The sequence below is a fragment of the Porphyrobacter sp. HT-58-2 genome (genome assembly GCF_002952215.1).
Taxonomy (GTDB): domain Bacteria; phylum Pseudomonadota; class Alphaproteobacteria; order Sphingomonadales; family Sphingomonadaceae; genus Erythrobacter.
The window spans coordinates 55,844-111,229 of the sequence record NZ_CP022600.1; the positions used below are offsets into that span (position 1 = coordinate 55,844).

Genomic DNA, 55,386 nt, shown 5'->3' on the forward strand with positions numbered 1-55,386 from the left:
ATTGTGCATTGCACCAATGAGGGGTGGTTGCTACGCGAAATCCCGTAATAGCGGTCGCGCCGCTGGGGGAATTTCGTGAAGGTTGCCATTTTCGGACTGGGTTACGTCGGCTCCACTGCGGCTGGGTGCATTGCCAGCCAGGGGCACACGATCGTTGGCGTAGATGTTAGCGAGGCCAAAGTCGCGGCGCTGAACGAAGGCCGCGCGCCGGTCTATGAACCCGGCCTCGACGATCTGATTGCCGCCGCCCATGCCGATGGTCGGGTCAAGGCCGTGACGAAGCTTGCAGACGAGCTTGACGATGCGGATATCGCCATCGTCTGCGTCGGCACGCCGAGCGGCGTCGATGGCGCGCACAACATGAGCTACATCGCGCAGGTCACCCGCGCGATTGCCGCCGCGCTGAAGCCGGATCGCAAGACCCCGCTGACCCTCGCCTACCGGTCGACCATGCGGCCCGGATCGTGCGAGAACATCATCTGGCCGATCATCCAGAGCCACCTCGGCGATGCGGCGGAACGCGCGGTCGAGCTGGTCTACAACCCCGAATTCCTGCGCGAAGCCTCGGCGATCGAGGACTTCTTCCATCCGCCCAAGATCGTTATCGGCACGCTGGGCGGCAAGCCTTCGGCCAACATGACAAAGCTCAACGAGGGCATCGAGGCACCGGTCTTCGAAGTGGGTCTGCGCGAGGCGGAGATCACCAAGTTCGTCGATAATTCGTGGCACGCGGTCAAGGTCGCCTTCGCCAACGAGATCGGCCGCGTGTGCCAGAACCTCGGCATCTCCGCACGCGAAGTGCACGCGATCTTCAAGAGCGACACCAAATTGAACCTCAGTGCCTATTACACCCGCCCCGGCGGTGCCTTCGGTGGCTCGTGCCTCCCCAAGGATGTGCGCGCGCTCCAGTATATCGCTGCCGACACCGGCTCGGCGACGCACCTGGTGGATTCACTGATCCGCTCGAACGAGGCGCACAAGCATCACCAGTTCCTGTACGCGACCCGAGGCCTCGAACCGGGGGCCAAGGTGCTGCTGGTCGGCCTCGCCTTCAAGCTCGAGACCGACGATCTGCGCGAGAGCCCGGCGGTCGACATGGCGAGGAAGCTGCTGGAAGCGGGGTATGATCTCGACATCTACGATCCCAAGGTCGCGCCCGACAATCTGGTGGGGCAGAACCTCGGCTATGCCTATTCGGTGCTGCCGCGCATCGACGGGCTGATGGTCGACAAGGCCACCGCCGAAACCCGCGACTATGCCCGGATCATTGCCACCAACCGCCTGATCGACAGCCTTGCAGTCGACAAGGCCAAGGTGGTCGACACCAGCGCCATCGCGTGACGATGAACGCGCCCGCCCAAATCGCCGCCGAGGAAGGCATCCCCGCGGTCATCGAAGGCGAGCCGCTCAAGGGCCGCCACGTGCTGATCGTGGTCGAGAATCTCCCCCTGCCCTTCGACCGGCGGGTGTGGCAGGAGGCGCGGACGCTGAAGGCGGCAGGCGCGCATGTCTCGATCATTTGCCCCACCGGCAAGGGTTACGAGAGCCGCTTCGAAATTATCGAAGGCATCGAGATCCACCGCCACCCGCTGCCGCTGGAAGCCAAGGGCGCGATCGGCTTCCTCGCCGAATATGGCGCGGCTCTGTTCTGGGAGACGGTGCTGGCCTGGCGCATCCACAGGAAGCGCCGGATCGACGTAATCCAGGGCTGCAACCCGCCCGATCTGATCTTCCTTGTCGCCCTGCCGTTCAAGCTGTTTGGCGTGCGCTACATCTTCGATCATCACGACATCAATCCCGAGCTTTACGAAGCAAAATTCAACAAGCGCGGGTTCTTCTGGTGGCTGATGGTGCTGTTCGAGAAGCTGACCTTCAAGGCCGCAGATGTCTCGATCGCCACCAACCATTCCTACCGCACAATCGCAATCGAGCGCGGCGGCATGGCGCCTGAGCGCGTGCATGTCGTGCGCTCCGGCCCTGACCTCTCCAAGCTCAAGCGCGTCCCCCCGGTGGAGCGCTGGAAGAACGGCCGTGCGCACATGGTCGGCTATGTCGGCGTCATGGGCGAGCAGGAGGGGATCGATCTGCTGATCGACGCGGTCGAGCATCTGGTGCGCGTCATGCACCGCGAGGATATCCAGTTCGTCCTCGTCGGCGGCGGTCCGGCGCTGGCGGAATTGCAGGCGCTCACCCAGACGCGCGGTCTGTCGGATTTCATCACCTTCACCGGCCGCGCGCCCGATCAGGAATTGTTCGAGGTGCTCTCGACCATGGACCTCGGCGTCAACCCCGACCGGGTCAACGCGATGAACGACAAGTCGACCATGAACAAGATCATGGAATACATGAGCCCAATCGATCACCGATTATCCGCTGCGTAACCAGACCATACTTGCCTTTGGGGCGCTGGCCTTGCTGCTCCTTGCGCGAATTGCGGCTGATCAAAGGAGAGCAGGGCGATGATTGCGCGGCTCATCTGGTTTGCCGGAATGCTCGGATTGGCAGTGCTGACGACGCTCCTGCAGATCGACCGGCAGTCCGACCTTACGCCATCGCTGGCGTCGCTCGTCCCTGCGCCGCTGCGCAGCGAAGCTCAGGTACAGATCGCTGCCGGTGCGGTCGAGGGCACGGACAGTCAACGCGGTCTCGAGGAAGCGAGAAGGCTTGTCATGAAACGCCCGGTGCCGGCCGAGCACCTCACTCTGCTGGCAATGGCGCAGACCAAGGCCGGAGAACTTGAACAGGCCGGAGTGACAATCCAGATCGCCGGGCAAAGAGGCTGGCGCGAGCCGCTGGCGCAAGAAGCGGTGCTGCGGATTGCACTGCAAGCAGGTGACAAGGCCGAGGCCGCCCGCCGCTATGCCGCTCTTTTTCTGCGTTCAGCGACGCCGGACGATCTGCTGCGCGAACTTGGGCCCACCGTGCTCGACGAACCCGACGGCCCGGGTCAGAGCACACTGGTTGACATCATCAGCGGAACGGACCGCTGGAATGCCACCTTCCTGCGACGGGGTGCGCGGGTGATGCCAACTACGGCCTTCGCCGATATTGCTGCAGCCACGCTAAAACGTGGGGCGCGTTACGATTGCGCAGTGCTTGAACAGTCCATCAAGGAAGCGGAGCGAAGCGAGCCCGCCGCAGCGCAACGCTTGCGAGACGCTGCCATCGGTCTTTGCCCCAAGCTCAAATCATAACGGATAGTGCCAACCGGCTCACGTGGGCAGGCATTACTCCTTCGCCCTGACAAGCGCGGGATGTTCGAATGCGCTTGCATAAAGCAGGCTGGCTTCTCGCGTGAAGTGACTGTCGTCCACGATCAGAGGCGTTCCGCTCTTACCGAAATAGCGACATTGCGGAGCGCACTGAATACGCAGCAACGAGACATAGTCGGCCCCGGTCTCTGCGGCGATCCCGGCCATCTGGCGGTCGAGATCGGCTTGCGACAATGCCCGCAGCGACTCCGCTAGCGCAGTACCTTGCCCCCTCTCATGCGACAGCGCGAGCAAGCGCGGGACGAATTGCGACCATTGTGCTGGGGGGCCTACCAGCAGCACCGCCTGCCCCTTTTCCCGCATCGCCAGCAACAGGCTGCGCAGAGCCGGCATATCGCTGTCCTCCCACCGCGCGGCAAGAACAAGCAGATCCGATGGGCGTTGCGCCATGTAATCGTTTAGCGCCCAGCGCATCAACTTCGGGCAGAACGGATAGCGACTGACCGTATTGTACTCCAGCGCCGGACGACAACCGGCAGCCGTCACCTGGCTAACCGCGCTGCCGCGAAAACTATCATGCAGACCCGGCCAAAGGTTGGCGGCCTGACTGTCGCCAACTAGTAGGACATGGCTGCGACCATCCGCATCCTCCAGGCAGGTGCTTTCGTCAAATTGCTGACTGCGGTGATGGATGAAGCAGCGGCCCGAACGGAACAGATCATCCAGCGGCGCGTCGAGACCCGCAGCGATGCTCAGGCCGCGTTCGGAAAAACGTTGCGGCAATCCGGCTGTTTGCGTCAGCACCACTGCGACGCCCACCAGTCCGATCGTGGCCAAGCCACTCCCTAGTAGCAAGCGTCGCACCGCGACAGCAGGGCGCCGAAAGGGCTCCTCAATGAATTTCCAGCTGACCACGGCAAGGACAAGACTGACAAGAGCGGCCACGATCTGAAGCGCAGGATCAAGCGCGCCAGCGGGCAGGCCCAGCAACAGCAGGACAATCACGGGCCAGTGCCACAGGTAAAGCGAATAGGAGATTCTTCCGATGAAGCGGGCCGGTGCGGTCTCCAGAATCTGCCCCATCCATGATGTGCCGTGCGAACCGGCCGCAATGATCGCAGCAGCGCCGACACAGGGGATGGCGGCGCGCCAACCGGGAAAGGGGGTGCCGGTGTCGAAGGCAATCACGGCATAGAGGATCATGGCCACACCGGTAAACGCCAATGCCTCACGGACGGCTCGCATCCCGAGAAATGGCAATGGCACGATCGCCACCAAGACCCCCAGCAGGAACTCCCAAAGTCGTGGTGGCAGCATGTAGAAGCTTGTGACGGGATCAAGCATCAACGAAGCTGTAGCTGACGCCAAGCCCAGCACTCCAATCCCGAACCACAATCCCAGCCGCCCGAGCCTGATCAACCCAAGAACGATCAGGGGCAAAACAAGGTAGAACTGCCCCTCCACCCCGAGCGTCCACATATGCAGCAGGACTTCATGATCGCTTTCGGCGTAGGCACCGCGATTGATCCAGAAGTGGATATTGGCCGCAAACAGCGCCGAAAATCCGAGGCTCGTGCTGTAGCCCGCCAGTTCGCCCGGCAGCAGCAGTATAGCCGCGGCAAGGCTCACGACCGCAAGTATCGCGACCATCACCGGCACGATCCGGCGCACCCGGCGAACGAGGTAATCCGCCAACCGAAAATGGCCCGCGACCGCTTCGCGCACCACAATGCCGCCGATCAGAAAGCCGGAAATGACGAAGAAGACATCGACCCCGACAAAGCCGCCGCTCGCAGTGTCGATTCCGAGGTGGAACAGCAGCACCGCGATCACCGCTACTGCACGCAGGCCTTCTATGTCGGGCCTGTGATGGCGAACAGGCTCCGGCGCGCCCGCGAAGGTCATGCAGGTCTCAAAGCGTGCGGATGATGCCGGAGAAGTCAGTCTCGGCGTTGTCACTGACGAAGGCTTCATAGATCGCGCGGGCATGGTCGCCCAATTCCACCTTGGCGCCTGCCGCCTGCGCCGCTTCCATCGCCAGCTTTAGGTCCTTCAGCATCAGCCCGGCGGCGAACCCGCCCTGATAATCATTGTCTGCGGGGGTCTTCGGACCAACGCCAGGGACCGGGCAATAGGACGTCATCGACCAGTTCTGGCCGCTTGAGACGCTGGAAATGTCGTAGAACGTCTGCGGGTCGAGACCGAGCTTCTGCGCCATGGCAAAGGCCTCGCAGGTGCCGATCATGTGGATCGCCAGCAGCATATTGTTGCAGATCTTGGCCGCCTGCCCGTTGCCCGCCGCGCCCGCATGGATCACCGCCTTGCCCATGCATTCGAGGATAGGCCGGGCGCGGGCGAAGGCTTGGTCGCTGCCGCCGACCATGAAGGTCAGCGTGCCGCCCGCCGCCGCCGCGATCCCGCCAGACACGGGGGCATCGACCATCTGGTAGCCATGCGCCTCGGTCACCTCGATCACTTCGCGCGCGGTGGCAACGTCGATCGTCGAGCAATCGAGCAGGATCGCGCCTTCAGGCGCGTGGCCGATGACATCGTCCCAATAGACCCGTTTCACGATCTGGCCGTTGGGCAGCATCGAGACGACCGCTTCTGCACCCGCGCAGGCTTCCCTGGCGGTGGCGAAGGTGGTGCACCCCGCCTCGCGCGCGGCGGCAAGTGCGGGTTCGGAAAGGTCGAAAGCGCGGACTTCGTGTCCTGCCTTCACAAGGTTTGCGGCCATCCCACCGCCCATATTGCCGAGCCCGATAAAGGCGATTTTCATTCTGGCTTCCTCACTTCCCGACGAGACCATGTGCCAAGAGCTGCTGCGAGCAAGGCAAATGCAGAGCAAATCACGACGCGGTTCAAAAGCAGCTCCAAAAAATTGCTCCCGCCGAACGGAGGCAGGGGCTTGAGTGCCACACTTGTGATCAAGCCGACTGTCGTTCCCGCAAGGGTCGCAATCAAGACCTTTGGTCGACCGGTGCGCGCAAGAGTAGCCGCCACCACGGCTCCGAGCATAACGATGACGACGAACTCGACGATCACGGGCCTAGCGCCCCTTCCACTGCCCTTCGCGCTTCTCGATGAAGGCGGCCATTCCCTCGGCCTTGTCCTCGCTCGCAGTCAGGATCTGGAAGATCCGGCGCTCGACGATCAGGCCCTGATCGAGGGTCATTTCGAAAGCCGAGTTGACCATCTCCTTGTTGGCGATGGTCGCCATCGGCGGCATCGCGGCGATGGTCGCGGCAGTCTTGAGGCTTTCGGCGATCAGTTCCTCATGCGGCACCACGCGGGCCACCAGATTGCTGCGCTCCGCTTCTTCTGCGCCCATCATCCGCCCGGTGAGGCACATTTCCATCGACTTCGACTTGCCGATCGCCCGCGTCAGCCGCTGCGATCCGCCCATGCCGGGGGCCACGCCAAGCTTGATCTCGGGCTGGCCGAACTTTGCCTTGTCGGACGCGATGATGAAATCCGCCATCATCGCCAGCTCGCACCCGCCGCCCAGCGCGAAGCCGTTCACGGCGGCGATCCAGGGCTTCCTCGTCTTCTTGACGATCTCGGAGGTCCAGGGGGCGAAGAAATCGTCGAGATAGAAATCCGCCGCCGGTTTCTCGCTCATCTCCTTGATGTCGGCGCCCGCCGCGAAGGCCTTGTCGCCGCTGCCCGTCAGGATCGCGCAAAGCTGCGAGCCGTCCGCCTGATAGGCAGCAAAAGCCTCGATCAGCTCCGAAAGAACCTGCGAATTCAATGCATTCAGTGCCTGCGGACGGTTGATGGTGAGCAGCGTGACACCCTTCGTGCCGCGCGCATCCATTTCGACGGTGATGGTTTCGTAAGTCATAAGGGTTTCCATTCCTCATCGGCGGGCAGGGGCGCGAAGATGCTGTCGAGCAATTCCTCGCTCACCTCTTCGGGCGTGGCCGGGTCCCACTTGGGATCATTGGTCTTGTCGACGATCACCGCGCGCACGCCCTCGGCAAAATCCGGGCGGGTCAGCACGCGGCTGGCGATGCGGTATTCCATACGCATGTTGTCGGCGAAATCGGTCAGTTGCGCACTCTCGGCGAGCTGGCGAAGCGCAACCTTGCAGGTCTGGGGACTCTTGGTGCCGAGCGTGTCACGTTCCTTCATGGCCCAGTCGTCCCCCGCCTCGGCGGCGGCTTCAAGGCTGGCGAGAATGTCCTCGTAACGCTCGGAGGCGAAATGCTTGGCGATCTTGTCGGCATTGGCTTCGATCCGCGCCTTGGGCGGGGTGCCGACGGGTTCGCTGAGGATCCCTGAAATACGATCGGGATGGTCATGGATGCGCGCCTTGATATCCTCCAGCATCTCATGCGGCACGTAATGCGTCGCAAGCCCCGTCCAGAGGCACTCCGCCCCATCAAGCCGCGCCCCCGTCAGCGCGAGAAACTGCCCGAGCCTGCGTCCCAGCCGGGAGAGATACCAGCCGCCGCCAACATCGGGGAACAGGCCGATGCCGGTTTCGGGCATGGCAAAGCGGGTGTTCTCGGTTGCCACGCGATACTTCGCGGGCTGGCTGATGCCCACGCCGCCGCCCATCGTGATGCCATCCATGAAAGCCACGATCGGCTTGGCATAGGTGAACATCTGGTGGTTCAGCTGATATTCGTCGTGGAAGAACTTCCGACCGGACACGCCGCCATCATGCAGCGCCGAATTGCGCAGGAAGGCAATGTCGCCCCCGGCACAGAAGCCGCGCCCCTCGGCATGATCGAGGATCACCGCCTTGATGCTGTCGTCATTCGCCCATTCGGTCAGCGCCGCGCTCATCGCATGGCACATCTCCAGGGTCAGCGCATGCAGCGCCTTGGGCCGGTTGAGGCTGATATGGCCGATGGGGCCTTGAGTAGCGATCAGGACATCGTCGGTCATTTTATTCCCCTCGCGCGGCGCTCACTGGCGCAGAAGGTCCCGGCCCACGACCATACGCATGATCTGGTTGGTGCCTTCAAGGATCGAATGCACCCTGAGGTCACGCCAGAAGCGTTCGATCGGGTAGTCCTGCAAGTAGCCGTAGCCGCCGAACAATTGCAGCGCGCGGTCTACAATCGCGCTGCCGTTATCGGTCGCCAGCCGCTTGGCCATCGCGGAAAAGCGCGTCTTGTCGGGCGCGTTGTCGGTCACCTTCGCTGCTGCAAGGTAAAGCAGCGCGCGCGCCGCTTCGAGATCGGTTGCCATGTCGGCGAGCATGAACTGGGTGTTCTGGAACTCGGCCACCGCCTGGCCGAACTGCTTGCGATCCTTGGTGTACTGAATCGCTTCGTCGAGGCACCTTTGCGCCCCGCCCAGCGAGCAGGCGCCGATGTTGAGCCGTCCGCCATCCAGTCCCATCATCGCAATGCGGAAGCCCTCACCCTCGCCGCCGACGAGGTTCTCCACCGGCACACGCACGTCTTCGAGGATCAGCTGCGCGGTCGGCTGCGAATGCCAGCCGAGCTTCTTCTCGTTGGCGCCGAAGCTGACGCCGGGCATGTCCTTTTCGATCACCATGCAGGAAATGCCCTTCGGCCCGTCCTCACCGGTGCGGACCATCACGGTGTAAATCTCGTTCGCGCCCGCGCCGGAGATGAACTGCTTGGTGCCGTTGACGACGAAGTGATCGCCGTCCCGCCGCGCCGTGGTGCGCAGGGCGCTGGCGTCCGATCCGCTCGAAGGTTCGGTCAGGCAGTAGCTGGCGATCTTTTCCATGGTGACGAGATCGGGGAGATACTTGGCCTTCACCGCCTCTCCGCCAAAACGGTCGATCATCCAGGCGGCCATGTTGTGGATCGAGATGAAGGCGCTGGTGGAAGGGCAGCCATAGGCCATCGCTTCCATGATCAGCGCCGCCTCAAGGCGGCCCAGCCCGATCCCGCCTGATTGTTCCGAGACATAGATCGCGCCGAAGCCCAGCTCGGCGCTTTCCTTGATGATGTCGCGCGGGAAGATGTGCCTTTCGTCCCACTCGGCAGCGTTGGGGGTGATGCGGTCGGCGGTGAAACGCTGCGCGACCTCGCGGATCGCCAGTTGATCGTCGGTGAGTTGGAATTGTCCGTGCATAGCCAAGGCCTCTAACCGGGTTGGCGGGGTTAGAAAAGGCTGGCGCACACGGCGGGCTTGCGGTTTTTTGCTAGGCGAGGGCGGATTGGTGCAACCCATCCGGCCTCGGCATGCGTAAACCATGACATGCCCAGCGCCCCGCCCCGCCTGATTCTCGTCTACAACGCCGACAGCGGCTGGCAGAACGCGGTCAAGGACGCGGCGTGGAAGGTGGTTCGGCCAGCGACTTACCCCTGCTCGCTATGCGCGCTGACCTATGGCTGGGTGGCGATGCATGGGCGCTGGCGGCGGTTTCTGGATGGGTTGGCGATGGCCAAGGTGTTCCACCACAAGGATGATTTCGCAGCGGCCTTTCCGCAGATGGAGGTCGCTCTGCCGGCGATCCTGCTGGCCGAAGCTGGCGGAGCGCCGCGTGTCCTGGTGAGCGCGGCGGAGCTTGACGCGCTGGCCGATCTCCACGCCCTGATCGCGTTGGTCGAGGCGCGATTGGCAGGGCCTCAGTAAACGACCATCGGGGCAAGTTCGAAACGGCAGTCGTCGAGCTTGCCCACTTCCAACGCCTTGGCAAAGGCTTCGGCTGACGGGGCAAGACGGCGGATCAGGATCACGCCCTTGGTGGTCGGCGAATAGACCACGAAATCGCGGCCAAAGCGCCCGGGATCACCCGTCCTGAATGCAGTCACAGGCCCGTTCTCGCCCACTCCCGGTTGCAGGCCTACGCTGACCGATTTGCCCGTCCCCCGGATTGTGGCGAAGTTGTTGGTGCTGGCATCGAAGAACGAGAGCGATTGATAGTCGTCCCACCGGGCCATCGTCACCTCAAGCCGGGGCGCACCGCTGCCGCCCCCTTCGGGCGTGGTCAGGTCATAGCGGCACAGCGCGTAATACAGATCGGGCGACGATCGCACCACCTGCTGGCTCTGCGGCGTTACCCGTTCGGGCGTGGTGAAGGCATGGAGCGCCACGCCGCGCGCCGCCAGCGCGTCCATCGCGCGGGCCATGATGAACGAGGGGGCGAAATATAGTGTCAGTGCATGACCTGCAACAGCGCAGGCCATCAGTACAGCGAGCGGGCCGATCCAGCGCTTCATCCGCCATCCTCCCCTTCACAGCCCAGCCGGGTAACCGACGGCGGTTCGAGCACCGCCGCCGGATCGGCAAGCAGCGCGGGTTCGGGCATGTAAAGCCGCAGAGTCAGATCGAAGGTTCCAGCGTTGCGGCTGGAAATCCAGTGCGCAGCATCGGCGGGTCGTTCGGAAGCAATCACGGCCTGCCATGCCCCGGGACCGGTCCGGCCCGCATCGATGCTGAGCGCGCCGTCGGTATTGCCTGGCAACATGCTGCGCGCATCATAAAGCGTGACTGACCACCACCCGGCCGGAATAGAGCCGCCCCCGATGCGATAGCGGCAAGCCTCACGCAAGGGTTGCCCGTCATCATCGACGAAGCGAGTGAAGTAGACGGCCTCGGTCTTGGCCAGTGCCAGCAGGCCATGGCGGGCAACGCGGGCGCGGGTATAGGGATCGGCAGCTTCGGAACCGACTGCGAAATCGCTGCGCCAGCCCGCCACATCGACGTTCCCGAAAGCAAGACTGCGCCCTTCAGGCCATAGGCCCGCCATCCACAGGGAGCTAGCGAGCCCGAGCGAGAGGCCCATGACGGCAGCGACAAAATAGACGAGTGTGCGCCGCATCAGCCGCGGATCACCGCTTCGGCCTCGATCTCCACCCGCCATTCAGGCCGGGCCAGCCACGCGACCCCGGCCATGGTAGAAGCCGGACGGCCGGCGCCGAAGAACCGGGCATGAACCGCGCCAACCGCATCCTGATCGGCAGGGTCGGTCAACAGCATCCGGGTGCGCACCAAATCGGCTGCGCTGCCGCCCAATTCCTCGATTGCCGCGATGATGATCGCGCAGCACCGTTCGGCCTGCTCCCCGGCGCCGCCCGGCGTGGTCGAACCATCAGGCTCGATCGGGCCGGTGCCAGCAACGATGATCCGCTGGCCCACTCTGATCGCGCGGGCAAAACCGAAAGCTGCCTCGTACGGTGAACCCGAGGTCGCCCTGTGTCGTTCACTCATCCGCAGGTAATCTCGGCGATCATCATAGCCTCATCATAGCGGACGTTCACGCGATCCTGCCGGTAATCCATTGTCCAGGCGGCGTTCGGCGGGCCCCAGCGCAGGGTGCGCGCCCCGCTTTCCCGAAGGATTGCGACACCGATCGTCTGCGTCGCTTGCTGGCCGATATGACTGCGGGCCGCATCGGCATTGCAGAGCATCACACCGCTCTCTCCGGGCGTGGCGCCCGGATCAGGTGCGGTCTCAACGGCGGCCGTGACACAACTGGCAAGGCCCAAGGACGCCAGCATCACTGCGATTGTTTTCATGCCATCCCCTCGCAATTGTGCGTGGGGAAGCTATCAGCCACGGCACGGAATGAGAAGCATCAACCGCGCCTTCAAGCTGCCCTTGCAGCCTTTGCGCTCAAGCCGGATGCTGCAGCACGCTGCGCCAGTTCATCAGCCGGCAGCGGGCGGCTGACGAAATAGCCCTGCGCATAATCGCAGCCGATACGCCGCAGGAAGGCGAGACATTCGGCCTCCTCGATCCCTTCGGCAACAACCTTGAGACCAAGCTCGTGCGCCAGTTGCACAGTCGAGCGCACCAGCATCGCATCGCCCTTGTCTACGTGGGCATTGCTGACGAACATCCGGTCAATCTTCAACTCGGACAGCGGCAATAGCTTGAGGTAGTTCATGGCCGATTGTCCGGTGCCGTAATCGTCCATAGAGATGCGAATACCCGCAGCCCGGAACCGTTCGAGACTGGCGATGGCCTGATTCACGTCCTCGAAATTCGCGCTTTCGGTCACTTCGAAGGTCAACAGATGGGCCGGAACATCGGCCCGCGCCACCAAGGCCAAAGCGCGGCTGGCGAAACGGTCAGAGCTCAGGAGCGTGGCCGAAATGTTCACCGCAGCGCTGATCACAAGCCCGTTGTCGCTCCATAGCCGCATGTCCTCTAGCGCACGGGCAAGAACACCAATCGTCAAGTCGTCGATCCGTCCGGCTTCCTCGATCAGCGGGATAAAGCTGTCGGGCGGCAAGGGGCCGCGCACCGGATGATGCCAACGCACCAGCGCCTCGACGGCATCGATCCGATCATTCGCAAGATTGAGCTTAGGCTGATAGACGACACCAATATGTCCTTCGCGAAGGGCATCGTCGAGCTCCCCCAGCAGCGAAAACTGCGCTGAGGCGAGTTCGCCTTCGCCCGCTTCGTGCAGACGCCAGGGCTTACCCGACCGCTTGGCGAGGCTGGCAGCGTGCACGGCATTCGCGGCAGCATCCACACCGCCGGCAGACGCAACCCCAAAAGTGAGCGAAATGCCGAGCCTGCGCCCTGCGATTTCGAAGGGGCTGCGCATCACCGCCCTGAGGCCCGCCAACAAGGGTTCGAGTTCATCCAGCCCCAGCGCTGTCGACCACACCAGCGTCCGCGGGTCGACACGATAGACGGTCATGGCATTGCCCGTCACCTGTAGCCGGTCGACCAAGCGGCGCATCAGGTCGCCGCGATGCGCCTGATCGACCGCGAGGTTGAGAGCATCGAAATCGTCAATCTGGGCGGCAACGAAATGCCGGTGTTCCGGAGTAGGGTCCCACTCTTCGAGCGCGAGCTTGTTGGGCAAGCCGCTTTCCTCGTCGATCCGGCGCCTGTGTTCGGCCGCACGATAGGTGAGCACAACGAGGCGCAACATCGCCATCATCGCCAGCAGCGCCAGCGCCGGCATGATCTGGAACCACATGTCGGCATAAAAACGCGCGATCATCATGACGATCATCACGCCCCCGGCCGCAAGCCCAAACCGCAGCACGACCTGCCCACGCTGACCCGCCGCGCCAATCACGAGCGCCAATAGCGTCGCAATGATCAGCGGGACTTGCCAGCCGCCATGGATAGGCACCCCATCCATCAAGGTCTCGGCGGCCAATGCCTGCACCACAACGCCGGGGATCACGCCATGGCCCGGCACCGGATAGCGATCGCCCAGTTCGACCGCAGTCGCACCCACGATTACGTCCTTGCCCTTGAGGCTTCCGGGCGGGATGACGCCGTTCTCGATGGCGATAAAGCTGTGACGCGGGATCGAAGCGGGATCGATCGCGTAGTCGACCTGAAAACTATCGCCGACCGCGCCCGATTGCCCCGAGACGAAAGCCGCAAGCGAGGGGCGGGGCGTGCCATCAGTCCGCGTACCGAGCGGGAGCTGCCGCAAGAACCCGTCCGGATCGGGAATGACCGATACTGAGGCCAGATGCGCATGTTCCCGCAAGGGTGCGATCGGGAGAGAGTCAAGCTGACGAACGTCGCGAGACCCGGCGTTCTGATGAAAGGTCGCAAGCGCCACCGGCGCACGCATCGCACCGATCGCCTTGGCAAAGGCCGCATCGCCCGCACTGTCGGCCCTGCTCGAAAAGTCGACGTCGAAACTGACCGAACGTACCCCAGCCATGTCAAGCTGGGCGATCATCCGGGCATAGTGATCGCGCGGCCAAGGCCAGCGCTGGATCGCCGCCATACTGGCAGCATCCATCTCGACTATATGCACCTGCCCGCTGGCGGGTCGGCTGAAGAGGCTGAAAGACAACTCTTCAAACCGGCTATCGGCAGCGCGGAAGCCACCCGTGCTGGCCGCGATGACGACCAGCAGCACGAGCGCACCGAGCATGATGAGCCTGACGCGAAGGCCGTCGGCCATCAACGAGGCCGCCGCAACCGCGGAGGAGGCGCGTGGGGACTTCACGCGGACTGACCGTGGTGCCTCAATGCGGATAGGCGGCCGGATAGCCGCTCACACCGGCGACACCCGGATCATAGCTGGCAGCGGGAACCGCAGCGCCTTCGTCGAGGCGAATGCGAATTTCGATGCCGGGGCCTCGGCGTCCGTTGCCGTTACCATTGCCATTGCCATTGCCGTTGCCGTTGCCGTTGCCGGGGTCACGGTCACCATCATTGCCATTACCGTTGCCAGGGCCACGGTCACCGCCATTGCCGTTGCCATTCCCAGGGCCACGGTCTCCATCATTCCCGCCGCCATTGCCGGGGCCGCGGTCGCCTTCGTTACCGTTGCCGTTACCGTTTCCGTTGCCGGGATCGCGGTCACCGCCGTTGCCGTTACCGTTGCCGGGGCCGCGGTCGCCGTCGTTGCCGCTGCCGTTCCCGTTGCCGTTCCCGTTGCCGGGGCCGCGATCGTCGTCATCGTCATCGCCATCGCCATCGCCATCGCCATCGCCGCCATTACGATCATCATCGTCGCGGTCGTCATCATCGTCGCGGTCATAATCATCATCGTCACCGCGACTTTCGGCAGGGCCATTTCCTCCTTCTCGGGCGTCGGCGTCGTTGCCTCTGCCATTGCCATTGCCATTCCCGTTGCCGTTGCCAGGGTCGTTGGGGCCAGCGCCGCGGGTTTCCTCGGCAAATGCGGGGCGGTTACCGCGTGCAGTGTTGTCGGCAGCAACGCTAGCGACCAGGACCGCCACCTCGCCCGAGGCAAAGCCGCGCGAATATTCCCTGAGATCGCCGGGTGTGCTGGTGATGGCCTGTTCGATGCGCGCCGGTGCTTCGCCTTGCTGCGCTGCGGGCTGATAAGAGGAGGCCGCTGCGGCCGGGGCAGCAGGACTGTCGGCAGAAGGTTGGGCGGCTTGCGGCTGGGAACCTCGCGCGGGCGAATCGAGCACACGCCGGCCCTCGCCTTCGATCACCATGCGCAGCGGATCGCCTGCCGCGATCATCGCCACGGCGCCCGGAAGGATCAACTCACGCGCTCCGCCGTCGCGGGTCGAAGTCTCGACCGCGCCTTCGGTGACTTGCAGACTGGCGCCTTCATTGCTTACCGAGACAACGAAGGTCGTGCCTTTTACCACGGCCGCCAAGTAGGGCGTCTCGACCCCGAAATGCGGATTTGGCTGCTTGCCGATATTGAACAGCGCGCTGCCATAATCCTGCAGAATCTGGATCACACCCTTCTGGCGAGAGGCTTCGGGAATGCGCAGCTGTGCGTTCTGGCGCAGCGTCACGAATTCCCGGCCCCGCACCAGCACCGCCGATGATCGCGCTTCGGTGCGAATGGTTGCGCCCGCCACCAGCTCGGCGCCAGCCTTACCCGGACGTTGGCCGCGACTGTCGATGACTACGACGACGCCCTTGGCTTCGCTGATGGTCCAGGCCGTGCCCTGGGCGAGCGCGGGGGTACCGCTTTAAAGCAGCAGGGCGAGGGGCATGAAGAGGCGCAAAAACGTTTGCATAGGTGTCTCCGTCCCTGCCCGTTACCTAACGAACACCGGAGATCCCGTTCACATGGCTGGTTAACAGCACGTTTAGCTGACTTTCCGTTAACCTTTCAGATGTAGGCAAATCGCACTCAAGCTTGCGGAGGGTGCGTGCCGATCTCACGGCAGATTAACGCGTGTGCGATCACAGTCTTGCTGCTCGCCAGTGATCAACTGGCGGCGCAGGATGCGCTCGACCGCACCAACCCTGCCCAGCAGTTCAGCCGCGAGGAAGAACAGGCAAAGGCTGATATTGCCATCAGGATTGAGGTTCTGCCGGTGCTTGACGCGCAGCTTGCTGATCGCGGCAATGATGCGCTTGATGTCGGAGCGATCGTGATCGATGGGCTGAAGGTGCTCGACCGAGCAACCTTTGCCGCGACGATCGAGCCTTTTGCCGGACGCCCGCTCGACCGCGCCGAACTGGCCCGGCTGACCGATGCCATCGCCGCCCGTGCGCGAGAAGAAGGGTATATCCTCGCCACCGCATGGATCCCGCAACAAACGCTTGTCGGGGGGACGCTGCGGGTGCGCATCGATGAAGGCATCATTGATGCGGTGCGAATTGAAGGCAGCGATGATCCCGCCATCCGCCAACAGCTTGAACGACTGGCCAATGGCCGCCCGGTGACACTTGCCGCGCTGGAGCGTGAAGTGCTGTTGGCAGACGATCTGCCCGGCGTCTGGATCGGCGCCACCCGGTTCGAACGCGAAGGCGAACGCCGCATCCTTGTGGTCAAGGCACAGCGCGAGGATTTTGGCGGCGCGGCGCTGGTCGCCACCGACGGCACCAGACCGATCGGCCCGGTCAGGGCGCGGATCGATCTCGATGCCAACGGCCTGATCTCGCCACGCGACCGGGTTGACCTCAGCTTTTCCTCCACCCCGCTCGACCCGGACGAACTGGCCTTCTTCAGCGCGCGCTACAACGTGATTGTCAACAGCGCCGGCACCAGCGTCGGCGCGTTCGGGACCTATTCGCGCACCGAGCCTGGTGCCTACCTCGCGGATCGCGAACTTCGCGGCAATGCATGGCAGGGCGGCGTCCGTCTGCGCCACCCGCTGCTGCGCGGTCAGCAACGCAGCCTGTGGCTGGAAGCCAGCGGCGAGGTGCAGGATCTCAGGCAGGACAGCTTTGGCCAGCTTGCCCGGGCCGACCGGATCGCGCTCGCCCGGCTGGGCTTCTACGGGTTTGGCCCGCTGGCAGGCGGGAGGCTGCAGGGCCGTGCAACCCTAAGCCAGGGATTGGATATTCTCGGCGCGACTGGCAATGCGGATCCGCTGGCCTCGCGGCTCGATGCGCAGCCGGATTTCACCACTCTCGGCTGGTGGCTCAACTGGCGGCGCGGGATCATGCCGCGCGTCAGCCTGTCGCTCGCTTCCAGCGGCCAGCTTTCCACAGCGCCGCTGCTGATCGGTGAGAGCTTTGCGCTGGGCGGCAATGCCTTCCTGCGCGGGTACGATTTTGCGCAGCGGGTCGGCGATGAAGGCGTCGCAGGCTCGGCAGAGATCAGATATGACTGGCCCAAGGCGCTCGGTACGGTGCGCCATCTCCAGCTTTACGCCTTTGCCGATGCCGGCACCGTCTCGAACATTTCAGACGGGCTCGGCAGCGGCACACTGGCCTCCAGCGGTGCAGGCCTGCGGACAGACATTACCCGCGATCTCGATCTCGATTTCGAAGTGGCAGTGCCGCTGACCGAGGAACGCTACGATACCGGCGACAACTCCCCGCGCCTCAACCTCCGGGTAACTCAGTCGTTCTGAACCCGCCTCAGAGCTTGTGCCTGTCGAGCTCGTCGCCGCTGACAGTCACCACATGCAGCAAGTTGGTTGCCCCCGGCGTGCCGAACGGCACCCCGGCTAGCACGATCAGCTTGGCTCCGCCCTGCGAAAAGCCGTGACGCAGCGCCATGCGCTTGCCCTTACCGATCATTTCCTCAAAGCTGCCGATATCCTTGGTCGCCACCGCGTGTGCGCCCCACAGCAGGCCCATGCGGCGCGCAGTGCGCATCGATGGGGTAAGCACCAGCATCGGCGTGCCGGGCCGCTCGCGCGCCACGCGACGCGCGGTGGAGCCGCTGGAGGTGAACACGGTGATAGCACTGATCGGCACGGTGTCGGCAATGGTCATGCAGGCGTGCGCCAATGCGTCCGAGGTCGTCGCATCGGGCGGCGTGTCGAGAAAACGCACACGCTCCTTGTAACCTTCATCACACTCGACCTGCACCGCGATGCGGTCCATCATCGCTACCGATTCCTCGGGCCAGGCGCCTGCTGCGCTTTCAGCCGAAAGCATCACCGCATCAGCCCCGTCATAGACCGCGTTGGCGACATCTGACACCTCGGCGCGGGTCGGGGTGGGCGCCTCGATCATCGATTCGAGCATCTGGGTCGCCACGATCACCGGCTTGCCCGCACGCCGCGCGACATTGACGATCTTCTTCTGCAGCGGCGGCACCTCGAAGGGTTCGAGCTCGACACCCAGATCGCCGCGCGCAACCATGATGCCATCGGCCAGTTCGATGATTTCATCGAGCCGGTGGACGGCTTGCGGCTTCTCGATCTTGGCGCAGATTGCAGTGCCATGGGTCCCGATCAGCTTGCGCGCCTCGGCGATATCTTCAGGCCGCTGCACGAAGCTCAAGGCAATCCAGTCCGCCCCGTGCTCGGTGGCGAAGGCAAGGTCGCGGCGATCCTTCTCCGTCAGCGCCGGGATCGGAACTTCGGCGTCAGGCACGTTGACGCCCTTGCGGTCGGAGATCACCCCGCCGACTTCGGCGCTGCACAGGATGCGGCTCTCATCCGCTTCGAGCACCTTAAGCCGGATCTTGCCGTCATTGATCAGCAGCCGCTGGCCGCGCTCCATGATCCCGAACAGTTCGGGATGCGGCAGGCATACGCGGTTTTCGTCACCCGGAGTTTCGTCGCGGTCGAGCGTGAAGTGGCCCGAATGGCGGATCACCGCCTGCCCGTCGCGGAACGTGCCGACGCGCAGCTTGGGGCCCTGAAGATCGGCGAGGATCGCGATGGGCCGCGCAAACTGCTTTTCCAGCGCCCGGATCGCGGCAATCACCGGCTCGTGATCGGCGTGGCTGCCATGGCTCATGTTGAGGCGGAAGGCGTCCGCACCTGCCCGCACAAGCTTCTCGAGCATTTCGGGCGATCGGCTCGCAGGGCCGATGGTGGCGAGAATCTTGACCTTGCGGCCGCGCGGGTCGATCCGTGACTGATCGCGTCGTGACATTTTTGGTGATCCCTAGTTAGGGTCGCCTATGGCACACCCGTTTTTCAACTCAAGGAAAAGCCGCGATGAATAGCAATGCCGATCCGCTCGACACCCTCGGGGATGCCGAGGCCGCTGCCGCCTTCCGTCGGCTGGTGCGCCACCTGCGCCACCGCCACGATGCCCAGAATATCGAACTGATGGGGCTGGCGGGCTTCTGCCGCAACTGCCTCGCCGACTGGATTCGCGAGGCAGGCTACCCCGGCGACAAGGAAGCGGCGCGCGAGGTCATCCACGGGATGCCGAGCGCCGAATGGAAGGCGACCCGCCAGACCGCCGCCACGCCGGAACAACTGGCGCGGATGGAAGCCAGCATCGCGAAGAACGCACAGGAATAATTCGCGCGGGCGGTTCAATCGGCGCGGCGGGCTGGCTATCGCCTCCCCAACCGATTCTCATGACCGATGGAGACCCACATGGCCGACGCCACCGACGACCGCCTGCGCCTGCTGATTGAGCGTATCGAGCGCCTCGAAGAAGAAAAGAAGGGCATCGCCGACGACATCCGCGATGTTTACATGGAAGCCAAGGCGGTGGGCTATGACCCCAAGATCATGCGCCAGATCGTGCGCCTCCGGAAGATGAAGCCCGACGATCGCAGCGAACAGGACATGCTGCTGGAAACCTACAAGAACGCGCTCGGCATGGCGTGATATCGCGCGTGCGCCGGCGTCATTGAACTTTCTTCAGGCTGTCTTATCTCAGTAAGACGGCTTGAAGGAGAGAAGGCATGACATCCCCTTGGAAAGACGCACGCAGCGTGATCGTCACCACCACCCCGACAATCGAAGGCCACCCGATCCAGCAGTATTGCGGCATCGTCACGGGCGAGGTGATTGTCGGTGCCAACATCTTCCGCGACCTCTTTGCCAATATCCGCGACATCGTCGGCGGGCGTTCGGGCAGTTACGAGCGCATCCTTGCCGACGCGCGCAAGCAGGCGATCGAGGAATTGCAGGCCGAGGCCGCCGCGCTGGGTGGCAATGCCGTGGTCGGGATCGATCTCGATTACGAGGTCATCGGCGCCAATGGCTCGATGCTGATGGTCAGCGCAAGCGGCACGGCAGTGAAGATCTGAACGCGTCTCACCACCACCCGTAATCGCTGGCGAAGAACACCGCGTTATAGGCCGCATGATGTGCCATGGCCGCGCCCAACCCCAGGCGGGTACGGGTATAGGCAAGCAGCAACCCGCCGATGGTCTGGGGCAGCACCACCAGCACGCCCAGCGGGTGAGTCAGCGGCTCGTAATTGCCGAGATGGATGACGCCGAACAGCAGGGTTGATCCCCACACGAACCAGTGAAAGTGGCGGGTGAACCATGCTGGAACGTCAGTGTCGCGGTGGCGGGTGTAGCTCCAGTGGACAAGACCGGCAAAGGCTGTCGCCACGCCGGTCAACCCGAAAATCTGCGCCAGATCAGGCTCCGCATAGAAGCTCACCATGAAGCACGCCAGCGCTGCAATCCCGTAGAACGCAAACCGCAGCGCAGCGATGCGCCCCGTCAACCAGCCGCGGAACAGCAGTTCCTCAAGCACGGGGGCCAGCACCAGGCCGGTGAACAGTTCTTCCGCAAGCGAGATGTCCTGCTCGATCAGCTCAGGCAGCAAGCCGACGGCCTCGTCCCATGTGCCGGTCAGCCACACGATCAGTTCGCCCAGCAGCAGATCGAGCACGAAGACCACAGCAAGTGCCAGCGCCGCTGCCCGCCCCCACGCCAGCGGCTGCGTGGCAAATGTCGGGCGCAGTGCAAAACGGCCCACATCCTCCAGTCTTGCGCGCCAGCCCATTTCCTCTGCCACGCGCAAGCTTGCATCGCGCGCCGCTGCCGGAGTAAGGGCCGCGCTCACATTTCCATCATTTTCGGTGAAGTCGTCCAATGGCAGGCCATTCCAAGTTCAAGAACATCATGCACCGCAAGGGTGCGCAGGACAAGAAACGCGCGGCGATGTTCTCCAAGCTTTCCCGCGAGATCACCGTGGCGGCCAAGCTGGGTATGCCTGATCCCGACATGAACCCGCGCCTGCGCCTCGCAGTCAACGCGGCCAAGGCGCAGTCGATGCCCAAGGACAACATCCAGCGCGCCATCGACAAGGCCTCGCAGGCCGGCGGCGAGGATTATATCGAGATCCGCTACGAAGGTTATGGCCCGGGTGGCGTGGCGCTGATCGTCGAGGCGCTGACCGACAACCGCAACCGCACCGCCACCAACGTGCGCACCGCCTTCAGCAAGAACGGCGGCAACCTCGGCAGCGAAGGCTCGGTGAGCCACGGCTTCGAACGGCGCGGGCTGATCGAATACAAGGCCGAGGTCGGCGACGAGGAAAAGGTCCTCGAAGCCGCGATCGAGGCGGGCGCGGATGATGTCGAAAGCTCCGAAGATGGCCACACCATCTGGACCGCCGCCGAAGATCTGCACGGCGTGGCGGGCGAGCTGGAAAAGGTGCTCGGCCCGGCGGACAATGTGAAACTGGCATGGAAGCCGGTGCTGACCGTGGAAGCCGACGAAGCCACCGCCGCCACGCTGATGAAGCTGATCGACACGCTGGAGGACGACGACGATGTCCAGACCGTGTGGGGCAATTACGAAATCTCCGACGCGGTGATGGAGAAGCTGGGCTGATCATCCTCGGCCTTGACCCGTCGCTGTCGTCCACCGGCTGGGGCGTGATCCGGGCTGAGGGCGCGCGGATCAGCCATGTGGCGAACGGGCAGATCAAGACCGACCCGCAAGCCCCCATGGCCGCGCGGCTGGCGGCGCTTCAGGCAGGGCTGGCGACGGTGATCGCCGCCCACGCGCCCACCCGTGCGGCGGCGGAGGAGATCTTCGTCAACAAGAACCCGCAATCCACCCTGAAACTGGCGCAGGCGCGCGGGAGCGTGCTGGCGGCTTGCGGGACGGCGGGGCTGACGGTCAACGAACACGCCGCCCGCCTCGTCAAGAAGGCGGTCACGGGCACGGGCGGAGCCGAGAAAGCGCAGGTCGCGGCGATGGTGAAGGTGCTGCTGCCTGGCGTTCAGATCGCGGGAAGCGATGCCGCCGATGCGCTCGCCGTAGCGATTGCCGACGCGCATCTTTCGCCGCGCTCTTGACCCTCGCCCGCGCCATTGCGAGGAGCGCAAGGCACGCAGCAATGACGAGACAGGCATGACGATCCACCTCTACGGCATCCCCAACTGCGACACAGTGAAGAAGGCCCGCGTGTGGCTCGACGCACAGGGCCAAGCTTACACCTTCCACGATTACAAGAAGGAAGGCGCCGACCCGGATCGCATCGCCGGATGGATCGCCGCCGCCGGGCTGGACGTGGTCGTCAACCGCAAGGGCACCACCTTCCGCGCGCTGTCGGACGAGGACAAGGCCCGCGCTGCCGATGCGGCCACCGCGCCTGCCCTGCTCGCTGCCAACCCCTCGGTCATCAAACGACCGATCGTGGAGCACGATGGCGGCCTGCTGGTGGGGTTCAAGGCGGACGACTGGGCCGCCGCGCTCGGTTGACCCGCGCACCTCTGCCCCCATGAACCCGCTGGAGATCATCGCCGTCGCGCTCGGGCTGGCCAATATCGGCCTGCTCGTGCGGCGGAGCATCTGGAACTACCCCTTCGGCATGGCGATGGTGGCGCTCTACCTCGTCATCTTCTGGGATGCCCGGCTGTATGGCGAGGCGGGGTTGCAGGTGTTCTTCTTCGTGGTGCAGGGCTGGGGCTGGTGGCTGTGGGCGCGCGCTGGGGGCCTGGCGCAGATGGTCGCGGTCGACTGGATGGGCTGGCCTGCGCGCATCACCGCGCTGGCGCTGGTGGCAGGATCGAGCATCGGGATTGGCTGGGCGATGGCGACTTTCACCGATGCCGCCTTGCCCTATGCCGATGCGACGATCGCCGGAGCGAGCGTCGTCGCGCAGGTGCTGCTGGCGCTGCGCCGGGTCGAGAATTGGGCGCTGTGGATCGCCATCGATGTGCTGTCGGTGGGGGTCTATGTGAACCGCGAGCTTTACCTCACGGCGGGGCTGTATGTGGTGTTCCTCGGCTTTGCCACCGCCGGCCTGATCGCCTGGGCGCGCGCCGCCCGGAGCGGCGAGGCGGTGGAAGCATGACGAAACGCGGCTTCCTGCTCGGCAAGTTCATGCCCCCGCACGCCGGGCATATGGCGCTGATTCGCGCGGCGCGGGCGCTGGTGGATGAGTTGACCGTGCTGGTGTGCTGGCTGCCCGATGACCCCATTCCCGGCGAGGTGCGGCTGGCGTGGATGCGCGAACTCGCGCCCGATTGCCGGGTGGTGGGTCATGGCGAGGTGGTGCCGCAAGCACCGGAGGACAGCGCCGATTTCTGGCCCGTCTGGCGCGGCATCGTTGCCGCTGCTCATCCCGAACCCATCGACTACCTGTTCGCAGGCGAGGCCTATGGCGCTGAGCTGGCGCGGCAGGCGGGCGGCTTCTTCGTGCCGCTCGGCGGGCGGGTGCTGGGCCTTGGCGATGATCCGGTTGCGGGGCTTTCGGCCAGCGCGGTGCGCGCCGGTCCGGAGGCGCACTGGACCTACCTCCCCGCCCCCGTCCGCCTGCATTACCGCCGTACCATCTGCCTGCACGGGGCCGAGAGCGTCGGCAAGACCACCCTCGCCGCGCTGCTGGCGCAAGCCACCGGCGCAACGATCGTGGGCGAGTATGGCCGTAGCCATTGCGAGGCGCACAAGGCACCGCTGACGATGGACGATCTGCTTCTGATCGGTCGCGCGCAGCAGGCGATGATCGCTGCCACTGCCGAATGGGCCGGGCCGCTCCTGATCGCCGATACCGACGCGCTGATGACTGCAGCGTGGTGCGAAATGCTGCTGGGGGAACGCCCGCAGGAACTGATGCAGGCCCCAAAAGCCGATATCTACCTGCTGCTCGAACCCGATCTCCCGTGGATCGACGACGGTACCCGTTTCTTCAGCGACCCGGCCGACCGTCACAGGTTTGCAAGGATCGTGGAGCAGGTGCTGGAAGACGCCGGAGTGCCTTTCGTGCGGATTTCCGGCCATGGCGAAGAAAGGCTTGCCGCCGCGCGCACCGCAATAGGAGCGATAGATGCTTAAACTCCGCCCGATCCTTGCCGCTTTGCTGCTGGCGGCAACCCCTGCGGCAGCACAGGAGAGCGAGATGTTGATTATCGCGCACCGCGGCGCGAGCGCCGAACGGCCCGAGCACACGCTCGCATCCTACGAGCGCGCGATCGATCAGGGCGCGGATTACATCGAGCCCGATCTGGTCGCCACGAAAGACCTCGTGCTGGTCTCGCGACACGAGAATGAACTGTCCGGCACAACCGATGTCGCCACCCGCGAGGAATTCGAAGACAGGCGGCGCGAAAAGACCATCGACGGTCAGCGGGTCGCGGGCTGGTTCGCGGAGGACTTCACCTTGGCCGAACTGCGGACGTTGCGGGCGAAAGAGCGCATCCCCTCACTGCGCCCCACCAATGCGCGGTTTGACGGGCTGTATCAGGTGCCGACCCTCGCCGAGATCGTGAAGCTGGTGCGTGCCAAGGAAGCCGCGACAGGAAGGCGCATCGGGCTTTACCCGGAGCTCAAGCACCCGGAGTTTCTGCTTCAGGATGCTGGGATCGACATGGTCGACCTCTTGCTGCGCGAGTTTCGTCAGCTCGGAATCACACCGGATGATCCCGTGTTTATCCAGAGCTTCGAAGTCGGCCCGCTCCAGCGCCTCAAGACACGCGGTGGCGGGTTCCGGCTGGTGCAGCTGATCGCGCCTATCGGCGGGCCGGCGGATGAACCAGCGATGCGCTATGCCGAAATGGTGACGCCCACGGGGCTGGCCGAGGTGGCGAAATATGCCGACGTGGTGGGGGCGCACATCGCCCTCATCCTTGCCCCCGATGGCACGCTGACCCCGCTGGTTGCCGATGCGAAGGCGGCAGGGCTGGCAGTGCATGCATGGACGGTACGGCCGGAGAACGAGTTTCTGCCGCCGATGCTGCGAACGGGCGAAGATCCCAAGGGCAAGGGCTGCGGCGATGTGAGGCTGGCGGAACTGCTCAAGGCGGCAGGGGTTGCAGGGGTGTTCACCGACGGGCCGCTGAAGCTCCGGAGCTGCCCTTAGGCCAGCCGCGCCGACAGAATATAGTTCAGCGCCATGTCGTCCGACAGGTGCAGCCCTTTGCCCGGCCGCCATGCGATGCCGCGCTTGGCCGTCACGGTCAGGCCGACCTCGGTCAGCAAGCCTTCCAGCTCTTCGGGGGTGATGAAGTCCTCCCAATGGTGTGTGCCCTTGGGGACATAGCCCACCGCCTCCGCCGCGCCGACCAGCAGCACGCGCGAGGCTGCCGTGCGGTTGGGGGTGGACATGACCAGCAGGCCATCGGGGGCCAGCCGTGCCACGACATCGCGCAGAAACGCGGGCTTGTCCGCGACGTGCTCGATCACTTCGACGCTGGTGACGAGATCGAACTGGCCGATATCAAGCGCCCCGACTTCGCCCGCCATATAGCGGATATCAAGGCCCATGCCGTCCGCGTGCGCACTGGCAGCGGCGACATTCTCCGCCGCCGCGTCCACGCCCGTCACGGCTGCGCCCAGCCGCGCCAAAGGCTCGCACAGCAGCCCCGCCCCGCAGCCGATATCGAGCGCGCTCTTGCCCGCCAGCGGCCTGGCTGCGCGCGCCGCATTGGGCCAATGCGCGTCGATCGCGTCGCGGACAAAGGCCAATCGCACCGGGTTCACCTGATGCAAGCTGGCCATCGGCCCCTTGGGGTTCCACCAGTCGCGCGCAAGGCCTGCGAAGAAATCGGCTTCCTCGGGCCGGATAGTTACATTCGATACGTTTGCGTTTCCCATCATCCCCCCTTAACAGCGCGCGCGAACACTCACCAGCGGGAGCTTCCTCTTGGCGCGTATCGTGATGAAATTCGGCGGCACCTCGATGGCCGGGACGGAGCGCATCCGCCGTGTCGCCAATATTGTGCGCGCGCAGGCCGCCCGCGGCGATCAAGTCGCCGTGGTGGTCAGCGCCATGGCGGGCGAAACGGACAGGCTGGTGAACTTCTGCCGTGAAGCCAACCCGCTCTATGACCCGGCCGAATATGACGTGGTGGTGGCGAGCGGCGAACAGGTGACCAGCGGTCTCCTCGCGCTGACCTTGCAGGCGCTGGGCTGCAAGGCGCGCAGTTGGCTGGGCTGGCAGCTACCGATCCGGACGATCGAGGCTCACGCCAAGGCACGGATCGAATCTATCGACTCTGACGCTCTGATCGCATCACTCGAAGCAGGGGAGATTGCGGTGATCCCCGGCTTTCAGGGCCTGTCTGAAGCGGGCCGCGTGACCACTTTGGGCCGGGGTGGTTCCGATACCTCGGCGGTCGCCGTGGCCGCCGCGATCAAGGCGGATCGCTGCGACATCTACACCGATGTCGACGGTGTCTACACCACCGACCCGCGCATCGTCGCCAAGGCGAAGAAGCAGAAGGCGGTGACTTACGAGGAAATGCTCGAACTCGCCAGCGTCGGGGCCAAGGTGCTCCAGACCCGCTCGGTCGGCCTTGCCATGAAGGAAAAGGTGCGGGTGCAGGTATTGTCGAGCTTCATCGGCGAAGGCGCCCCGCCCGCCGATGATCTGCCCGGGACAATGATCGTCTCGGACGAGGAAATGGACGAATTGGTGGAGAAGGGCCTGATGGAACGCCAGCTTGTAACCGGCATCGCGCATGACAAGAACGAGGCCAAGGTGATCCTCACCCGCGTGCCTGACCGTCCGGGCGCGGTAGCCAACATCTTCGAGCCGCTCGCTGCGGCCTCGATCAATGTCGACATGATCATCCAGAACGTCGGCCGCGACAAGGGTGAGACCGACGTGACCTTCACCGTCCCCCAGGCTGACCTCGCCCGGGCCCAGGCACTGCTGGAGGATCGCCGCGACGCGATCGGCTTCAACCGCATCATCACCGACAGCAAGATTGCCAAGATCAGCGTTGTCGGCGTCGGCATGAAGAGCCACGCGGGCGTCGCTTCTTCAATGTTCCGCGCATTGTCCGACCGCGGCATCAACATTCAGGCAATCTCGACCAGCGAAATCAAGGTCAGCGTGATGATTGACGAGGACGAGACCGAACTCGCCGTACGCGTGCTGCACACGGCCTATGGGCTCGATGCGGTTAGCTGACGGGTAGCCCGCTTCACCCGAATTAACCATTTCAGGTGAGGATGTCTTAACTTCTATGGCTGGACTGTGTGCGCTCTCTCATTGTGAGCGAAAGGGCGCACATCATGGCCATCAAGGCCCATCTCGATCATGCCGTGGCTGCCGATGGTCAGCGCGCTGCACCGCGCCGCGCACTGCGGCTCGAAACCAGCGGCTTCGCCCCCGATGCCGGTCCTGACGGGGACGAAGGCAATGTCACCATCCACAACATCTCTGCCGCCGGCCTGCTGATTGAAACCGCGTTGCCCCTGACGGAAGGCGAGCAGCTGGCGCTCGATCTGCCCGAGGCTGGCCCGGTAACGGCAATGGTGGTGTGGCGCAGCGAGCAGCTCTACGGCTGCGCTTTCGATCAGGAACTCGGCCCGGCAGCGCTGGCTGCCGCCCAGCTTCAGGGCTTTGCGCCGGGCGTGCCGGAGCGCCCCTCCGGCCTGCCTCAGCGTGTGCGTGGCACGGGCGAAGGGCTGGGACCGCGGCTGAACCGGCTGCGGCGCGAGGCAGGCTTGACCCTGGCCGATGTCGCAGCGGCACTCAGTGTCAGCAAGCCGACAGTGTGGGCTTGGGAAAAAGGCAAGGCGCGCCCCCTGCCCGAACGGCTCGATGCAATTGCCGCGGCGCTCGGCGTGCCGCCGGCTGAACTGGTCGAGCCCGCCGGAGCTCCGAGCAATTCCGCCGAGGTGATCGAGGAGTGCCGCACGCGGATTGCCGAGGCCTGCGGCATTGCCCCTCAGGCGGTAAGGATCATGCTGGAGCTCTGAGTTTCTCCGCACCTAGACGTGGTTACGGATCGAGCCAAATACGTATTGGAATAAATGATCCTATAGAAAAATATGGTAAACGAAACCCGGAGGTGATTCGTTTTTTAGTCAAGTAAGTTTACTTAGTTAACAAATAACGGGGTATTCTTTCGGGAAGACAAAGGTTGTTTTGCTCCTGATAAGATATTTTTAGTTGCCAAGTAAATCTGACTAAGAGCGAGTTGGCGAATCTTTCGTTGGACCGCTGGGGCACTGTCGGTATGAAAATTGGTTTGAGCGAAGTCGAAGGCCGCGTCCTGCGCGGTCTGCTGGAAGAGACTTCGGGCGATATCGTCGTCAGGCTTGACCGGCACGGGTTCATTATCCACGCATCAGCCAATATTGCCGAATTGGGACTGGATCTCTCAGCGACGCTCCTCCATCCCCACATCACCGATCTGGCGAAGCGCGATCATGCAGCTTTCCTTGGTGCACATGTTGCTGCAGCGCTGGCTGGGCAGTCACGGGACGGATGGGTGGAATTCCCGGTTATCGCCTGTCCTGAACGCGACACCTGCCACGAGCCTGATTGCGAACGCTGGTATGCGCTCAGCCTGAAGCCGATGTGCGACGCTGTGGGCGTGGCCGATGGCGCGCTGTGCCTGATGCGATCAGTGCAGCATCTGCGCAGTCTTGAAGGTGAACTGCACACCCGCGCGATCACCGATCCGCTGACCGGCCTTGCCAACCGGCAGGCGTTCTGTGCGAGCCTGCGACGGCACCTTGCGGGCGGCGGCGGACAAGTGGTCGCAGTCTTCGCGGTCGACGGGATGCGCGCGCTCCTGCTGCGATATGGCCAGCGCACCGCGGACGAGGTGCTGTGGGGCTTTGCGAAGTTCCTCGAAACGATGGCCCAGACACTGACAACACCGGGCCATGAGGTCGCGCAGCTGGATGGCGAACGATTTGGGGTGCTGTTACCGGAAATGACCATGCGGGCGGCGCGCGAATGGGCCGAGGATGTGGTGACGACTTTCGCGGGTCTTGCTGCCCCTGCTTCTGCCAAAGCCCCGCAACTGACCGCCAGCGCTGGCCTTGCGCGGGTGGAATGCACCGTCGACTGGACCTTGCGCGAGGCCGAATTAGGCTTGGTGCTCGCCCGCGCCGGCGGCGGCAAGCAGGTGGCGGTGGCGGGACACAGGCGGGCAGCGTAACTGGACTTGTGGCGCGGGGTGGCTAAACCGCCCCCATGAGCCACATTGCCACCATCCTGCTGCTCGGTTCCGGAGAACTCGGCCGCGAATTCGTGATTGCCGCCAAGCGCCTCGGAGCGCGGGTGATCGCCTGCGATTCCTATGACGATGCGCCCGTGATGCAGGTGGCGGACGCCCGCGAGGTGTTCCCGATGCTCGATGGCGCGGCGCTGAGGGCGGCGGCGGAGAAGCACCGGCCTGATCTGATCGTCCCCGAGATCGAAGCGATCCGCACCGAGATGCTCGCCGATCTGGAAGCGGAAGGCTTCACCATCGTGCCTAGCGCCCGCGCGGCGCAACTGACCATGAACCGCGATGCGATCCGCGATCTGGCGGCGGGCGAGCTGGGGCTGGTGACCTCGCAATACGGCTATGCGACAAGTTTCGCCGAGTGTGAGGCCATCGCCGCACGCATCGGCTATCCGCTGGTGATGAAGCCGGTGATGTCCTCCTCGGGCAAGGGCCAGAGCAAGGTCGATACGCCCGAAGCCTTGGAGGCTGCGTGGCAATATGCCGTCGCCAATATGCGCGGCGACCGGGCGCGGGTGATCTGCGAACAGTTCATCGCCTTCGACTATGAAATTACGCTGCTGACGATCTGGCACAAGGATGGCATCAGCTTCTGCCCGCCGATCGGCCACCGGCAGGAACGCGGCGATTACCGCGAAAGCTGGCAGCCCACCGCGATGAGCGCCGCCGCGCTGGCGAGCGCACAGGACATGGCCGCCAAGGTCGTCACCGCGCTGCAAGGCGGCGGGCGCGGCTGGGGGCTGTATGGCGTCGAGTTCTTTGTGAAGGGCGAGGCGGTGATCTTCTCCGAACTCTCGCCCCGCCCGCACGATACCGGGATGGTGACGCTCGCCAGCCAGAACCTCACCGAATTCGATCTCCACGCCCGCGCCATCCTCGGCCTGCCGGTGCCGGAGAGCATCGCTGCGCGCCCCGCAGCCTCGGCGGTGATCCTCGCCGACCGCGAGAGCGACGACTTCGCCTTCGCAGGGCTGGCTGACGCGCTGGCGCTGGGCGATACCGATGTGCGGATTTTCGGCAAGCCTGTCACCCGGCCATACCGCCGCATGGGCGTGGCGCTCGCCCGCGCAGGGGACGCGCCCGCCGCGGTCGATCTCGCCAAGCAGGCCGCCGCCGCCGTGCGGATTGTCTATTCTCCGACAACCGACTAAGCGCCGCCGCCATGAGCACCTATCCCCACACCGCCGCCCTGATGAAGCGCGGCACCGACTTCCTCGGCTGCGAGACCGCGATCCTGTGCGGCGCGATGAGCTGGGTGAGCGAGCGTAACCTCGTCGCCGCCATCTCCAACGCGGGCGGGTTCGGTGTGATCGCCTGCGGGGCGATGACGCCGGAACTGCTCGACACCGAAATCGCCGCTACCAGGGCGCTGACCTCCAAGCCCTTCGGCGTGAACCTCATCACCATGCACCCCGCGCTGTTCGATCTGATCGCCGTGTGCCGCAAGCATGGCGTCACCCATGTGGTGCTGGCGGGCGGCATCCCGCCCAAGGGTTCGGTCGAGGCGATCAAGGCTGACGAGAGCGGGATCAAGGTGATCTGCTTTGCCCCCACCCTTGCCCTCGCCAAGAAGCTGCTGCGCTCGGGCGCGGATGCGCTGGTGATCGAGGGCATGGAAGCGGGCGGGCATATCGGCCCGGTCTCCACCTCGGTGCTGGCACAGGAAATCCTGCCAGCGCTGGCCGAAGAACACCTGATCTTCGTTGCCGGCGGCATCGGCCGCGGCGAGGCGATTGCGAGCTACCTTGAGATGGGCGCGGCTGGTGTGCAGCTCGGCACCCGTTTCGCCTGCGCGACCGAGAGCATCGCTCACCCCGATTTCAAGAAGGCCTTCTTCCGCGCCTCGGCCCGCGAGGCGATTGCCAGCGTGCAGGTCGATCCGCGCCTGCCGGTGATCCCGGTGCGCGCCCTGAAGAACAAGGGCACCGAGGAATTCACCGCCAAGCAGCGCGAAGTCGCCGCCCTGCTCGACGCGGGCGAGGTCGACATGGGCGAGGCGCAGCTCCAGATCGAGCACTTCTGGGCCGGTGCCCTGCGCCGCGCGGTGATCGAGGGCGATGTCGAGAATGGTTCTGTCATGGCCGGGCAGTCGGTCGGCATGGTGACCAAGGAAGAACCCGCCGCCGATATCATTGCCGAACTGATGAGCCAATGCGAGGCGGCGTTGGCACGCTAGAGTGGAAGAGCCGCCCTACCTCATCCACACCAATCGCGAATTGGGGCTGATGCTGGCTGGGCGAAAGCCGCTTGCTCATTTCGTGGAGGGCGAGGGCTTCTGGCCGGATTGCGTGCTGCGATACTTCAGGATGTTCGACCGCCACGTCGCGGCGGGCCGCATCATTCGCGCTGACCGCTTTCGACCGAACATCCGGCCGGACAGCAAGGTTGCCCGTTGGCACCACGTCTTCTTCGCCTTGCCGGGCGAGCAGCACCGCATCGAGGCGATGTGGGAGCTGAAGAACTCGGACGGGCCATGGACCGACGAGCACGAGCGCCGTGAAGGCCTTCTTTACGGCTACACGCCAGAGCAATGCGACTGGTGGATTGCGCAATGCCAGCGGTTTCGCGAAGAAGGTAAGCAATGACCCAACCCCTCATCCTCACGCTCGCCTGCCCTGACCGGCCCGGCATCACCGCGCGGGTGACCGGCTTCCTGTTCGAGCGCGGATGCAACATCCTCGATGCGCAGCAGTTCAACGACCGGGCGGGCAACGGCGGCGGCGACCGCTTTTTCATGCGGGTGGTGTTTGACCCCGACGGCTCGACCGCAGAGGGCCTGCGCGCCGATTTCGCCGCGCTGGCGGGCGAATATTCGATGGAGTGGAAGATGGCGAGCGAGGATCGCCCGCGCCGCACCATCATCATGGTCAGCAAGTTCGATCACTGTCTGGTCGATCTGCTCTATCGCTGCCGCACAGGCGAATTGCCTATCGACATTGTCGCGATCGTCTCCAACCACCCGCGCGAGGCCGCGATCCGGGTGGATATCGGCGACATTGCCTTCCACCACATCCCCGTCACGCCCGACACCAAGCCCGCCGCCGAAGCGCAGTTCCGCGCCCTGGCCGATGAGACCGGCGCCGAGCTGGTGGTGCTGGCGCGCTACATGCAGGTCTTCTCGGACGAGCAATCGGCCCATTTCGCCGGACGCGCCATCAACATCCACCACTCCTTCCTGCCTGGCTTCAAGGGCGCGCGGCCGTACCATCAGGCCCACGCGCGCGGGGTGAAGATCATCGGCGCGACGGCACACTTCGTCACCGCCGATCTCGATGAAGGCCCGATCATCCATCAGGATGTCGAGCGCATCACCCATGCCGATTCCCCTGAGGATCTCGTGCGCAAGGGACGCGATATCGAACGCCGCGTGCTGGCCGATGCGGTGCGGCTGTTCGCACAGGAGCGCGTGCTGATGAACGGGAACCGGACGGTGGTGTTCAGGGGCTAGCGCACACCGCGCAACATGATGTTGGGCTGCGGCATGCAGGGCCGCCCGTTCTGCACCGCATCAAAGGCGGCAGCATAACCTGGGAAGCTGCCGTCACTATTGACCGTATAGCTGAACCCGCGCCCCCCATTGGCCCAGGTCGGGCAAGGCGTGGAACCCCAGGTGTTATAGACCGGCGCACCGTTGAAACGGTTCTGCTGATTCTGGAAGCGGGCGATCTGCGCGCGCTTCCTTTCGAGGCACACGCTGTCAAGCCCGCGATTGCGCCCATCCCGATCATAGACCGTACACTGGGCAAAATCGCCGCTCGACAAGGCCTGTGCGGCAGCAGGCGCAGCGGGCAGAGCGAAGGCCGCGAAGGCAGCGGCAAGCGGTGCGGCGGCGGAGAAAAGCAGAGGTCTGTGGTGCATGGCGTATCCCCTCATGGCTGGCATGGAGAATGTGCCGGATCGGCCTTGCCCGCTCGCTGAACGAGGCAGTCAGGATTTAGCAAGCTTTGGCCAGGTTTTTCTGAACAAAGCTGGCAGCAGGTTAACCCTGTTCCTTCAGCAACCTCCGCCACGGCGCGGCGCGAGGGTCGTTACTGGCGAGCGGGTCCCAGATTGCGGCCATGCGCACCCGAGCCTCCCGTTCCGGCACGCCCGCCGCGCGGTCAAGCAGGTAGAAAAAGGCGGTGACGCGCCAGTTCATGATGCAGTGGACGTGGACGGGTTCCGGATGGGCCGCCAGCGCCTCTGCCAGTGCGGCGACGTGGCTGATCTCGGGTGAATCGAAGGGGACGGGGATATGGCTGTAGGCGATCCCCGCAGCCTCCATCAGGGCAGCCTCGTTCGCTAATGCCTCGGGATGACTATCCAGCGCGAGGTTGATGACATGGCGCACGCCGATGGCCGCAAGGCGCGCCGGGTCGTGCGCATCGAGCTTGCCCGAAGTGGTGATCCCGTCCGCTCGCCGCTGCCAATTGCGGATATCGACGGGATCACCTTCCTTCATCCCTATCGCCTTGATGCCGTCCGCGGGGATTCGATCGCCTTGTCGGCATTGGCCCGGTCGATGACATAGGCGCGGATCGCTTCGATCTCGTCCTTGCTGAGCGAGGTGGCAAAGCCTGCCATGCCGTTGCCGGTGCCTTCGCTGACGATGCTGCGCCAGGCATCCGCGCTGGCCAACGAAGCGCGACGGCGCAGGTCAGGCAGCACGGTCGAACCCACTGCACCCGGCCCATGGCAGACCGCGCAGTAACGGCCATACTTGGCCTGCCCCAGCGCGATCTGCTGCGGGGTGGCGGTGCTGGGCGGCGGATCGAGCGGTTCATCGGCGAAATCGGGTCGCGGCCCGAGCTTTGCTGTCCCGCCGAGCTTGAACACCAGCAGGCGCGGAATGCTGCGCACCGGTGCCTTGCGCTTGATCAGATCGCCATCGACCGACAGCGCATAGGCGCCGCCCCAGCCCGCCAGCACCGCGACATATTGCTCGCCATCGACCGTGTAGGTCACAGGCGGGGCGACGATGCCGGTCTGCGCATCGAAGCTCCACAGCTTCTTGCCGGTCGCCGCATCATAGGCGTTGAACTCGCTGCCGACGGTGCCCTGGAACACGAGGCCCCCGCCGGTCGCCAGCACACCGCCATTCCATGGGCCGGGATGTTCAACCGTCCAGCGCGGCTTCTGGGCCACCGGGTCCCATGCCACCAGCATCCCGCGCAAAGCGCCAGCGGCTTGCTGACGGAACCCGCCATCGGAGGGGAGTTCGCCGGCAAAGTCGAACCCGACATTAAACCCGCGCGCACGGTCGGGCTTCCAGTTGGCTTGCGGAGCGTAGAGCATCCCCGCCTCGAAAGCCGGGATATAGACCAGATTTTCACCGGGGTGATAGGCCATCGGGTGCCAGTTATGCCCGCCCAGCGCGCCCGGCGTGACCATTGCGGGCTTGCCGGTCTTGTCGATGCGCATGGCAGGATTCTCGATCGGACGCCCGGTGACAGGGTCGATGCCGCTCGCCCAGTTGACCGTCACATAGGGCTTGGCGCTGATGAACTTCCCCGTCTCGCGGTCGATCACATAGAAAAAGCCGTTCTTGGGCGCCTGCATCAGCACCTTGCGTGAGCGACCGTCGATTTCCATGTCGGCAAGGATGATGTGCTGGGTCGCGGTATAGTCCCACGTTTCGCCCGGGGTGGTCTGGTAGTGCCAGACATATTCCCCGGTCTTGGGCCGGATCGCGACGATGCTGGAGAGGTAAAGGTTGTCCCCTTCCCCCGTCCCGTCCTTGCCGGGGCTGCGATAGGCGCGGTTCCACGGGGAGCCATTGCCGACCCCGATGTAGAGCAGATCGAGATCCGGGTCGTAGGCCATTGAATCCCAGACCGTCCCGCCGCCGCCGATCGCGTCCGATGCGCCCAGCACGTCCATGTTCCATGTTTCGGCTGCCTTCTGGAGATAGGCGGGCGCATCGTCGCCCTGCCCGCCTTCCGGCACGGTGTAGAACTTCCACAGCTGCTTGCCGCTGTCCGCGTCATAGGCAGCGACAAAGCCGCGCACGCCGAATTCCGCCCCGCCGTTGCCGATGATCACCTTGCCGTCGATCACGCGCGGCGCGCCGGTTATGGTGTAGCTCTTGGTCTGGTCGACCGTCACCGTCTCCCATTCGACCCGGCCCGTCTCGCGGTCGAGCGCCACCAGCCGTCCGTCCAGCGTGCCGAAGAACAGCCGGTCACCCCATGCCGCCAGCCCGCGGTTCACCACATCGCAGCACGCCTTGACACCGGTCTCCTTGGGAACCTTGGGATCATGGGTCCACAGCTCCTTGCCGGTGACCGCATCAAAGGCCTTCACGATGCTCCATTCGGTGGTGAGATAGAGCTTGCCGTCGATCACCAGCGGCGTTGCCTCCTGGCCGCGGCTGCCGTTGATGTCCGCAGCCCAGGCCAGGCCCAGATTGCCCACGTTCTCACGGTTGATCCCATCGAGCGGCGAGAAGCGCTGTTCGGAATAGGTACGGCCGTGGCCGATCCAGTTGGCGGTATCGCTGTCCGCCCCCACCAGCATCGCGTTGGTGATTCCGCCCTCGCTCTCGCCCTCGAAGATCTGGCTGCAATTCGCCAGCGTCCCGGCCGACAAAAGCAACGCCGCACCGCATGCCCACCGCACAAGGTTCATGAGTCCCGCTCTCCCAGTGTTATTATGCAACCCATGTTGGCGAAGCGGTGCAGGCTTGTCCATTGCCGCTTGTGGATCGCGCCGGGGAAGGCCAGAAATGCTAGTGGCGAGGGGCTGACAGGAGAGATTGACGATGTGCGATGAAAGCAAACTCGCCGACTGGGCCAGACAGGCCGTAAGCCGCCGCCAGTTCGGGGCGCTGACAGGAGCCGCGGCGCTGGCCGCCTGCGCCACCAGCGAAGGCGAAGGCGCGGCACAGTCGCCCGCCGCCGACCTCGCGGAACGCGGCGTCACCTTTGCCACCGACGACGGCACGCTCGACGGGTTCTTCGTCCATCCGTCCAGCGGCCAGCATCCCGCCGTCATTCTCTGGCCCGATATTGCCGGGGTGCGCGAGGCCAAGCGCAATATCGCGCGCAAGCTGGCGGGGGCGGGCTTTGCCGTGCTCGTGGTGAACCCTTATTACCGCGATGTGGCGGGCGAACAGTTCGCCGATTTCGCCGCCTTCATCGCGGACGGCGGCTTCCAGAAGGTCGGCCCGTGGCGCGGCAAGCTGAACGCAGAAGCAATCATGCGCGATGCCGCCGCAATCGTCGCATGGCTCGACGGGCAAGAGGGCGTTGATACCGCGCGCGGCATCGGCACGCAGGGCTATTGCATGGGCGGGCCATTCACGATCTGGAGCGCCGCCTCTGTCCCGTCTCGCATCAAGGCCGCGGCCAGTTTCCATGGTGGCGGTCTGGTGCGCAAGGACAACCCGATGAGCCCGCACGCGCTGCTTGGCAAGGTCGATGCCGATCTTTTGATTGCCGTCGCGCAGGACGATGACGCCAAGGCGCCGGATGACAAGACCACCTTCGCTGCCGCCTCACAGGCCGCCGATGTCGATGCGATTGTCACGGTCTACCCCGGCGATCACGGCTGGATGGTGTCCGACAGCCCCGCCTATGATGCCACCGCCGCCGCACGGGGCGAGGCCGACCTCAAGGCACTCTACGCCAACGCGCTGGGATAGGCACGCAGCAGTGCCCCCGGCACTGCGCACCTCCTGGCAAAACGCGCCATGTCCGCTTTTGGGGAAAGGTACCGGGGATGGGAATGACCAGAAATGGGTGGAAAGCGGACCTCTTGTTTCCCGTCATCCCAGCGAAAGCTGGGATCGCTGGCGGTCAGTGAATCTGCTCGAAAAGGTCATCCCACTCGGGGTTGCTCTTTTCAATCTGCTCGATTTTCCATGCCCGTCTCCATGCCTTCATCGCCTTTTCTCTGGCGATGGCGTCGGTGATCTCCGCGTGAGGCTCCGCATAGACCAGTCGGTCGAGGCCATAACGGCGACAGAAGGCGGAACCCTTGCCATGCTTGTGTTGCATGATCCGCGCGGGCAAGTCGGCGGTGACGCCGATATACAGCACGCCCCCGCGCTTGTTGGTCATGATGTAGACCCAGCCGCCCATTGCCGTGAGCTAGCACACGGGCGAGAGCGATCCCAGCTTTCGCTGGGATGACGAGCGAGAGCGATCGCCGATGTCCGCTTCGGGGTCGATAGCCGAACGGCAACTTTCGGCGAAAATGGTGCGAAAGCTGCCTTCTGTCGCCGCGCTTATGCCTTGCGCGCCTTGGCCCTTTCGTTGGCTGCGCCGAAGCGGCCGTGCTTGCGATAACGCAGCATCCACTTGTCGAGGAACAGGCCCAGCGGTTTGGCCTCGATCCCCATGTCGGGAAGACCCAGCGCGCCATCGGCCACGGTGTTGCCAGCCTTGAGCAGCGCCCACTGATCGCGGCTCATCGGTGTGCCGGGGAGCGCGGCAAACGTCGCCGAAAGCCCGTCCGGCACCGCAAGGAAGCGGCGCTTGCGGCCTTGCGCGGCGGCGATGCGTTCGTGAATGTCCATCATGGTGAGCTGTTCCGGGCCGCCCAGTTCATAGGTGTGTCCGCCATGCGCCTGCGGCGCTTCGAGCGCGACCGCGACCGCCTCGGCGACGTCATCGGCATAGACCAGTTGCAGCTTTGCATCCGGGCCGAACACCGGCAACACCGGCAGCATCTCGATCATGCCGCCGAACAGGTTGAGGAAATTGTCATCCTTGCCGAACACGATCGAGGGGCGAAGGATCGTCGCCTTGGGAAAGGCCTCCAGCACGCGCGTTTCGCCCAGCGCCTTGCTGCGGGCATAGGCCGTGGGCGATGCCGGATCGGCGCCGATCGCGCTCATGTGGACCAGCGCCTTGACCCCGCCCGCTGCGGCGGCCTGCGCGATGGTGCCGGGGGCCTCGCCCATCAGCTTTTCGAGATTGCCGTCGAAAGCTCCGACGAGGTTGACGACATAGTGTGCGCCGTCGAGCGCGGCGGCGACGTGATCCTCGCGGGTGATGTCGCAGGGCATCAGCTGGAGCTGGCCGAGATTGGCAAGCGGCTTCAGGTCGTTCGCCTTGTACGGCGAGCGGCTCGCCAGCCGCAGCCGCGCCCCGCGCTGGAGCAGGGCCTGGGCGACATAATTGCCGATATAGCCGGTGCCGCCGAAGATCGTGACGAGCTGGCCGGACAGCGGGGAGGACTTTGGGGAGGAGGGCATGGGGGTGCTCGCTCTGGTTGGCTTGGCGTTTCGCCGCTGCGCTTTGCGACAATGTCGCGCCAGTGGCAAGAGTTGGGATAGAACCTGCCATGGGCTTGCAACATGGCGGACGCGGGCGACCGCGAGTTTGCCCCGCATTGCGCGCGGCTTGGGCGGGTCAGGGAAGGGTTCGCCTTGGCTTTGCTCCCCTCCAGACCCCCTTCAGTCCCCTCTCAAACGGCCCTATTCTGCGTGGTTTCACGTGAAACACACAGATCGACGGGATTGGCGAAGTTTGCATTGACAGCACCCCCACCCCGGCGCTAATCGCCCGCCCCTACCCAGCCTCCGGCGACGACGACCGGAAGCATCCGTGCCCAGATGGCGGAATTGGTAGACGCACCGTCTTCAGGTGGCGGCGCTCGCAAGGGCGTGGAGGTTCGAGTCCTCTTCTGGGCACCATTTCCGGTCAAAGCTGGGCACCGAGCCCCTCGCCCTTGCGAGGGCAGCGACCCCCTGGGCGAGGGCGTCAGTCTCGCCTTCAATTTTGATCCGTTCGCCCACGCGGACCGCCTTCACAAAGGCGTGAACGACTTTTTGGCGCGCTTTCGAATCGCCTTCGATCAGCCGCTGCCTGACGACCTCTCCGAACCTCGTGACGGCTGCAGGCGTTATGCTTGTAGGGCCACGATCAAGCTGCTGGCGTAAGGAAGCTATGGTCGCGTTCAACCCGTCGATTTCTGCTCTGCGGTCCTTCAGGCGCTCCCGGACATCAGGATCCCGCGCCGACATAGTTCCAAGCTCAATTGCGTCATGGATCCTACTGAGCCGCTTGCGTGCCTCCTCGAGTTGTTCCTCGGCGCGCTGCAGATCCGCAAGCTTACGGGTCCGCGCCTCGTCGGAAGTGTCGAGCATCTTCTGGAGCAACGGACGCAGTCTCTCCTCGGAGAAGACCTCATCGGCGACCGCTCGGGTGACAAGTTCATCGAGTTTTTCGGCGCGAACCTTTGGGCAACCGCAGGATGATGCGCCGCGGTTCACTGCTGAATTGCACGCATAATACCTGTATTGCCCTGACTTTCCCGTGCGTATGGTCATTCCGCAGCCGCAGCCGGGCATCCCGCAGCGGGCGATACCGACGAGCAGCGTAGTGCCCGCCACAACGTGAGGCGGAGTAACTCGTGGCGCACGGGATGCGCGCAACGCAGCGACCCGATCGAACTGTTCTTGCGAGATGATTTGCGGACAATCGACCCAAATCCACTCATCCTCTGGCAGAAGGTTGCCGAGCTCGTCGACTTTGGAACCGGGGAAGCGCCCCAGATAGTGCGGTCTCTGGAGGAGATCTGCGACATTTGAGTTGTGGAATTTCCGGCCGCGCAATGTGTAGCCATTGGCGTTGAGGTGCTCTGCGATCGCACGGGCGCCCAGCGGCGATCCATCGAACCCTCGTTCCGCGAGTTCAAAGATAAGCCTTACGACCTCGGCCTCTGCCTCATTTATGAAAAGCTTCTTCTTTTCTTTCTTGCCGCGGACCTCGGCAGTTCGCGATTCATAACCGAGCGGCACCACTCCGCCGGGCCAGAAACCTTCTGCGGCGGTGCCGCGCAGACCCCGCCTCGTGTTGAAGGCGGCCTTGATTACATATTCCTGATCTTGCCATGACGTCACCAGCTTCATCAGCAGCCCATTATGGCCGGGCTGAAACTCCTGCAGGACGAAGCGTAGGATGACACCTGCTCGCCGTAGCCTGCCTTCCATCAATATGCTGAACTCTACGTCCCGCGCGATCCGCGCCATATCAGTTGCAACGATGAAATCGACGGGGTGATCATCGCCGGTCGCAAGATCGATCATACGATTAAACTGAGGCCGATTCCAATCGCTTCCCGACAATCCTGGCTCATCAAAAACTTCGACGAGCTCGAAACCGTTCTTCACGCAGTAAGCCGCGAGATCGGCAGCCTGTTGCTTTCGAGATGTCAAATGTTCAGCCTGTTCGGCAGTCGAAACGCGAACATATGCATAGGCGCGTGGTTTACGGCGCAGCTCATGGACACTCATACACTTGCTCCCCGCCTGCCTGCTCCTGACGGCTTGCCCTCCAGCACCGTCGGGAAGATTATTGCGGCCTTAGTCAAACAACTGGACGCCCAACGCTTGGCATCGGCACGCAAGAATATCGCGGTTTTTGTCATCAGAGAAAGCTGTGCGCCCCCCTTCGACAAAAATCGCACTTGCAGCGCGTGCGCGACCAAGTCCATCAGAACATCGATGGCTGCGTGCTCGTCATCCAAACCGTGCACGATATCCACCATCTGGTAGCCGGCGGATGCGGCCATGAACCGTAGCATCGTGTCACCGAGTCCGCTGGCAGCGCGAACGCGCTTTGGTCTTGTCCCGCGGGTCGGCCGGTAACCTATCGCTACCCTACTCATTACAAACCTCCTTCAGTCCGTCCTCGCCGAGAAGTTCGAGCAGCAGGCGCGCGAGGGCATCATCCGGAGGCGGAGACGCCTGCCACTCGATTTCAACGGGAATGTCGGCGAGCGGCAGCACGGTCGTGATGCGTGGGGTGCCATGGCTAGCATCTTTGCCCATGTCGATCATCCGTGCCGCTCACGCAGTCCCAGATTGAGTCAGTTCGACTTGGGGCGCGGGCGCTCAGCCAGCAGCCGGGCAACTTCGGCAAGAACCTTATCAAAGACGAGCTTGGCCTCGTCTTTGGTCAAGGCACTGGGCAAGGAAATTGCTACCCCACCTGAGCGCTTAGGGGCATAACCCACATGCGCGTTTGTGCCGGGAATTGGATGCTTTTCGCCCACATGACGATTGCGGATCGGCGGTGCCGAAGTCGACCCAACACCCAGCCGCAGCAGACAATCCTGATGGGAGATGGTGCTCTGAGCACCTTCAAGCTCAGCAATGAGGGTTTTGATCTGCCTTTCGAACCCTGCACGGCGACTTTCACCATCAATTGGTGCTCTGGCGTCGTCGGAAGCGCGATTGTTGAGTTCGCGACCGATGCATTCCCAAAATCGGACCGGCACCTGCGCAGGGTCGGCAAGAAAGTCTCCTAGCGGGGCACAGTGCTTCTCGGCCCTCGCAGCCAGATTGAACTGGGAAACTCTAGCCTCGCTGACTTCCTTATCGCCTGGGACCCTTAGTTCCCTTGCGATTTCAGAAAGGGTCCGCCCAGCAGTTGTGAGAATGAGCGCGCGCCTTGCTATTGCCATCGGCTCGCGCTTGCTGCGCGTTGCGTTATCTTGCGACCTGATGCGCAGCACCTCATCGGTTTCGACGACAATGATCTCAACCTGTGCATTGGGATCAAGGGCAACGATCGCCTCGAGCAATACCGTGCCATCAACGCTGAGATATCCATTGGGCGAGCGGACGACAAAGAAGGGGCGCCAGTTCCATGGCTCAACTGCCCTTGAAGCAGCCATTTCGTGGTCAGTGTCACTTATATATCGACGTTCATGACCCGGCGCGCGCTGAAGTAAGTCTCTAGCAAAAACCCTTCGGTTGTGACCATATTGCGCGACAGGTGGGGGAGTCTTTCCTTTTCCTGAATTCTCTGCTGATTTAGGATTGCCAAACAGATCTCTATCGGGAGAGACTTGGTTTACTTCATTATCGCCTACGGTATTCATGTGATCCTCCATGTTCAGAGGATTCTTCCAATACGCAGGCTAAACGATTTTGAGGAACCAAGATCGAGGCGGGTTCAGTTTTTTAAACGACAGAAATTAAACAATTTAATATTTCCCATCGTTCATTTTGCGTTTTTTTGCTTTTCTAATTGTAGATTTTTGCAAGCGCTGCGGGCTCCAAGCAGTCACCTTCTGCGCTGCAGGATTGAACGATCGCAGCTGGGTCAGCGACAGCGAAAAGGACTTCGCCATACTGATAGGGTTGGGCATCTCGATGATCGCGGTTGCAAGTTCCAACGAGATCTGCAGATCCCGAAACTTCATCACTGACGAAGCTTTGCCACCTGTCGAGGAAATCGGCGTGTAGCGAGGGTCGAGTTTGGCGACGTCATCGCTTAGAAACCCATACCAGTGGTCGAGCCACTTTAATGGACGCGGTTCCGACCATGCTTCAGGCAAGGGGAAGGCGCGAGCAAAGGGATTCCACGGTGCATGGAGGCCCCGATCGACCATTCGATCGTATGTTTTCCAGAGCGTTGAGACCCAGCCAGCCATCCAATCTGGATCGCCAATCAAGTCTCCCAAGGGTCCGGCGAGCTCGTCGTTGAAGAGATCGAAGTCAGTCGGCGAAAGGGGGGCGACCAGTCCGCTTTGCGCGGCTCTTTCATGAGTGGTGCGGCGAGGCGAGCCCTGGTGAGAGAGTTTCTTTTGTGATAATCGCGCTGCAAGCTCCCGGCTTGCTTCGTCAGGATCAATTGCCGCCAATACGTTCAAAGCTAACCGAAACAAGGCGGATTCAAGCTTGAATGCTTCTTGGCCTCGGCCCGGCGCCCCCGTGAACCGCTTGAATCGCTCGTGACACGAGAAAAAATAGATGAGGAGGAATTCAAGCGTCGTAAAACCGAGGATCGAATGCGGACTGTGTTCGTCAGGCGGAGTGGGACGATTGCGGGCCGGTCGAAACCTTCTCAAAACGTCCGATGCCAGCTTGGCATGGTTTGCCGGTTGCCCAGGGATCAACGCGTGAACACCGAAGGCGCCGGGATACATCAATATAGGCTCAAGATCAGCGAACCGTAGTTCGCTAGAAATGGCATTATCGCTGATCGGAAACAGCTCCAGGTGCGCTCGCACATAATCGCAGGTCCGCTCAAACTCGAAGGCCTGTTCCAGCACCCGCAATATGGCGCCATTCACGCCCTCGGCGGCGATGAGGGAGGCGAGGCGCTTCTTGAACTCGGGCGTTACGATCAGATTGCGGCCACGCAGCAAAGGCCCCAGTCGAACAAGGTCACCGCGCCACGCGTGTGTCTCGGCCCTGGCGTTTGGACCGAATTCTCGCTTATTGTTCCAAATGACGTCGAGGACGGCGGCAATATCTTCTGGTGACGGGTGACAAGCGATCCTTAACGCGAGCTCGCAAGCTGGATCGTCGGCCTCGCGACCGACGACCGTGTCGCAGTGCGCTGCATTTCTCAGCATTCTGAAGCGGAACCGCGTTACCTCGCCTAGCTCCTTGAGCCCAGGGTAACCCAAGTAGGAATAAGGAGATTCTGGATTTAATTCTTCGGCACGCTGTTGCAATTCCAGATCTCTCGCTGATCTTCTCGGCATAGAAATCCTGCGACCGAACGGGGCGGCTGGAAGCGGACAAGCCGTGCCGCTACCAAGCGCTGTGCCGCAATCGCGAACTGCGACTTTCCTAAAGGACGCTCCTTTGAAATCGCCATGTGAACTAATATTGTCGATTTGTTTTGCGATTAGCTCACCGCTTAGCGAGACTGGAAAGCTGGCCGGCTGCCGCTCGCGGACACTGCCGCCCTTTCGTCTAGGCATCGAGCGCCTCCATTGCAAACTCGAAGGTGCCCCTTGCCTTCAGGTATTGTTGATATGCCCCATTTTGAAAGCCGGCCCATGCATCCCTTGAGGCGTGCGCCCGACTGAGTGCATCGATGCTGGCTTCGATTGCCAATTCGAGACCTTTTGCAGCCTGACATAGATCTCGGGCCTTTCCCTCGGCCTGATAGAACCGAAGTGAGTCCGGCACTCGAAATTCGTGCAACAGGTCAATTGCTTCGCGCGCCTCGCTCCAGCTGGACGGAGCAAATTGATTGCCTGCGATGATGGCGCGCTGGGCAGGTGAAACCTCGGTCGGCTGGCACCCGCGATCGGCTCGATTCAAATCCAGCCACCAATCGGCGCACAACTCGGCATGCCGCTTGATTGGCTGCAGCTTGGATTTCTCTTCGATCAAGTCTGCTATCATCAAGCGGGGCAGTAACGCGAAGGCGTCATCATAAGCCTTTGCCCAGCGTTCGGCGTCGATGCGGCGACCATCGGCGCTAGCGGCGGCGTATTCCACACCGATTTCCTGAATAAGGTCGGCGCATTCCCCGGAGTCGTTCAGATGTCTTACCGTGCCATCCGGTAGCCTGATCCGCTCATTCATGGCCGCACCTGCTTGTAGCGGGGATTGGCGCCAGCAGTGCGTAGCCACAGAAATGCAGCCCTGCGATCTGCCAGCTCAGGAAAGGGAAGGCCAAGGCATTCGCAAGTATAACGGATGAGCCACCGCTGCTTGGGCGAAGCCGGACGCGCGGCCATCGCCTCCAGCTTGTCTTTGTCCAGAGCGCCCAAGAAGCGTTCAGACCGAACCATGTAATTGTCGTAACGCCTGCGCCATTCAGCATAGCGCCCCAAATCCTCAAGTCTGGGCCCCGCCTTGCTGAGGAAGATCGCCAGTGCCTCGCCAATGGTATCGCAGCGCGCGCAGGCGTCCTTCCAATGCAGGGCGATAGCGGTATCGCCCACCAGTTCGGTCGGCGACATAGCAAGAAATCCATCGAGACTGCGCGCATCATGGGCAGACAGGGCACGCGCCGCGAGCACCGCGCCAAGGGTAATCTGATGAAACGCATCGCGCTGGTCGCGATAAACTGCCTCGCCAGGAATGATCTGCGGGGCAGACAAGCCAACTTCCACTGACTTCAAGTCAGCAAGCATGCGGCCTAGCTCGTCGATGTAGACGCCTAGATCGGTCTTTTCCGATTCGGGCTTCATGCGTTCCATGCGCGGAACATAGTGGCAACAATTGGATAGGTCAAGTAATTGCTATAACAATAGGCGGCTTTGTCATGCGATACAGCTATCTTTGTATTTAACGCAGATCCTTGCATCTACCGTTTACCGACCTATAATAGCCGGTGACTTTAAGTGCACTTAAGGAGTTTAGTGCGGGTCTAGGCGAAATAAATGTTGCCCACTTAAGCCGGCCAAAGACCCGCCCTTCGTGAAGCAGACCCGCACCCATGGTAGAGAAGCCTCATTCGCGATGCCGGAAGGTCGAGCCAGGCTCCAGGGAGCAGAAGGCTCTCTGCGCTCCGCCGCGCGGCGATACCTATTGGGCAGTGCGCGCGGATAGGCAAATCCGGGCAGAAGCATGGGCAGAGGCGCAGCACGTCAAATCGGTGAAACGGATCGAGCGCGAGTTCGCCGAAGCCGAACGCGAACGTGCAAATTGGCGGCGGCGGTTTCGTGTCGTCCGGCAGCGGAACTGGGGTGACGAAACCCGGCAGCAGCAGCAACGCAATGTGATGTGGCACGTCTCCTCACGGCCAGTTCGTCATGATCGGCTTTCTCGGTTACCTGTCTACCTCGTGCCGATCACCGATAAGGATGGACGGCAGTTCGTCTTCCTGCGCGTCCGATATTACTCAGCGAAGAAGACGCGGCAGGGCCATGTCCGCGAGCGCGCCTGCTACATCATCGATGGCGCCCACATCTTGCCCAATGGCGAGAGGTGCGTTGCCAGCAACCTTGGCGTGACCGACGGTGAGATCATCGAGGGGTTTGACGTCCTCGAACTGACCAACCGGACGGCGGCTGCAAACGCGAAAACGGCGTTTCATGGCATTATGCAGCATTGCCACCTGCTCACGCCAGAGCAGCAGTTTGAAGCCGTGAAGGCCTACGCCGAGAATACGTTCGGGCGGCAGGGCCTGCCCTATCTCGTGGTGCTGCATCCCCCGTCAGAGGATGGCGACCAGCGTAACTGGCACGTCCACATCCTGTTCTCGTTTCGCCCGATGGAGCGCGTTGCCGAGGGCGATTGGGAAATCGGCAGACATCTGCGCACCGATCTGGATTGTCCCGAGCAGTTCGCCAGAATGCGGCACCTGTGGAGCGAGCAGCTCAATCACGCTTGCGAACAGGCCGGGGTTCCCGCCCGGTTTACCCATCTCAGCTACGCGGCTTCTGGCCTTCCCTATCAGTCGCAGACCCACAACGGGCCGGGGCTTACAGCCAAGATACGGCGCGGCGAATATGTCTCCCGAAATCTCGAGAACCACCGGATCGCCATCGGCAACAGTGCGAAGCGGGCGATCGCAGAGGCCAAAGCCGAACTGCTGAACGCGGCATCGCAGGCGCGGCAACAAGTCGAGCGATCAATGCGCATTGCGTTGGCGGCACATGCAATCAGGGCCAAGCGCCTCGCACCAATCGATGATTGGTCCATTCTACGCAGCCCTCTTCCCGACCTTGCAGCGATACGGCCGATCAGTCGCCCGGCCAACGACAACGAGCGTTCATTTCCTTTGCCCGAAAACCTACCCGCCATGCGGGAACGGTCAGCACCGGTAAGCCCATGGCGCACGCAGTTGTCAGTCCCAGACCGGGCGCTGCCAGCCTGGCCCAATCTCTCCATTCGCGGCAGTGCTGCAAGTCGTTTGCGGCCAGACTTCAAAAGCCCGCTTCCACACAGGTTGCCGTCTTTCCCTCCACAGCAGGGCATTGCACGGGCTGCGTGGAAATCGCTGACTGCGCTGCCTCAGAGGCTGCCACCTGCCAGCATTCGCAAGGCCGAGAAGGTCTCGTGGAAACTGACCCCCGCTCTTTCGTCCCTTCCAGATTTCCCCGCGTCGCGCGGCTCCGGCTCGCCGAAGACAACCATGGTGTGGCGGATTTCGGCAGCGCTGCCACCTTTACGGCCGATTGTTCGGTCACAGGCAATGGCGTGGAAGCTCGACGGCACCCGGATTGCTTTGCCCGAGCACAAGAATCTCCGGCAAGGCTCTATCCGCTTTGATCGAGCGGGCTGGGCGAGAACCTTGCCATCGACACTGCCAAGCAGGCTTGAAACAACGCCGAAACTCGACCTCGCGGAACTCGCCGGACGGGTGTCGCAAACGGTCATTTTCCGGATGTCCGACACCATTGGCCGGATTGCTCCGAAGCTTACTCCCCTGCCAGACGAGCCAAAACCGATCGTTGCCGCCGTTTCCGAACCGCCGGTTCCAGCTATCGTCTCCACTGAGCCGCTCAACCTCGCCGAAGAGGAAAGGCGGGCGCGCGCTTTCCTTGATCGCAACCGCGACAAACCTATCCATGTCGAAAAGAAACCTGACGGGTTCATCTACCCCGGCAGAATCTATTGGCACGGTAATCGCCTCACCGAAGCAGGGTTGCGAAATCCAATTGCACAGCGCCAGCTTCAAGCGCGCTTCGAGCGGCAAGAGGGTCATGTCGATTACATCGTGACCAAGCTGGTGGGGCAAAAGTTGAAGGACACCAGACGCGAAACACTCGTGGGTGCGCTGCCACGGGATAACCGCGAATACTACTCAGCCATGCTCCGATCTCAGCCATTGTATCGCCAGGTGGTTGAAGCTTATCACGATGGCGGAAAGCAGCGGTGTTTGCAGGCCGCGATGGCTTGGCAAAACGCGCAAAATGATGGTGAAGATCGGAGGCTGCGGCTCGCGGCCAAAGCGAAGCTGCTGAGTAAGGCGTTCAGCCTTCAGCTCCCGTTGACGCAAACCCTTGCCCATGAACTCGAGCAGGACGCCGACAAGTATATTCGGAGGTCGGTGGCTGCCGCGGCGGCGGCCGCAGGCTCAAGCGATACTGGCGGCTCGCCGTCCCCGATTGCGCCACAGCTGAGTGATGCAGAAACCACGCCCACTCCCCACCGCGAACAGCGTTCGGTTGAACCGGAGTATCCTGCAGAGACCGGCGAGCCAGATGAAGAGCTCGTCACGGAAATCGCAAAGACGCCCGGACTGATGATGAAGCGCAAGGGTGGAAAGCTTTTTCCTGAGATGGCGCCGGCTGACGAACGAGAGGCTCGCAGCGGCGATTTTGAGCATCCACACATCCAGGCAGCCCTAGAACAGGAGCGTCGGCGGCAACGGCAATTCGTGCGCGAGATGTGGGGCGTGCTCACCAAATTCGTCACGAAGTCAGACGTGGATCGTGGATCGGCGGCAGTTATCGCGGCACTCCCGGACGATCAGCGGCAAAAGGCTTCACCATGGGCAACAACCCCGATCTGGGACCTCATGCTTCGCCAGTTGGAAAAGAGCGGCAGACGCCGTTCCGAAGCTGCTGTCCGGCGCTGGGAAGAAGCCGTTCGAGAGCGAGATGGCGGTCGGCTAGCAATCGCCGCTCAGGCCGACGCACGTTTGAGGCGGTGGCCCATCCCGATCAGTCCAGACACCGCGGCAGCGATCAAGCAAGATGTGGCACGCCGTTCGGCGCAGATTGCAGCGCAGCAGAGAATGTTCGGTCGATAGATGTAACTTAAGCGCGCTTAAGTTTGCCGACGTTTGCCCGGGCTACGTGATTGAAGGAGTTAGCATTTGGCTGGCTCTAGACGCCGGCGGCTCCCGACCCACAGGCCGTCGTTCAAGTCTGCGGAGTTCAATGTCTGGTTTCGCCAGAAGCCGTCATTCGGCTCTCGGGATCGTGCCTCGACCCCGCCTATGACTGCAACTGGGTGGTTTGCTGAACATCTGCTTCTGGAGATATTGCTTTTCAGGACGATCAGATGGCAATCAACTTGAAGAGCTTTAGGGTCCTCAGACCGGCCTCATGGATTTCGGCGGCCAGCTCGTCGGAAAGACAAGTTAGCCACTCGCCGAATCGGCGCTTCCGCCACAGATGCGTGCCGCAATGGATGCTCTGAACCAAGGCAAGATCGGGAACCTGTCTCGGGCATGACGCCGGGGCAGTGCCGATGGCACTGTCCCGGCCGCATGTCCTTGCAATCAGAACCGTACCGATGCCTCGATCCCATAGGTGCGCGGTGCGCCGCGGGTCAGATAATCCTGGTAGAAGGCGTTGAGATTCAGCCCGTAGACGTAATAGAACTTGTCCGTCAGATTGCGGCCCCAAGCCGAGATCGAGACATTGTCGCGGGTGTAGGTCACGCGCGCATCGAACAGCCAGTAGTCGGGGTTGCCGCAGGCCAGCTCGGGCGTTGCCAGCAGCACATTTGATCCGGCGGCCGGGCGGTCGCACGGATCCTGACCGTAGTTGCCGAAAGGATCGAAGAAATATTCGCCCATGTAGCGCGCATCGCCGCGTATGGTGAGCTTGTTGCGCCCGTCATCGATCGGGGTGAGCTCCAGCCCGGCATTGAAAGTCAGTTCGGGGGCGTTGGGGAAGTCATTGCCATTGATGTTGAGCGTGAGCGCCGTCGGATCGGCAGCATTGACCGCATTGCCGGTGTATTTCGAATTGAGATAGCCTGCGGCAGCATCGAAGCGGATCAGGTCACTGGGCTGCCAGATCAGCTCGGCCTCGGCCCCGAACAGTCGCCCGTCGGCAGACCGCAGAAAGCTGGTCGCGCCGATGATCTGAGCGATCTGCTGACCGGTGTAGTCGTAATAGAACGCCGCTGCGTTGAGCTGCACCGTGTTGCCTGCAAACTTGCTCTTGAAGCCGGCTTCGTAGGCGTTCACCTTCTCGGGATCGACGAAATAGACCTGGCTGATGTCCTGATAGGCAAGCGCGTTGAACGTGCCCGCCCGGTAGCCGCGCGAATAGCTGGCGTAGAGCAGGACATCGTCCGAAGGTTCATAGCTGAGGATCGCGCGCCCGGTCAGCTGACCGGTGCTCTCGTCCGCATTAACCCGGCCCGGCGTGCCGACAAGCGGGAACTGGTAGGGCACAAGGCTGGCAAAGGCATTCTGCCCCGACAGGTCGAACAGCACCGATGAGGCATTGCTCAGGCGCACGTCATCCCAAGTGTAGCGCAGCCCGACCGTCAGCGAGAGCGCATCGGTCAGCTCGAGCTTGCCTTCGCCATAGACCGCGATGCTCGGGCGCGAGATGGTGAATTCCTGCCGGGCGAGGATCGGGCCGAACGGCGGCGCTCCGGCAGCCGCGCAGGCGGCCTGCACCGCTGTTCCCCCGGCGCTGTTGGTGGCGGCAACATCAGCGTTGAAGGCGATCAGGGATCGCGCATCGAAGAAGCCATTGGGGTTCACCACCACTGGCGCACAGAAGCCCGGATCGGTAATCGGCAGCGCCGGATTGAGCGCAAAGGCCGGGAGGGTGCGGATCGAATTGCCGACCGCAATCGGGATATTGTTGAAATTGCCCGGCACCCCTGCACCTTGCAGCAGCGGGCGCAGGAAGCCGAAGAAATCGGGTTCGTTGACCGTGTCGATCGAATCCTCGCCATAATAGCCGCCGACGATCAGCTTGAACGGCCCGCCATCATCGAAGCTCAGACGGGTATCGAAGTTGAGGTTCTGCGATTTCGAAAGATACCGGATCGCGCAGACATTGTTGGGCGATCCATCGCAATCGAAGGGGGAGAGGCGGAAGGTCGCTTCGTCATAGGCCATGATGCTGGTAAGGGTCAGATCATCATTCAGCTTGCCTTCGACCGTCAGGGTTGCGCCATAGCTGTCGGTGAAATAGCGCCCGGCCGTGTCCGCCTGGATCTCGTTGCGGCGCAGGGTGCGCCCTCCAAGCTCGGGTCGGGGAGCGAAGCGCGAATAGCCGCCCGCATCGGTGCGGCCTTGCAGATAGCCGATCCCATAGGGCAGATCCTGCAAGGGGTTGGCCCGCGCGCCGTGGAGCTTGAGTGTCATCGAAAAATCGGATGACGGCTCGATCAGAAAGGTGATGCGCCCGGCGATGCTGTTGGTTTCGGCGAAGTTGCGGTTCAGTGTCGGGTTGAAGGTATAGCCATCGGCATCGACATAGGTGCCCGCAATGCGCACCCCGAACACATCATCGACAATGGTCGCATCCAGGGCGCCTTCGGCGAACACCCGGTTGAAGTTGCCATAACCGACCGTCATGTAGCCACTCGCCCCGTCAAGCGAGGGCTTGCGGGTAATGAAGTTGATCGCCCCGCCGGTGGTGTTGCGCCCGAACAGCGTGCCCTGCGGGCCGCGCAGCACCTCGACCCGTTCCAGATCATAGAGCTGCTGGCCGTGGCTGGCGCGGAACGACTGGTAAACTTCATCGACATAGACGCCGACTGGCGAAGCCGTGGCGGCGGAGAATTCATTGGCCACGCCCACGCCGCGCAGCGAGAAGTTGGGCTGGGTTTCGGAATAGGCGCTGGTGACCTGCAGGTTGGGCAGGCTGCCCATCAGGTCGCTGGTATCGGTAATCCCGCGCGCGGCGAGTTCATCGCCGGTGATCGCCGAAATCGCGATCGGCACCTTCTGGAGATCTTCGCTGCGCTTGGTCGCAGTGACGACGATCGTGCTGATTCCGCCTTCATCGGCCGGCTCGGCATCCTGCGCCAGCGCCGGGCTTGTGCCAATCAGCAATGCGCCCAGCGACGCACCCAATGCGAGGCCGCGCTGCGCGGTGTTCGATCTTGCGTTCATCTCTACTCTCCCCTGCTTCTTGTTCATTCTGGTGGATCATTGTGGCCGCAGGCTGAAACCGCGCCGCTGCGGGTCGGCATAGGCATCCGCGAGCAGGCGTTTCTGCACCTTGCCGCTGTCCATGCGCGGCAGGCTGCGGGTGAAGGCGATCTGGCGCGGCAGCTTGTTGGCAGCGATCAGCCCGCGCAGCCGCGCGCCGATGGCGCGGGCGCTGGCGGCAGGATCGGCGGCGGGCTCGCGCAGTTCGATCACGGCCTGCACCACCTGACCCAGATCATCGTCGGGCACGCCGAATACCGCGCAGTCCACGATCTGCGGATCGCTCATCAGCGCGGCTTCGACCTCGGCGGGATAGATGTTTGCGCCCCCTGAAATGATGGTGAAGGACGCGCGGTCAGTAAGCCACAGATAGCCCTCGGCATCGACATGGCCGATGTCGCCGAGCGTGGCATAGCCCTGACGGCTGGTCGCGGCGGCGGCCTTTTCCGGGGCGTTGTGATAGGCGTGGGCGGTGTCGCTTTCGAAGAACACCCGGCCCGTCGCGCCCGGCGGCAGCGGCTGGTCGTTGTCATCGAGAATATGGATGACCGAGCCATAGGCCCGCCCGACGCTGCTGGGACGCTCAATCCATTCGGCGCTGGTGATGTGGGTGAAGCCGACCGCTTCGGTGCCGCTGTAATATTCCTGGAGGATCGGCCCCCACCAGTCGATCATCCGTCGCTTGATATCGGGCGGACACGGCGCGCCGGCGTGGATGGCGCAGATGTGCGAAGGCGGATTGGCAGGGCGATCCGCCAGCGCCAGCATCCGCGCGAACATGGTCGGCACCCACTGGCTGTGCGTGACGCCCTGTTCGGCCAGCAGCGCCAGCGCCCTGCCGGCATCGAACTTGCGCATCGCCACCACCGTTCCGCCCATGCGCTGCACCGTCATCGCCCAGCGCAAGGGGGCGGCGTGATAAAGTGGCGCAGGCGAGAGGAACACCGTGTCCGCGTCCATCCCGAACAGCGCGCGGGCGCGTTCCACCCGCCGCGCGTCGCTGCCCAGCATCGCGCCCGAAAGCGGGCGCTTGACCCCCTTGGGCCGCCCCGTGGTGCCCGAGGTGTAGAGCATGTTGCTGCCCTCAACCTCGGTAAAGGGCGCGGTTTCGCCCGTGTCCCATTCGGCCGGAACCAGCGCGCGCGGCAGGCCGGCATCATGGGTCAGCACCACCTTCGCGCCGCTATCGGCAAGGATATAGTCGCGCTCGGGCGCCGCCAGCCGCTCGGACAGGGGAACGAAATACAGGCCCGACATCTGCGCCGCCCAGGCCGCGACGAAAAATTCAGCGCCGTTGCCAAGGATCAGCGCGACACTGTCGCCCGGCGCGCAGCCCAGCGCGGCGAGCCGCCCGGCGAGCCTGCGGCTGCGCGTGGCCAGCGCGCCATAGCTCAGTACCTCGCCATCGATCACCACCGCCGCGCGGGCGGGGGCCGTTTCGGCAATGGCGCCGGGATGCAGGCTCATGCCCCCGCCTCCGCCGCCAGATGCGCAAGATGCGCGGTTTCGTTGATGCTCACCACTGTCAGCCGGTCGAGCGTGCTGCCGGTCAGCCGCGTGATCGATCCGTATTCGGGCACGAAATTGGCGTGCCCCTCCAGCCCCAGGGCGTGGCTGAGCAGGATGTTGATCGGAAAGCCATGGGTGAAGATCACGGCGGTCTTGCGATGATGCGCGCTCAGGATCGAGCCGAAGCCCTCCAGCGTTTCGGCCACGAAGCGCGGACCATCGATGCCGAAATAGCCCAGCGGATCGGCCAGGAACCGCGCCCAGTCAGCCTCGCCCCGGGCCTTGACCATCTCGATATTGGCATAGGCTCCGCCATAGCGATCAACTTCGCCAATCGCGGCGATGGCGGTGGCGGCGATGCCGGTGGCCGTGAGCAGCGGCGCGGCGGTTTCGGCCGCGCGGTGCATCCCGGAATGGATCACCAGATCGATCGGCTCGCGCGCCAGAAAGCTGCCAACCGCCTCGGCCTGACGGTGCCCGGTTGGTGACAGCGGCGGGTTACCCGCGCCCGGCTGGGTGATGTGCTGCGGCTGGCCGTGGCGAACGAGGATCAGACGCATCTCAGCCCGCCCCGCCGCCGACCGAGCGCAGCGCGTGGTAGCCGCCATCAACCTTGATGTCGGTGCCGTTGACCCAGCCCGCGTCCGGCCCGAGCAGGAACTGCACCACCGCTGCGACCTCGTCAGGTGCTCCATGGCGACCGGTGAGGGCAGCGGCAGCGGCGATGCGGTCGGCCCCGATGGAAGCCTCGAAATCGGCGAGGATCGGGGTTTCGACCGGGCCGGGGCTGACGGTGTTGACCCTGATGCCCCGCAGCCTGAATGCAGCGGCGGCATGCTGCGCCCAGCGGATCAGCAGCGCCTTGGAATATTCATAGGCGAGCTTGCCATCGGCCAGCGCAGGCCTCGCCGCCGGGGCCAGTGCCAGCCATTCGTCCTTCGCCGCATCATCCAGCGGGCAGCGCGCGGCCGTGACGCTGGCGACCGCGACCACGCCCGCGCCGGGTGCCAGTTGCGCGGCCAGCGCCTCGGTCAGCAGGCGCGGGGCATCGCAATTGACCGCCATGATCGCAGCCGGATCGGCGGTGCCGGGCAGGCCTGCGACATGGGCGATACCGTCAAGGAGCCCGGCGATCCCTGCCGCCGCCGCCGAAATTGCCGCGGGATCGGCAAGATCGCAGATCACCTCGGCTCCCGCCCGGTCGAGCCCGATTACCGTGTCGCCCGCCGCCGACAGCCGAGCGGCCAGCGCCGCCCCAATCCCGCTTGCAGCGCCCGTGACGAGGATCCTGCGGCTCATTGCCAGCGGACTTTCATGCCGGTCCAGCCGGTGAACCAGTTGGACGGCAGGCGGGTAGGCTCTTCCAGCACCGCAATGTCGGCAATGTCGCGCAGCATGGTATCGAACAGCAGCGCTGCCTCCAGCCGGGCAAGGTGGGTGCCAAGGCAGAAATGTGCGCCGACGCCAAAGCCGACATGGGGGTTGGGCGACCGGTCCAGCACCAGCTCGTCTGCCCGTGCAAACACCGTCTCGTCACGGTTGGCGCTCGCGAACCACAGCACCACCTTGTCGCCCTTGGCGATCCTTGTGCCCGCCAGTTCGGTATCGCAGGCCGCCGTGCGGCGCATATGCGCGACCGGCGAGACGAAGCGGCACATTTCCTCGATCGCGCCCGGCACCAGCGCGGGGTTGGCACGCAGCGTTTCCCACCCCCCCTGTCGCACCAGTTGGGCGAGGCCGCCAGTGACGAGGAACCGCGTCGTCTCGTTACCCGCCACGGTGATCAGCATGAAATAGGCGTCGAGCAACTGCTGTTCGAGCGGCGCATCATCGAGCCGTGCGGCCACCATGCGGCTGGCGAGATCATCGCCCGGCGCGCGGCGCTTGGCATCGGCAAGCTGGCGGAAATAGGCGAAGAGCTGCGCGCGCGCTTCGGCCTGTTCGGCATCGGAAGCGCACATGTCGCTCATCAGATTGGCCCAGTCGACCAGCCCGGGGGCTTCATCGGCGGGCACGCCGAGCATGTCGGCGATCACCAGCATCGGCATTCTGACCGCGATGCGCTCGACGAAATCGAACGCCTCGCCGCGCGGGGCATCGGCCACCAGCCGTTCGACAATCGCGCGGAAGGCCGGGCGGCGCGCCGTCACCGCCTCGCGCGAGAGGCCGGGCATGACGATCGCGCGCAGCTTGCCGTGGAGCGGCGGGTCGGCGTTGTGGACCGATGGCGCGCCGCGCCCCTCGGCGCGGCGGTTTCTGATCTGGGTGCCGTGGCCGGACAG

The 55,386-nt window shown here is 63.5% G+C and carries 55 protein-coding genes, 1 tRNA gene and 1 pseudogene (1 of these 57 running past the window's edge); 25 read left to right on the top strand and 32 right to left on the bottom strand.

What is annotated here, in order from left to right; translation table 11 throughout:
• The first annotated feature begins 75 nt into the window (after window positions 1–75).
• The 3 genes from CHX26_RS00290 (at window position 76) to CHX26_RS00300 (ending at window position 3,194) form a co-directional block, all read left to right on the top strand.
• The gene (locus tag CHX26_RS00290; RefSeq protein ID WP_104940647.1) at window positions 76–1,341 is read left to right on the top strand and encodes a nucleotide sugar dehydrogenase; all 1,266 of its coding nucleotides are present in this window, start codon (window positions 76–78) and stop codon (window positions 1,339–1,341) included.
• A gap of 2 nt (window positions 1,342–1,343) precedes the next feature.
• Window positions 1,344–2,381, top strand: coding sequence for a glycosyltransferase family 4 protein (locus CHX26_RS00295; RefSeq protein ID WP_233997209.1), 1,038 nt, complete (start codon window positions 1,344–1,346; stop codon window positions 2,379–2,381).
• A gap of 78 nt (window positions 2,382–2,459) precedes the next feature.
• The gene (locus tag CHX26_RS00300; protein WP_104940648.1) at window positions 2,460–3,194 is read left to right on the top strand and encodes a hypothetical protein; all 735 of its coding nucleotides are present in this window, start codon (window positions 2,460–2,462) and stop codon (window positions 3,192–3,194) included.
• Window positions 3,195–3,227: 33 nt separating this feature from the next.
• Here the strand turns inward: CHX26_RS00300 and CHX26_RS00305 are convergent, their stop codons facing one another.
• Genes CHX26_RS00305 through CHX26_RS00325 form a run of 6 tightly spaced genes read right to left on the bottom strand, consistent with a single transcriptional unit; the run spans window position 3,228 to window position 9,275 of the window.
• On the bottom strand, window positions 3,228–5,117 hold the full coding sequence (locus CHX26_RS00305) for an acyltransferase family protein (RefSeq protein WP_172449620.1): 1,890 nt from the start codon (window positions 5,115–5,117) through the stop codon (window positions 3,228–3,230).
• Between the two features lie 7 nt (window positions 5,118–5,124).
• Window positions 5,125–5,991 carry a 3-hydroxyisobutyrate dehydrogenase gene (gene mmsB, locus CHX26_RS00310; RefSeq protein WP_104940650.1) on the bottom strand — a complete coding sequence of 289 codons (867 nt, stop codon included), beginning with the start codon at window positions 5,989–5,991 and terminating at the stop codon, window positions 5,125–5,127.
• Window positions 5,988–6,257, bottom strand: coding sequence for a hypothetical protein (locus CHX26_RS15525; protein WP_146107601.1), 270 nt, complete (start codon window positions 6,255–6,257; stop codon window positions 5,988–5,990). The genes mmsB and CHX26_RS15525 overlap by 4 nt, the downstream gene beginning before the upstream one ends.
• Window positions 6,258–6,261: 4 nt before the next feature.
• Window positions 6,262–7,056, bottom strand: a complete 795-nt coding sequence (locus CHX26_RS00315; protein ID WP_104940651.1) for an enoyl-CoA hydratase-related protein — start codon at window positions 7,054–7,056, stop codon at window positions 6,262–6,264.
• Window positions 7,053–8,108 carry an enoyl-CoA hydratase/isomerase family protein gene (locus tag CHX26_RS00320; protein ID WP_104940652.1) on the bottom strand — a complete coding sequence of 352 codons (1,056 nt, stop codon included), beginning with the start codon at window positions 8,106–8,108 and terminating at the stop codon, window positions 7,053–7,055. The genes CHX26_RS00315 and CHX26_RS00320 overlap by 4 nt, the downstream gene beginning before the upstream one ends.
• A 21-nt stretch (window positions 8,109–8,129) precedes the next feature.
• On the bottom strand, window positions 8,130–9,275 hold the full coding sequence (locus CHX26_RS00325; protein ID WP_104940653.1) for an acyl-CoA dehydrogenase family protein: 1,146 nt from the start codon (window positions 9,273–9,275) through the stop codon (window positions 8,130–8,132).
• A gap of 126 nt (window positions 9,276–9,401) precedes the next feature.
• Here CHX26_RS00325 and CHX26_RS00330 point away from each other — a divergent pair, with 126 nt between their 5' ends.
• On the top strand, window positions 9,402–9,779 hold the full coding sequence (locus tag CHX26_RS00330; protein ID WP_104940654.1) for a hypothetical protein: 378 nt from the start codon (window positions 9,402–9,404) through the stop codon (window positions 9,777–9,779).
• On the opposite strand, the gene CHX26_RS00335 is transcribed toward CHX26_RS00330, so the two are convergent.
• The 6 genes from CHX26_RS00335 to CHX26_RS00360 form a co-directional block, all read right to left on the bottom strand.
• Entirely contained in the window at window positions 9,773–10,366 is a 594-nt protein-coding gene (locus CHX26_RS00335; protein ID WP_104940655.1) for a DUF1254 domain-containing protein, read from the bottom strand. The two genes, CHX26_RS00330 and CHX26_RS00335, sit on opposite strands and share 7 nt — an antisense overlap.
• Entirely contained in the window at window positions 10,363–10,968 is a 606-nt protein-coding gene (locus tag CHX26_RS00340) for a DUF1214 domain-containing protein (RefSeq protein WP_104940656.1), read from the bottom strand. The genes CHX26_RS00335 and CHX26_RS00340 overlap by 4 nt, the downstream gene beginning before the upstream one ends.
• A complete protein-coding gene (locus CHX26_RS00345) occupies window positions 10,968–11,357 on the bottom strand; it encodes a RidA family protein (protein WP_104940657.1) in 390 nt (129 codons plus the stop codon). The genes CHX26_RS00340 and CHX26_RS00345 overlap by 1 nt, the downstream gene beginning before the upstream one ends.
• A complete protein-coding gene (locus tag CHX26_RS00350; protein WP_172449621.1) occupies window positions 11,354–11,665 on the bottom strand; it encodes an I78 family peptidase inhibitor in 312 nt (103 codons plus the stop codon). Before CHX26_RS00350 ends, CHX26_RS00345 begins: the two co-directional genes overlap by 4 nt.
• Before the next feature lie 71 nt (window positions 11,666–11,736).
• A complete protein-coding gene (locus CHX26_RS00355) occupies window positions 11,737–14,040 on the bottom strand; it encodes an EAL domain-containing protein (RefSeq protein WP_104940658.1) in 2,304 nt (767 codons plus the stop codon).
• Between the two features lie 64 nt (window positions 14,041–14,104).
• Window positions 14,105–15,427 (bottom strand): FecR family protein, encoded by a 1,323-nt coding sequence (locus CHX26_RS00360; protein ID WP_104940659.1) that lies wholly within the window; start codon window positions 15,425–15,427, stop codon window positions 14,105–14,107.
• Between the two features lie 297 nt (window positions 15,428–15,724).
• On the opposite strand from CHX26_RS00360, the gene CHX26_RS00365 reads away from it, so the two are divergent.
• Window positions 15,725–17,380 carry a ShlB/FhaC/HecB family hemolysin secretion/activation protein gene (locus tag CHX26_RS00365; protein WP_104940660.1) on the top strand — a complete coding sequence of 552 codons (1,656 nt, stop codon included), beginning with the start codon at window positions 15,725–15,727 and terminating at the stop codon, window positions 17,378–17,380.
• Between the two features lie 7 nt (window positions 17,381–17,387).
• On the opposite strand, the gene pyk is transcribed toward CHX26_RS00365, so the two are convergent.
• A complete protein-coding gene (pyk, locus tag CHX26_RS00370) occupies window positions 17,388–18,860 on the bottom strand; it encodes a pyruvate kinase (protein WP_104940661.1) in 1,473 nt (490 codons plus the stop codon).
• 65 nt (window positions 18,861–18,925) lie between these two features.
• Between pyk and CHX26_RS00375 the strand changes: the two genes are divergently transcribed.
• The 3 genes from CHX26_RS00375 to CHX26_RS00385 all read left to right on the top strand — a co-directional run bounded on the left by CHX26_RS00375 (window position 18,926) and on the right by CHX26_RS00385 (window position 19,977).
• Entirely contained in the window at window positions 18,926–19,237 is a 312-nt protein-coding gene (locus tag CHX26_RS00375; protein ID WP_104940662.1) for a DUF1244 domain-containing protein, read from the top strand.
• Window positions 19,238–19,315: 78 nt separating this feature from the next.
• Window positions 19,316–19,552, top strand: coding sequence for a DUF2312 domain-containing protein (locus CHX26_RS00380; RefSeq protein ID WP_086606733.1), 237 nt, complete (start codon window positions 19,316–19,318; stop codon window positions 19,550–19,552).
• 77 nt (window positions 19,553–19,629) lie between these two features.
• Window positions 19,630–19,977 (top strand): heavy metal-binding domain-containing protein, encoded by a 348-nt coding sequence (locus CHX26_RS00385; protein ID WP_233997210.1) that lies wholly within the window; start codon window positions 19,630–19,632, stop codon window positions 19,975–19,977.
• 7 nt (window positions 19,978–19,984) lie between these two features.
• Here the strand turns inward: CHX26_RS00385 and CHX26_RS00390 are convergent, their stop codons facing one another.
• Window positions 19,985–20,749 carry a CPBP family glutamic-type intramembrane protease gene (locus CHX26_RS00390; RefSeq protein ID WP_146107602.1) on the bottom strand — a complete coding sequence of 255 codons (765 nt, stop codon included), beginning with the start codon at window positions 20,747–20,749 and terminating at the stop codon, window positions 19,985–19,987.
• Window positions 20,750–20,778: 29 nt separating this feature from the next.
• On the opposite strand from CHX26_RS00390, the gene CHX26_RS00395 reads away from it, so the two are divergent.
• From CHX26_RS00395 to CHX26_RS00420, 6 genes are read left to right on the top strand one after another with little or no spacing between them, the layout of a single operon-like run.
• Window positions 20,779–21,522, top strand: coding sequence for a YebC/PmpR family DNA-binding transcriptional regulator (locus CHX26_RS00395; protein ID WP_104940664.1), 744 nt, complete (start codon window positions 20,779–20,781; stop codon window positions 21,520–21,522).
• Window positions 21,519–21,992 carry a crossover junction endodeoxyribonuclease RuvC gene (ruvC, locus tag CHX26_RS00400; RefSeq protein ID WP_104943156.1) on the top strand — a complete coding sequence of 158 codons (474 nt, stop codon included), beginning with the start codon at window positions 21,519–21,521 and terminating at the stop codon, window positions 21,990–21,992. Before CHX26_RS00395 ends, ruvC begins: the two co-directional genes overlap by 4 nt.
• Window positions 21,993–22,047: 55 nt before the next feature.
• A complete protein-coding gene (locus tag CHX26_RS00405) occupies window positions 22,048–22,398 on the top strand; it encodes an arsenate reductase (protein ID WP_104943157.1) in 351 nt (116 codons plus the stop codon).
• 19 nt (window positions 22,399–22,417) lie between these two features.
• A complete protein-coding gene (gene pnuC / locus CHX26_RS00410) occupies window positions 22,418–22,993 on the top strand; it encodes a nicotinamide riboside transporter PnuC (protein WP_104940665.1) in 576 nt (191 codons plus the stop codon).
• A complete protein-coding gene (locus CHX26_RS00415; protein ID WP_104940666.1) occupies window positions 22,990–23,973 on the top strand; it encodes an AAA family ATPase in 984 nt (327 codons plus the stop codon). Before pnuC ends, CHX26_RS00415 begins: the two co-directional genes overlap by 4 nt.
• Window positions 23,966–24,997 carry a glycerophosphodiester phosphodiesterase family protein gene (locus CHX26_RS00420; RefSeq protein ID WP_104940667.1) on the top strand — a complete coding sequence of 344 codons (1,032 nt, stop codon included), beginning with the start codon at window positions 23,966–23,968 and terminating at the stop codon, window positions 24,995–24,997. The genes CHX26_RS00415 and CHX26_RS00420 overlap by 8 nt, the downstream gene beginning before the upstream one ends.
• On the opposite strand, the gene ubiG is transcribed toward CHX26_RS00420, so the two are convergent.
• Entirely contained in the window at window positions 24,994–25,731 is a 738-nt protein-coding gene (gene ubiG, locus CHX26_RS00425; RefSeq protein ID WP_104943158.1) for a bifunctional 2-polyprenyl-6-hydroxyphenol methylase/3-demethylubiquinol 3-O-methyltransferase UbiG, read from the bottom strand. The two genes, CHX26_RS00420 and ubiG, sit on opposite strands and share 4 nt — an antisense overlap.
• A 49-nt stretch (window positions 25,732–25,780) precedes the next feature.
• On the opposite strand from ubiG, the gene CHX26_RS00430 reads away from it, so the two are divergent.
• The 7 genes from CHX26_RS00430 to purU all read left to right on the top strand — a co-directional run bounded on the left by CHX26_RS00430 (window position 25,781) and on the right by purU (window position 32,556).
• Complete coding sequence (locus CHX26_RS00430; protein WP_104940668.1) at window positions 25,781–27,052, top strand: aspartate kinase; 1,272 nt, start codon at window positions 25,781–25,783, stop codon at window positions 27,050–27,052.
• Between the two features lie 104 nt (window positions 27,053–27,156).
• Window positions 27,157–27,846, top strand: a complete 690-nt coding sequence (locus tag CHX26_RS00435; RefSeq protein WP_104943159.1) for a helix-turn-helix domain-containing protein — start codon at window positions 27,157–27,159, stop codon at window positions 27,844–27,846.
• 260 nt (window positions 27,847–28,106) lie between these two features.
• Window positions 28,107–29,039, top strand: a complete 933-nt coding sequence (locus CHX26_RS00440) for a GGDEF domain-containing protein (RefSeq protein ID WP_104940669.1) — start codon at window positions 28,107–28,109, stop codon at window positions 29,037–29,039.
• A gap of 35 nt (window positions 29,040–29,074) precedes the next feature.
• On the top strand, window positions 29,075–30,259 hold the full coding sequence (purT, locus tag CHX26_RS00445; RefSeq protein WP_104940670.1) for a formate-dependent phosphoribosylglycinamide formyltransferase: 1,185 nt from the start codon (window positions 29,075–29,077) through the stop codon (window positions 30,257–30,259).
• Window positions 30,260–30,270: 11 nt separating this feature from the next.
• Window positions 30,271–31,284, top strand: a complete 1,014-nt coding sequence (locus CHX26_RS00450) for an NAD(P)H-dependent flavin oxidoreductase (RefSeq protein ID WP_104940671.1) — start codon at window positions 30,271–30,273, stop codon at window positions 31,282–31,284.
• A 1-nt stretch (window position 31,285) separates the two neighbouring features.
• A complete protein-coding gene (locus CHX26_RS00455; RefSeq protein ID WP_199797838.1) occupies window positions 31,286–31,693 on the top strand; it encodes a hypothetical protein in 408 nt (135 codons plus the stop codon).
• The gene (gene purU, locus CHX26_RS00460) at window positions 31,690–32,556 is read left to right on the top strand and encodes a formyltetrahydrofolate deformylase (protein WP_104940672.1); all 867 of its coding nucleotides are present in this window, start codon (window positions 31,690–31,692) and stop codon (window positions 32,554–32,556) included. The genes CHX26_RS00455 and purU overlap by 4 nt, the downstream gene beginning before the upstream one ends.
• On the opposite strand, the gene CHX26_RS00465 is transcribed toward purU, so the two are convergent.
• The 3 genes from CHX26_RS00465 to CHX26_RS00475 all read right to left on the bottom strand — a co-directional run bounded on the left by CHX26_RS00465 (window position 32,553) and on the right by CHX26_RS00475 (window position 35,714).
• Entirely contained in the window at window positions 32,553–32,966 is a 414-nt protein-coding gene (locus CHX26_RS00465; protein WP_104940673.1) for a hypothetical protein, read from the bottom strand. The two genes, purU and CHX26_RS00465, sit on opposite strands and share 4 nt — an antisense overlap.
• Before the next feature lie 121 nt (window positions 32,967–33,087).
• Window positions 33,088–33,549, bottom strand: a complete 462-nt coding sequence (locus CHX26_RS00470; RefSeq protein WP_104940674.1) for a beta-lactamase hydrolase domain-containing protein — start codon at window positions 33,547–33,549, stop codon at window positions 33,088–33,090.
• Between the two features lie 2 nt (window positions 33,550–33,551).
• Window positions 33,552–35,714, bottom strand: a complete 2,163-nt coding sequence (locus CHX26_RS00475; RefSeq protein WP_104940675.1) for a PQQ-dependent dehydrogenase, methanol/ethanol family — start codon at window positions 35,712–35,714, stop codon at window positions 33,552–33,554.
• 133 nt (window positions 35,715–35,847) lie between these two features.
• On the opposite strand from CHX26_RS00475, the gene CHX26_RS00480 reads away from it, so the two are divergent.
• Entirely contained in the window at window positions 35,848–36,729 is an 882-nt protein-coding gene (locus CHX26_RS00480) for a dienelactone hydrolase family protein (protein WP_104940676.1), read from the top strand.
• Between the two features lie 154 nt (window positions 36,730–36,883).
• Here the strand turns inward: CHX26_RS00480 and CHX26_RS00485 are convergent, their stop codons facing one another.
• Both CHX26_RS00485 and CHX26_RS00490 read right to left on the bottom strand, forming a co-directional pair.
• Window positions 36,884–37,168: a GIY-YIG nuclease family protein gene (locus CHX26_RS00485; RefSeq protein ID WP_104940677.1), complete on the bottom strand. Its 285-nt coding sequence runs from the start codon at window positions 37,166–37,168 to the stop codon at window positions 36,884–36,886.
• 146 nt (window positions 37,169–37,314) lie between these two features.
• Window positions 37,315–38,286, bottom strand: coding sequence for a complex I NDUFA9 subunit family protein (locus CHX26_RS00490; RefSeq protein ID WP_104940678.1), 972 nt, complete (start codon window positions 38,284–38,286; stop codon window positions 37,315–37,317).
• Window positions 38,287–38,640: 354 nt separating this feature from the next.
• On the opposite strand from CHX26_RS00490, the gene CHX26_RS00495 reads away from it, so the two are divergent.
• Window positions 38,641–38,727, top strand: a tRNA-Leu gene (locus tag CHX26_RS00495).
• A 387-nt stretch (window positions 38,728–39,114) separates the two neighbouring features.
• The gene (locus tag CHX26_RS15785; RefSeq protein ID WP_172449622.1) at window positions 39,115–39,291 is read left to right on the top strand and encodes a hypothetical protein; all 177 of its coding nucleotides are present in this window, start codon (window positions 39,115–39,117) and stop codon (window positions 39,289–39,291) included.
• Here CHX26_RS15785 and CHX26_RS16250 read toward each other — a convergent pair.
• From CHX26_RS16250 to CHX26_RS00550, 7 genes and pseudogenes are all read right to left on the bottom strand, one after another.
• Window positions 39,289–40,329, bottom strand: a pseudogene (locus tag CHX26_RS16250) (recombinase family protein); the annotation flags it as partial. The gene CHX26_RS15785 and the pseudogene CHX26_RS16250 overlap by 3 nt on opposite strands.
• Window positions 40,326–40,607, bottom strand: coding sequence for a hypothetical protein (locus CHX26_RS00525; RefSeq protein WP_146107604.1), 282 nt, complete (start codon window positions 40,605–40,607; stop codon window positions 40,326–40,328). The gene CHX26_RS00525 and the pseudogene CHX26_RS16250, both read right to left, overlap by 4 nt.
• 88 nt (window positions 40,608–40,695) lie before the next feature.
• Window positions 40,696–40,866, bottom strand: a complete 171-nt coding sequence (locus tag CHX26_RS15790) for a hypothetical protein (RefSeq protein WP_172449623.1) — start codon at window positions 40,864–40,866, stop codon at window positions 40,696–40,698.
• Window positions 40,867–40,904: 38 nt separating this feature from the next.
• Window positions 40,905–41,921, bottom strand: coding sequence for a hypothetical protein (locus CHX26_RS15530; RefSeq protein WP_146107605.1), 1,017 nt, complete (start codon window positions 41,919–41,921; stop codon window positions 40,905–40,907).
• Between the two features lie 105 nt (window positions 41,922–42,026).
• Entirely contained in the window at window positions 42,027–43,757 is a 1,731-nt protein-coding gene (locus CHX26_RS00540; RefSeq protein ID WP_146107606.1) for a hypothetical protein, read from the bottom strand.
• Window positions 43,750–44,370, bottom strand: a complete 621-nt coding sequence (locus tag CHX26_RS00545; protein WP_104940686.1) for a hypothetical protein — start codon at window positions 44,368–44,370, stop codon at window positions 43,750–43,752. The genes CHX26_RS00540 and CHX26_RS00545 overlap by 8 nt, the downstream gene beginning before the upstream one ends.
• Window positions 44,367–44,990: a hypothetical protein gene (locus tag CHX26_RS00550; RefSeq protein WP_104940687.1), complete on the bottom strand. Its 624-nt coding sequence runs from the start codon at window positions 44,988–44,990 to the stop codon at window positions 44,367–44,369. Before CHX26_RS00550 ends, CHX26_RS00545 begins: the two co-directional genes overlap by 4 nt.
• A 239-nt stretch (window positions 44,991–45,229) precedes the next feature.
• Between CHX26_RS00550 and CHX26_RS00555 the strand changes: the two genes are divergently transcribed.
• The gene (locus tag CHX26_RS00555; protein WP_104940688.1) at window positions 45,230–48,493 is read left to right on the top strand and encodes a MobA/MobL family protein; all 3,264 of its coding nucleotides are present in this window, start codon (window positions 45,230–45,232) and stop codon (window positions 48,491–48,493) included.
• Window positions 48,494–48,967: 474 nt separating this feature from the next.
• Here the strand turns inward: CHX26_RS00555 and CHX26_RS00560 are convergent, their stop codons facing one another.
• The 5 genes in view from CHX26_RS00560 to CHX26_RS00580 are tightly spaced (at most 36 nt apart) and all read right to left on the bottom strand, a layout consistent with a single transcriptional unit that may run on beyond the window.
• Window positions 48,968–51,556 (bottom strand): TonB-dependent receptor, encoded by a 2,589-nt coding sequence (locus tag CHX26_RS00560; protein WP_104940689.1) that lies wholly within the window; start codon window positions 51,554–51,556, stop codon window positions 48,968–48,970.
• Between the two features lie 36 nt (window positions 51,557–51,592).
• On the bottom strand, window positions 51,593–53,062 hold the full coding sequence (locus tag CHX26_RS00565) for an AMP-binding protein (RefSeq protein ID WP_104940690.1): 1,470 nt from the start codon (window positions 53,060–53,062) through the stop codon (window positions 51,593–51,595).
• Window positions 53,059–53,664, bottom strand: coding sequence for a histidine phosphatase family protein (locus CHX26_RS00570; RefSeq protein ID WP_172449624.1), 606 nt, complete (start codon window positions 53,662–53,664; stop codon window positions 53,059–53,061). The genes CHX26_RS00565 and CHX26_RS00570 overlap by 4 nt, the downstream gene beginning before the upstream one ends.
• A gap of 1 nt (window position 53,665) precedes the next feature.
• Window positions 53,666–54,403 (bottom strand): SDR family oxidoreductase, encoded by a 738-nt coding sequence (locus tag CHX26_RS00575; RefSeq protein ID WP_104940692.1) that lies wholly within the window; start codon window positions 54,401–54,403, stop codon window positions 53,666–53,668.
• Window positions 54,400–55,386, bottom strand: the 3' portion of a protein-coding gene (locus CHX26_RS00580) for a cytochrome P450 (protein ID WP_104940693.1). 180 nt of this gene lie beyond the right edge of the window; only the last 987 of its 1,167 coding nucleotides appear in the window; the start codon falls outside the window, past its right edge; the stop codon is at window positions 54,400–54,402. The genes CHX26_RS00575 and CHX26_RS00580 overlap by 4 nt, the downstream gene beginning before the upstream one ends.

Excerpts from the sequence above, each read along its gene's own strand:
- CHX26_RS00560 (WP_104940689.1), bottom strand. The coding sequence starts at position 51,556 with ATGAACGCAAGATCGAACACCGCGCAGCGCGGCCTCGCATTGGGTGCG.
- CHX26_RS00470 (WP_104940674.1), bottom strand. The coding sequence starts at position 33,549 with ATGAAGGAAGGTGATCCCGTCGATATCCGCAATTGGCAGCGGCGAGCG.
- CHX26_RS00380 (WP_086606733.1), top strand. The coding sequence starts at position 19,316 with ATGGCCGACGCCACCGACGACCGCCTGCGCCTGCTGATTGAGCGTATC.
- purT (WP_104940670.1), top strand. The coding sequence starts at position 29,075 with ATGAGCCACATTGCCACCATCCTGCTGCTCGGTTCCGGAGAACTCGGC.
- CHX26_RS00565 (WP_104940690.1), bottom strand. The coding sequence starts at position 53,062 with ATGAGCCTGCATCCCGGCGCCATTGCCGAAACGGCCCCCGCCCGCGCG.
- CHX26_RS00375 (WP_104940662.1), top strand. The coding sequence starts at position 18,926 with ATGAATAGCAATGCCGATCCGCTCGACACCCTCGGGGATGCCGAGGCC.
- CHX26_RS00480 (WP_104940676.1), top strand. The coding sequence starts at position 35,848 with ATGTGCGATGAAAGCAAACTCGCCGACTGGGCCAGACAGGCCGTAAGC.
- CHX26_RS00315 (WP_104940651.1), bottom strand. The coding sequence starts at position 7,056 with ATGACTTACGAAACCATCACCGTCGAAATGGATGCGCGCGGCACGAAG.
- CHX26_RS00395 (WP_104940664.1), top strand. The coding sequence starts at position 20,779 with ATGGCAGGCCATTCCAAGTTCAAGAACATCATGCACCGCAAGGGTGCG.
- CHX26_RS00465 (WP_104940673.1), bottom strand. The coding sequence starts at position 32,966 with ATGCACCACAGACCTCTGCTTTTCTCCGCCGCCGCACCGCTTGCCGCT.
- CHX26_RS00570 (WP_172449624.1), bottom strand. The coding sequence starts at position 53,664 with ATGCGTCTGATCCTCGTTCGCCACGGCCAGCCGCAGCACATCACCCAG.
- CHX26_RS00475 (WP_104940675.1), bottom strand. The coding sequence starts at position 35,714 with ATGAACCTTGTGCGGTGGGCATGCGGTGCGGCGTTGCTTTTGTCGGCC.
- CHX26_RS00300 (WP_104940648.1), top strand. The coding sequence starts at position 2,460 with ATGATTGCGCGGCTCATCTGGTTTGCCGGAATGCTCGGATTGGCAGTG.
- purU (WP_104940672.1), top strand. The coding sequence starts at position 31,690 with ATGACCCAACCCCTCATCCTCACGCTCGCCTGCCCTGACCGGCCCGGC.
- pyk (WP_104940661.1), bottom strand. The coding sequence starts at position 18,860 with ATGTCACGACGCGATCAGTCACGGATCGACCCGCGCGGCCGCAAGGTC.
- CHX26_RS00440 (WP_104940669.1), top strand. The coding sequence starts at position 28,107 with ATGAAAATTGGTTTGAGCGAAGTCGAAGGCCGCGTCCTGCGCGGTCTG.
- CHX26_RS00435 (WP_104943159.1), top strand. The coding sequence starts at position 27,157 with ATGGCCATCAAGGCCCATCTCGATCATGCCGTGGCTGCCGATGGTCAG.
- CHX26_RS00355 (WP_104940658.1), bottom strand. The coding sequence starts at position 14,040 with ATGGCCGACGGCCTTCGCGTCAGGCTCATCATGCTCGGTGCGCTCGTG.
- CHX26_RS00485 (WP_104940677.1), bottom strand. The coding sequence starts at position 37,168 with ATGGGCGGCTGGGTCTACATCATGACCAACAAGCGCGGGGGCGTGCTG.
- CHX26_RS00325 (WP_104940653.1), bottom strand. The coding sequence starts at position 9,275 with ATGCACGGACAATTCCAACTCACCGACGATCAACTGGCGATCCGCGAG.
- CHX26_RS00415 (WP_104940666.1), top strand. The coding sequence starts at position 22,990 with ATGACGAAACGCGGCTTCCTGCTCGGCAAGTTCATGCCCCCGCACGCC.
- CHX26_RS15530 (WP_146107605.1), bottom strand. The coding sequence starts at position 41,921 with ATGAATACCGTAGGCGATAATGAAGTAAACCAAGTCTCTCCCGATAGA.
- CHX26_RS00350 (WP_172449621.1), bottom strand. The coding sequence starts at position 11,665 with ATGAAAACAATCGCAGTGATGCTGGCGTCCTTGGGCCTTGCCAGTTGT.
- CHX26_RS00330 (WP_104940654.1), top strand. The coding sequence starts at position 9,402 with ATGCCCAGCGCCCCGCCCCGCCTGATTCTCGTCTACAACGCCGACAGC.
- mmsB (WP_104940650.1), bottom strand. The coding sequence starts at position 5,991 with ATGAAAATCGCCTTTATCGGGCTCGGCAATATGGGCGGTGGGATGGCC.
- CHX26_RS00405 (WP_104943157.1), top strand. The coding sequence starts at position 22,048 with ATGACGATCCACCTCTACGGCATCCCCAACTGCGACACAGTGAAGAAG.
- CHX26_RS00305 (WP_172449620.1), bottom strand. The coding sequence starts at position 5,117 with ATGACCTTCGCGGGCGCGCCGGAGCCTGTTCGCCATCACAGGCCCGAC.
- CHX26_RS00295 (WP_233997209.1), top strand. The coding sequence starts at position 1,344 with ATGAACGCGCCCGCCCAAATCGCCGCCGAGGAAGGCATCCCCGCGGTC.
- CHX26_RS15790 (WP_172449623.1), bottom strand. The coding sequence starts at position 40,866 with ATGGGCAAAGATGCTAGCCATGGCACCCCACGCATCACGACCGTGCTG.
- CHX26_RS00545 (WP_104940686.1), bottom strand. The coding sequence starts at position 44,370 with ATGAATGAGCGGATCAGGCTACCGGATGGCACGGTAAGACATCTGAAC.
- CHX26_RS00525 (WP_146107604.1), bottom strand. The coding sequence starts at position 40,607 with ATGGCCGCATCCGCCGGCTACCAGATGGTGGATATCGTGCACGGTTTG.
- pnuC (WP_104940665.1), top strand. The coding sequence starts at position 22,418 with ATGAACCCGCTGGAGATCATCGCCGTCGCGCTCGGGCTGGCCAATATC.
- CHX26_RS00555 (WP_104940688.1), top strand. The coding sequence starts at position 45,230 with ATGGTAGAGAAGCCTCATTCGCGATGCCGGAAGGTCGAGCCAGGCTCC.
- CHX26_RS00385 (WP_233997210.1), top strand. The coding sequence starts at position 19,630 with ATGACATCCCCTTGGAAAGACGCACGCAGCGTGATCGTCACCACCACC.
- CHX26_RS00320 (WP_104940652.1), bottom strand. The coding sequence starts at position 8,108 with ATGACCGACGATGTCCTGATCGCTACTCAAGGCCCCATCGGCCATATC.
- CHX26_RS00345 (WP_104940657.1), bottom strand. The coding sequence starts at position 11,357 with ATGAGTGAACGACACAGGGCGACCTCGGGTTCACCGTACGAGGCAGCT.
- CHX26_RS00335 (WP_104940655.1), bottom strand. The coding sequence starts at position 10,366 with ATGAAGCGCTGGATCGGCCCGCTCGCTGTACTGATGGCCTGCGCTGTT.
- CHX26_RS00550 (WP_104940687.1), bottom strand. The coding sequence starts at position 44,990 with ATGGAACGCATGAAGCCCGAATCGGAAAAGACCGATCTAGGCGTCTAC.
- CHX26_RS00450 (WP_104940671.1), top strand. The coding sequence starts at position 30,271 with ATGAGCACCTATCCCCACACCGCCGCCCTGATGAAGCGCGGCACCGAC.
- CHX26_RS00575 (WP_104940692.1), bottom strand. The coding sequence starts at position 54,403 with ATGAGCCGCAGGATCCTCGTCACGGGCGCTGCAAGCGGGATTGGGGCG.
- CHX26_RS00420 (WP_104940667.1), top strand. The coding sequence starts at position 23,966 with ATGCTTAAACTCCGCCCGATCCTTGCCGCTTTGCTGCTGGCGGCAACC.
- ubiG (WP_104943158.1), bottom strand. The coding sequence starts at position 25,731 with ATGGGAAACGCAAACGTATCGAATGTAACTATCCGGCCCGAGGAAGCC.
- CHX26_RS00490 (WP_104940678.1), bottom strand. The coding sequence starts at position 38,286 with ATGCCCTCCTCCCCAAAGTCCTCCCCGCTGTCCGGCCAGCTCGTCACG.
- CHX26_RS00540 (WP_146107606.1), bottom strand. The coding sequence starts at position 43,757 with ATGCCTAGACGAAAGGGCGGCAGTGTCCGCGAGCGGCAGCCGGCCAGC.
- CHX26_RS00340 (WP_104940656.1), bottom strand. The coding sequence starts at position 10,968 with ATGCGGCGCACACTCGTCTATTTTGTCGCTGCCGTCATGGGCCTCTCG.